We start from the raw sequence: 57,671 nt of genomic DNA, 5'->3' as shown, positions 1-57,671 counted from the left end.
ATGTGCAATAAAGCGATCTTGCAGGCGCTCTACTAAGACTTCTACTGCACCGCCTGTTGCACGTTTACCCTTAAGGCGTGCTTTCATGACTTTGGTATCATTGAGTACCAGTAAATCGCCCGCTTCAAGTAAATTCAGTAAATCGGTAAATTGATGGTCATGGAATTGACCTTGTGCATCAAGATGCAATAGGCGAGAAGCACTACGGCTTGCAAGTGGATAACGTGCAATAAGTTCATCGGGGAGATCAAAACTAAAGTCAGAAAGCTGCATGATAAAACAAGTCAGAAAACTAGAAAAAACTGCGCTTAGTATATGCTTTTTTAAGTTTTATAGATGAAATTGGTTGATTATAAATCAAAAAAATGACAGCTGATTTAATTTTAAACAATTGCAAAAAACTTGCGTTGACAAGCTGTCAAAAAAGTTTATTATACCCATCAACACCTACCCGAGGTGGTGAAATTGGTAGACGCGGCGGACTCAAAATCCGCTGTCAGAGATGACGTGTCGGTTCGAGTCCGACCCTCGGGACCATATAAAAGAAAAGCCCTCAAGCATATTCAGACTTGGGGGCTTTTTTATTGTCTGGCAAATTATTTGGAAATCGGCCAATCATATTGAATATTCTCAAATTTTTAAAAGAAGGCTGTCGTTTACTTTAAGTTAATTTTCTTGGTTTATGAATCAGAATGAGCAGACAGAATAAGAAATAAAGATATATTTGAGGATATAGCTCACTTTTTTAGTCTTTATTGATTTATTTACAACAAAAAACCAGTGTTTACACACTGGTTTTTTGTAGAACAAGTACTGAATAGAATCAGTACCATGTCATAGAATTAAACAGTTTCAAGTGCTGCGTTGAATGTTGCGCTTGGACGCATAACAGCATTCACTTTAGCTTGGTCAACTGCATAGTAACCACCGATATCAACCGATTTACCTTGAACTTCTGCAAGTTCCGCCACGATTTTTTCTTCGTTATCAGCTAAAGCTTTTGCAAGTGGTGCAAACTTAGCTTTTAACTCAGCATCTTGGTCTTGGTTTGCAAGTGCTTCTGCCCAGAATTTTGCAAGGTAGAAGTGGCTGCCACGGTTGTCTAGCTCGCCAGTACGACGTGATGGAGATTTATCGTTGTCTAGAAGCTTACCAGTTGCTGCATCTAAAGTTTGAGCAAGAAGTTTTGCTTTTGCATTGTCTTCTTTAATGCCCATTTCTTCTAAAGAAACAGCCAGTGCAAGGAACTCACCTAATGAATCCCAACGTAAGTGGTTTTCTTCAACCAACTGTTGTACGTGTTTCGGTGCAGAACCACCAGCACCTGTTTCGTACATACCGCCGCCTGCCATTAATGGAACAATAGAAAGCATCTTCGCAGATGTACCTAGCTCCATAATTGGGAACAAGTCAGTTAAGTAGTCACGTAAAATGTTACCAGTCACAGAAATGGTGTCTAGACCACGCGCAACACGTTCAAGCGTATAACGCATTGCACGAACTTGCGACATGATTTGAATGTCTAGACCTGTAGTATCGTGATCTTTCAAGTATTTTTGTACTTTCTTGATCAATTCATTTTCGTGTGGACGGTATGGGTCAAGCCAGAAAATTGCAGGCATACCTGAGTTGCGTGCACGTGTAACTGCAAGTTTAACCCAGTCGCGGATTGGTGCATCTTTCACCTGACACATACGCCAGATATCGCCTTCTTCCACATTTTGCGTCATCAACACTTCACCTGTTTCTAGGTCAGTGATGTTGGCAATACCTGCTTCAGGAATTTCAAATGTCTTGTCGTGAGAACCGTATTCTTCAGCTTTTTGCGCCATCAAACCAACGTTTGGCACAGTACCCATGGTACGTGGGTCAAAGTTGCCGTTCCACTTACAGAAATTGATCATTTCTTGGTAAATACGTGCGAACGTAGATTCTGGCATTACTGCTTTACAGTCATACTGCTTACCATCAGCACCCCACATTTTACCGCCACCACGGATCATTGCAGGCATAGATGCGTCAACAATTACGTCGTTTGGTGAGTGGAAGTTGGTGATGCCTTTCGCTGAATCTACCATTGCAAGCGCAGGGCGGTGTTCTTGGCAAGCGTGTAAATCTTCAATGATTTCTTCACGTAAAGAAGTCGGTAAGGTTGCAATCTTTTCATAAAGACCAGCCATACCGTTGTTTACGTTAATGCCAAGCTCTTCAAACAATTTACCGTGTTTTTCAAACGCTTCTTTATAGTAAATTTTTACACAGTGACCAAATACGATTGGGTGAGATACCTTCATCATGGTCGCTTTTACGTGTAAAGAGAACAAAATGCCTGCTTCTTTACAATCATCTAATTCTTTTTCATAGAAGTCGCAAAGTGCTTTTTTGCTCATGAACATTGAATCGATGATTTCACCGTCAAGTAACGCAACTTTTTCTTTCAGTACAATGGCTTCACCAGACTGAGTGATGAGTTCCATTTTTACGTTACGTGCACGGTCTAAAGTCATAGATTTTTCACCGTGGTAGAAGTCGCCTTCATCCATGTGTGAAACGTGCGTTTGAGACCATTGCTTCCACTCGCTCATAGAGTGCGGGTGTTTTTTCGCATAGTTTTTCACAGCAGCAGGTGCACGACGGTCTGAGTTACCTTCACGTAATACAGGGTTTACTGCAGAACCTAAGCATTTGCCAAAACGTGCGCGAAGTGCTTGCTCTTCTTCAGTGCTTGGGTTTTCAGGATAGTCAGGAATCGCAAAACCTTTTGCCTGTAATTCTTTAATACATGCAACCAATTGCGCAACTGAAGCACTGATATTTGGGAGTTTGATGATGTTTGTATCTGGATCTTGCGTGAGACGTCCGAGCTCTGCGAGGTTGTCGGCAACCTTTTGTTCTTCGCTAAGGTAATCTGAAAATTCAGCGAGTACGCGTGCAGCAACAGAAATGTCAGTTTTGACAATTTCAACGCCCGCAGGTTTGGTAAAGGTCTCAATGATCGGCAGCAACGAGTAAGTCGCCAGTAGCGGCGCCTCATCGGTCAGTGTATAAATGATTTTTGACTTTCCACCAGCCATATATAGCCCCTTGCTTTGATTAAGTTTTTAGGAGCCAGATTTAGACTCAGCTCCTGCGAACCGATTTGCTTAATTTAACCTTGAGAGTATCGACTCTCCGTGTATTTCAGTCAACGTAGATCCTGTGATAACGACATTTCGCTACGAAATGATGTGTCGCATTTGTGCTGAGCATGTGCCGAATCTTATGCAAAGTTTGCTCAATGCCGAACATAAAACCCGTCTTCGGTATTTACGATGGAAATACGAGCCAAATCGTATAAATGATGATCAGGTCATCAAAATTAGTTGTTATTTTATTATAAATTAATAAGATGATTGTTCGACTTAAGTCGTATGTTTGAAAAATAACCGATAGAAAGAGCCTTGTTACATATTTACACAGCTTATTTTGTAAAATTATCAAGCATTTATAAGTTAAGTTTAATATTGGTGATGACGTAAAATCTTGTAACTTTGCAAAGGTGTATGAGGTTGCTATAGCTTATACACACATAAAAGGTCTGACTTATATGTAAAAAGTTTATAAAAGTTAATAAATTATGACTATTTTATTGGAATTGGCTCTATCTATAATCACGCACAGTCAGTTTTTAGAACACAAATACAGCACATGAACAGACTTTAAATTGTCTGAACAATAACGAAAACATTAACAACTAAATGTCTAAACTGCTTTTGTTCAATAAAATGATTTTAATACTTGTACTTTGTGTTAAAGTTTGTTAATGAAAAAAGTTAGATTGGTGATTTTTTATTTCTTTATTTCAAAATCGAATGCCTATCTTTAAGGATAATCATGCACGAGGCAAAAATGAAAATACAGCTGCTTGAAATTGGTCCTGAAACGGAACAGCTGAGTGCTTGCACACTGTCATTATTATTGGGGGTGCATACGCCAGCCAACCAAATTGATGGCTTTATGAAATTTGCCCGTCAAATGTTGCAGGTTGAGCATGCTATTTTAACCTTTCGCAATGAACCTTATATTTGGTATTCCAGTCACGAAACTTTTAAAGCTTTTCATTCCAATCCAAATGCACAGCTAGGTGCATTCTTTCAGGGTCAGCAATTGATTGAACCCAAGCATCCGCAATATGCTAACTTTGTGCAGCATATTGCAAGTTTGGGTATAGAGGCCGAACGCTTAATTGCCTTGGACTTGCTTAAAACCGATGGTGAATCGATTGGTCAGCTGTTGTTGTTTGATCATCATCATGAAGAATTCAGTTTGGGCGCAGTACCTACGGTTGCCGAGTTTGCAGCAGGTTTGGTGCGTTATATTGAATTAAAAGTTGATTATGTCGGGTTAAAAGAACTGTACGAGCAGCAGTCGGCTTTAAATTTTAGTAAAACTAAGTTTTTCCAGATTATTGCGCATGACCTGCGTGCACCCTTTCATGGTTTATTGGGTTTTTCTGAAGTTTTGGCGCAAGAGCGTGAAACTTTGGATGATTCGAGTATTCAAAATATTGCGGACTATTTATTTGATACCGCACAATCGACCTATAATTTATTGGAAAGTCTGTTGAATTGGGCAATGGCTGAGGGTGGACGATTTGTCTACCATCCAATCAATTTTGAGTTAAAGCAATCGACTAAAATTGTCTGTGATGTTTTAAGAAGTCTAGCCATTAAAAAGAATATTGAGCTCATTGATCAGGTGGATGAAGGCATAAAAGTCTATGCAGACATCAACATGATTACCTCGGTGATTCAAAACTTGGTGTCTAATGCCCTGAAATTTACCAGTACCGATGGCACTGGCAAAGTCATTTTAAGCGTGCAGGCGACTGAAACGAGGGTAGATATTTATATTCGTGATACAGGCTTGGGTATGACCCCACAGCAGTTGGAAAACTTGTTTGAACAAAAACTCACTGTAAGCTTTAAAGGTACTGCAGGTGAAAAAGGTACAGGCTTAGGTTTGGTCTTGTGTAAGCGCTTTGTCGATTTAAACCACGGGCAAATTGTGGCGGAATCTAAAGAAGGCGAGGGTACAACCTTTAAAGTGAGTTTACCTGTGGCGACCAGTACGCATCAGGTTTTAAGCAAAGAAGCGGTACTTTCAGAGAAAATTTAAGTCACAATCTAAATTTGCTGAACATATTTTAAAAGCCTGTCGGTGGCATTCTGCACTGACAGGCTTTTGGGTTTTTAAAGCGATGCTAAAGAATGTTTATGGCTGTTGTGGTAATTGCTGTAATGGACTGCCACCCAAGGCCTGTAACAAGGTTACATAAGCATTGTATTGATTTTGCTTAGTTTGCAATAGGTTTAAACGTGCATTCCGTGTTGTGGCTTGAGCATCCAAAAGGTTTTTTAAAGCAATCGCACCGTGGCGATAACGGACTTCAGTCAGACGTTCCGTTTTCTCTGCCAACAGTAAATTCTGCATTTGTAAATTGACCTGACGATCTAATTCAGAGCGTGCAGACAAGGCATTTTCAACATCAGCAAAGGCTTGGTACAAGGTTTGTCGATATTGCACAATGGCTTTTTCATATTCCAGCGCATTGACTTTTAAATCACGCTGCATATCGTTCCATTGTAAAAATGGCAGTGTTAGCCCTGCACCTAGAGTAGCAATTGGATTCTTGAGCGCATCACTTAAAGAAGTGTGTGCACCAGTACCAACACCTGTACTGAGTGTGCCAGTTAGGCTAATAGATGGATAGTAACTGGCTTTATTGGCATCTTTGTTGGCCAGTGCTTTGCGTAAACGAAGCTCCGCAGCGTTTAAATCTGGGCGGCGGGATAAAAGCTCCGCAGGTAATCCTGCATGAATTTTAGGTAGGCTAATGGCACCTAAGCGTTTCGGTTCTGCAATGTTCAGCATTTGCACAGGTTGATGGAGCAAGACTGCCAAAGCAGTACGTGTTGCTACTTTTTGCTGTGCTATTTGGCTGAGTGTGGCTTTTTGGCTTTGTAAGGCCTGTTCAGCCTGGGTTAAATCTAAACCAGAGACAGCGCCTGCACGGTATTGTGCATTGACCAATTGATAGGTTTTTTCAGTGCTGGCCAAATTTTGCTGTGCGACAGTTAAATGTTCATTTAAATAACCCAATTGCCAATATAAATTTGCAGTGGTTGCAATCAAACCTTGAGCAGTCGCCTGTAAATCTTGTTCGGTCGCGAGTGCTTCCCAACGTGCTGCTTCAGTCTGATTAGCCAGTTTGCCAAACAAATCCAATTCATAGCTTAGCCCTGGGTAGTTCAATGAGATTCCACGGGTACGATCACCATCGCCGTCTAGGCTAATTTCATGCCCTGTGGAAATTCCTGCAGTGCCAATTCGGACGCCTTGCTGACTCTGGCTTTGTTTTGCTTGTAATCTCGCTTGCTGTAAATTCAGCCCTGCAACAGCGAGGTCACTGTTTTGTGCGAGTACTTGCTCAACAAGTTGATTTAAGGCGGCATCATTAAACAACGTCCACCAGCGGTCAGTGTTTAGTTGGCTATGAATTTGCTGATTACTGAGGCGTTGTTGTTCAAATTGGCTTGGAATTTCAACGGCAGGGGCTTGGTAAGGTGTTTTGACCACTGCGGCACACCCCACCAAGCTGCTGCCTAAAAGTAGTGCGGTTGCCAGTTGGCTGAATGTTCGTGCTTTGGAATTTAATTGCATGAGAGTTCCTTATTCTAAGACCGCATCATTCTCTAGAGAGTGCATCGACAGGGTTGAGTTGTGCGGCGTTACGTGCAGGAATAAAACCAAACACAATACCAATCAGGCTTGAGCAGACAAAGGCTGCAACAATAGAGGTGGTTGAATACGCCATTTGAAAAGTACCGCCTGCAAAATGGCTAATCACTTGCCCAATGCCTAAAGCCAGTAATACCCCTAAAACGCCCCCTAAAATGCAGACTAAAATTGCTTCAATTAAAAATTGCTGCAAAATATCGCTTTGTCGTGCACCTACGGCCATACGCACCCCAATCTCTTGTGTACGCTCTGTGACAGAAACCAACATAATATTCATTACACCAATTCCTCCGACCACTAAGGAAATCACAGCAATTGCAGAAACCAGCAGGGTCATGGTGGCGGTGGTTTGCTGAATAGTTTCACGAATACTGTCAGAGTTTTGCGTAAAGACATCTTGTGCGCCATGTCGCTGAACCAATAGACTTAAAATGGCATTTTCTGCTGCAGCGCTAGGGTATTCATCTTTTACTCGTACAATAATGCTGCGTACATGGCTTTGACCTAGCATGCGGCTCATCACGGTTGAGTAGGGTAAATACACATTTAAGCTGTCAGAGCTGCCCATCATGCTTTTTTGTTCTTCTATCACCCCAATAATACGGCTTGGCACACTGCCCAATAAAATCACTTGCCCGACAGGGTTGCTGCCATCACTAAAAAATGTATTTTTTGTGTTGTGATCAATCACCACATCTTGAGCTTGTTCAATTACGCTGTGTTTATCAAACGGTTGCCCAGACTGAAAATTCATGCCACGTACATAGAAAAAGTCTTCACTTACCCCATTGACTGTGGCTGAAGCTTCCGTGTCTTTAAAACGGACTGTGACATTGCTGTTGACTGAAGGGCTGACACCATCGACATAAGGTTGTTTTGCTAAAGCATCGGCATCGGCAGGAACCAGTGTTCTGACTTGAGAGGAGCGAGAGGTGTCCCCAAAACCTCGCCCCTGAAATACGGTGATGGTATTGGTGCCTAAACTGCTGATATTTTCTAAAATCTGTTTTTGTGAACCATTGCCCAGTGCCACCACTGACACGACCGAGGCAATCCCAATAATAATGCCAAGCATGGTTAAAAAAGTACGCATGCGATGTGCATTCATGGCCAGTAATGCCATGCGGAAAGCTTCGCCTAAGCGGTCTAGTGCAGAACGCCAAGCTGAGGTCTTTTTTTGTGGTGGATGTTCCAGCGTTTGTTGAGCAATCTGTTCCTGATCGGTAGGTATGTTCGGTTGATCGGAAACGATAAGACCATCACTGATTTCAATAATCCGTGTGGCATTTTTGGCGACATTGTGGTCATGGGTGACTAAAATAATGGTGTGACCTTTAGCATTTAGTTCACGCAAAATACGCATGACTTCAATACCACTATTCTTGTCGAGTGCACCTGTTGGCTCATCGGCTAGAATCACATCACCGCCATTCATCAGGGCACGAGCAATGGACACACGTTGCTGCTGCCCGCCTGAAAGTTGACTTGGTCTGTTCTGGGTTTTATCTGCCAAGCCTAAATCACTCAGCAATGCGGTAGCACGTGCTTGGCGTTCTGCGGCATCGGCACCTGCATAAATTGCGGGAACTTCGACATTACCCGCAGCGCTTAAATCACCCAATAAATGGTAGCGCTGGAAAATAAAGCCAAAATACTCACGCCGTAGTTGTGCCAATTCATCAGCTTCGAGTTGTCGGGTTTCGCGTCCTTTAACTTTGTAGCTGCCTGTAGTGGGTTGGTCAAGGCAGCCTAGAATATTCATAAGCGTGGATTTACCAGAACCCGATTGCCCCACAATAGCAACCAATTCACCTGGGTAAATTTCCAGATCAATGCCTTTGAGAATTTGTACGGTCGATTCACCCGCAGGAAATTCTCGGGTCAGGTCTTTAACCGCTAAGAGTGGCTGTGTTTGATGCTGCGGCATGCTCATATTACATTCTCACCGAAGGGCCAACACGTCCACTACGTTTCGCTGCATCGTTCGATGTATCAGAACCATCGGCAATAATCACTTGATCACCCAGTTTTAAGCCGCGAATAACTTGTACGGTTGCGCGGTTGTTCAGCCCGAGCAATACAGGTTGCGGTTGGGCTGAACCATCGGCCTGTAAAACACGTACTGTGCCTAAAGACGCTTTGCCTTGATCTATAAGTGCTTTTTCATTGGCCGTGAGTTCTAAGCGGGCAGGGCGATTTGGCAATTTTTCATCCGTTTTGTTGCGTTCAGTACGTGCAGATGTGTCTGCATTGTTGCTACGACCACGTGAGCGATTGGAGCCTTGCACGGCAGCCGCTGGAATTGTGAGTACGTTACGTGCTTCGGCCAATACAATCGATACTTGTGCTGTCATGTTAATGCGCAGCTTGCCATCTTCATTGGGTACATCAAATAAGGCGTTGTAATACACCGCATTGCTAGATGATGAAGAGCTACTATTACTGGTTTCGGTATTAATGGATTTTGGTGCAGGTTCAACTTGGCGCAAGGCTGCGTAATGCTTTTTCTCACTGTTGCCCAAAGTGGTGAAATAAACGGTTTGACCTTCTTCGACCTTCATCACATCTGCTTCAGAAATTTCTGCTTTTACAGTCATGGTGTCTAATTTAGCCAGTTTGACAATGGTGGGTGCACTTTGGTTAGCGTTTACGGTTTGACCTTCTTCGGTCACAATCGCCACCACGGTACCATCCATTGGCGCAAGAATTTGGGTATAGCCTAAATTTTCTTTAGAAGTGTCTAAGGTTAGACGGGACTGTTCAATTTGAGCGTTAATTGCAGCAATCTCGGCTTGTGCCGTTTTATAGTTGGCTAAAGCACTTTCCAGTTCAGCGCGTGAAGTGGCGTCTTGCGCATACATGGCTTGTTGACGTTGATATTCTGCTGCGACTTTGGAGAGATTGGCCTGTCTGACAGCCAATTGCGCCTGTTGATTTTTAATACTGGCTTGAGCAGTTTTAAATTCATTTTCTTGACGTACCGAATCAATTTGGGCAATCAATTGGCCTTGTTTGACCTGATCACCCAATTCGACATACATTTTTTTGACCTGACCTGAAACCTGCGCACCGACACTGACCATTTTGGTGGCTTCAAGTACGCCTGTTGCCAAAACCGCACTTTCAATATCGCCACGGCTGACTTCAGCGGTGATGTATTGCGGCTGCTCTGTTTTTGGTTTGAAAAAATACCATGCTGCAAGTGCAACTAAACAGGCAATCACAATTCCCAGAATAAGTTTGGTCGATTTTATTTTTGGCATGAGTCAAAAAAAGCAGAAAAAGAAATTAAGGGAATTATAGAAGCGAAATAAGGATAAATCGTGAATTTTTTAAAGAAATTGCAAATGAGAATTATCATCTGATTTAGGGGGAATTAAAGTGCTTTTTAATTGCACCACATAGTGACATAAATTTGCCCTAATTTAGGTCAATTTACCCCTGCACTATTTTAGTTCATCTCTATGATATTTTTATGAATTTTAATTAAAATTTAGTTGAAACTACAACTATGGTCTAAGATGATTAAAAAACCTTATTTTCTATATGGATTTAAAAATTAAAAGCAGCTAGTATCGAATTCCATAAAATAGTTATGGCTTTAATCATTAGGATAATACGGCATCGGGATGATGCGATAAAACACGACTTTAATCAAAAAATCTGAGGGGTAAATCATGGAATGGAGTGAAAAGTTTAATATTGGAATTGATGTGATTGACAATCAGCATCGTCAAATTTTGGACTATATTAATGCGCTAGAAAAAATTCGGGCCACGGGTGCGCGTGAACAAATTAAAGAAGTTTTAGATGATTTGATTGATTACACACAATCGCATTTTAGTTTTGAAGAAAACTTATTGGCGCAGGTGAATTATCAATATTTGCCTTCGCACCGCGGTATTCATGAATTGTTTGTGAAACGTCTGAATGATTGCCGTCAGCGTTTTGCTAATGGCGAATCGGTAGAAAATGATTTGTATCGTTTATTGTCTAAATGGCTAATTAACCATATTCAGCATGATGATCAGGACTATGTCGATGCTGTGCGTGACAATATGCTGCATTATTTGCGTTCGCAAGAACAAAAGAAAGGTAAAAGTTGGTTTGCGCGTTTCTTTAGCTAGGTTTTAGTTTTCACCAACCGCCTAAATCAAAAATTGACTTAAGATATTAGGCAGGTGATGTCGCAAACAGGGTTTTACCGCACAGTTCAGTGATCGCTTGAAGCACCAGATGTTCAGGGTTTTCCTTGGACATCCCTTTAATTGCAGCATCAATGCGTAATAATAAAGCTGGCCAGTGCAAAAAACAGTTTGGGTTTAAACGCCGTAAGGCCTGTTGATAAACACTGACTTTATTTTTCCAAATCCCGAGTTGCAGGGCATTTTGCGGTTGCTCAAATAGTTGCATCAGTAGACGCATTTCTTTGCTGATGCTCCATAAAATCAAACTCATGGCTTCGCCCGAAGCGATTAAGTATTGAAAAATTTTCATGGACTGCGCCAGATTGCCTGCCAGTAAAGCATCATTTAAATCATACGTACTGTAGCGGGACTGATCTTGCAGGCAAGCATGCAAATGTTCAATTTGAATCTGTTGAATTTCAGGAAAGGTATCACTCACCCGCATCAAGCTATTTTTGGCAGCCAAAAGGTTGTGTTCATGGTGCTGCTCTAACCATTGCCACGCATCATGTCCTAATTGGATACCTAATTTTTCTGCTTCTATAGCCAAAATCTGCTGTCGATCTTTGGGGTAATTGGCGGTCAGCGCAACATTGACTCCGTTGGCATCAATTAACTGGAAAAAACTGGATTTTAAGCTGTTGCTGTCCTGTTTGGGCATGACCACCAACAGCAAATTCTGTTCATTATGCTGAATATAGCTTTTCAGTTGTTTTAGGGTGGTGGCATCAGGCTTGATGTTGCCGTGCACTTCTACGGCCAGTTGGCTAGAAAACAACGACAAGCTATTTAAAGCATTAAATACATTTTTCCAGTCGCTAACGCTATTTAAATCATAGCGTTGGCGTTCGATCTCTTGTTTTTGCCAACTTGCACGAAAAGCATCCAGCAAGTTTTGCTCGAGTAAAGGTTCTTGACCATGCAAAATCCATGCGCCACGTGCTTCATCAACACGTTTTAGGGCTTGTAGATAGTCAAGTTTCATAGATTAATCTGAACTCAGTTGCTTATTTATTAGGCGTGTAAACTGGTGGGTTGACCAAAGGTAAGCGGTTAGATGAAATTTGACGCACAATTTGCTGCGCAACATCATCAATAATCACTTCTCTTAAAAATTTTTGTTCCTGATCATCAGTGTTTACAGTTGCCACATCATACTGGTAACTACGACTTGCCATGACGGTACGGGGTTCAGTCACAGGGTTGCCTTGCGCATCTTCAATGCGGAACGTCACGCTTAAACGTAATAAAGTTTCGACCAGTTTGCCGTTCAATCTTAGGCGTTGTGGGGTATATTCCAATACACGCAACACGTAGGCATTAGGGTCATTACTGAGTTGGACACCTGCTGTGCCCATGTGAATAGATAGCTTTTCTTCTAATTCTTCAGCATTGCTAGGGAGTGCCAGACTCATTTTTGAATAGGCCACTGGCGCAATGCTTGGATTGGTGCCTTTTAAATGAAAACCACAGCCGACTAAACCAGCACTGAGTCCGCAAGTTAAAACAATGACTGCTAAACGTTGGCTAAAGTGCATGTGTTGTCCTCTGTAATATTCTTGAAGGTTTAAAAGCGGAAGTTGAGAATATCTTGATTGTAGGTGCAAAGCCCGTTGACTGACAACGGGCTTTGTTTGGAAATTGTGAAATCCTTCAGAAAGTTCCTTCTCCCTCTGGGATGAGGAATATATTCCGCAAGAGGATGAAGGGTTATATATTTACCTCTCTCTAGCCCTCTCCTAAAAGGAGATGGAACTTAAGGATTTAAACCACCAAATTCACTAACTTATTTGGTACTACAATTTCTTTCTTGGTTGGGCCAGTCAAGAAAGGTTGTACTTCTGGTAAAGCTTTGGCCAGTGCAAGGATGTCCTCTTTAGAAGCGTCCACAGCCACATCTAGCTTGCCACGTAATTTACCATTGACTTGCACCACAATCGTTTGTGTGTTGCGGGTTAAGGCAGACTCATCTACGGTTGGGAAGAGGGTTGAAGTTAACTCAATTCCGAACTGTGCCAATAGGGTTTGGCTTAAGTGTGGTGCAAAAGGTGCAAGCAAGGTTAATAAAGTCACAATCGCTTCACGTTCAACGGCAAGGTCTTGTTCATCTTGTGCTTCAAACTTGTTGCACGCATTCAAGAGTTCCATCAAGGCTGCAATTGCAGTGTTGAATGCATGACGACGCTCAATATCATCTCCCACTTTTTGAATGGTTTCATGGGTTTTGCGACGTAAGTCCTGCGCTGCTGTGGCAAGTTTGCTGCTTTCAATAGTCGTTGCATTGCTGCCTTTTTCAAGGAAGCCTGCCGCCAAACGCCATACACGTTTTAAGAAGCGGTTAGCACCTTCTACACCTGCATCTGACCATTCTAAAGACTGATCAGGTGGTGCTGCGAACATCATAAACACACGTGCAGTATCTGCACCGTATTGGTCAATAATCGCTTGCGGGTCGATACCGTTGTTTTTCGATTTCGACATTTTTTCCTGACCGCCAACAATGACCGCTTGACCATCGCCCATATATTTTGCAGAAAGCACACGGCCTTTTTCGTCTTTTTCAAGTTCGATGTCGGCAGGGTTAAACCAAGTTTTCTTACCGCTTTCTGCTTCACGGTAGAAGGTATCTGCCAGTACCATGCCTTGAGTCAGCAAATTGGTGAATGGTTCATTGCCTTGAACTACACCTTCATCACGCATAAGTTTGTGGAAGAAGCGTGCATACAATAAGTGAAGGATCGCATGTTCTACACCACCAATATATTGGTTTACAGGCAACCAAGTTTGCGCAGCTTCTGGTTTGACCATACCGCCAGTAAAGTCTGGAGATGCATAGCGTGCGTAATACCAAGATGATTCTACAAAGGTATCCAAAGTGTCGGTTTCACGACGCGCTTCGCCACCACAGCAAGGGCAGGTGGTTTGGTAGAATTCAGGCATTTTATTCAGTGGGTTGCCTGAACCATCTGGTACAACATCAGTTGGTAAAATCACAGGCAGTTGATCTTCTGGAACTGGAACTTGGCCACATTTTTCACAGTTAATCATTGGAATTGGGCAACCCCAATAACGTTGGCGTGAAACACCCCAGTCACGTAAGCGGAATTGTACTTTTACATTGGCTAAACCTTGTGGTTCTAATTTTGCCAATAGTGCATCAAATGCTGCTTGGAAATCTAAACCATCAAATTCGCCTGAATTGACCAATTTACCTTCTTTAGAGCCGTACCATTCTTGCCACTGAGTTGCGTTAAAGTCCGTATCTTCAGCACCTTTGGCATCAATCACTTGAATAATTGGCAATTGGAATTTATTAGCAAACTCAAAGTCGCGTTCATCGTGTGAAGGCACGGCCATTACTGCGCCAGAACCGTAAGACATCAACACATAGTTGGCAATCCAAACTGGTAACTCTTTACCTGTCACAGGATGCTTCACAAATAAGCCTGTTGCCATGCCTTTTTTCTCGGCAGTGGCGAGGTCAGCTTCTGCAACAGAACCCATGCGGCATTCTTCAATAAAGGCCTTCAATTGCTCATTATTTTCTGCGGCTTTTAACGCCATTGGGTGTTCTGCGGCAACAGCCACATAAGTTGCACCCATTAAGGTATCGGCACGCGTGGTAAATACAGTTAAACCATCTGCATAAATTTCTGGATTTGCCGAAGGAAAGGTAATTTCCATCCCTTGAGAGCGGCCAATCCAGTTACGCTGCATGGTCAAGACTTGTTGCGGCCAACCATCTTTTAAAGTTTCTAAATCGTCGAGTAACTCTTGGGCATAATCGGTAATACGGAAGTAGTACATTGGAATATCACGTTTTTCTACCAATGCACCTGAACGCCAGCCACGACCATTTTCGACCTGTTCGTTGGCTAAAACAGTCTGATCGACAGGATCCCAGTTTACTGTCGAGAGTTTGCGATAAATTAACCCTTTTTTATACAGTTGCACGAATAACCATTGTTCCCAGTGATAATACTCTGGGGTACAGGTGGCAAATTCACGATCCCAATCTACCGCCAAACCCAATTTTTTCAATTGGTCACGCATGTAGGCGATATTTTCAAAGGTCCATTTAGCAGGTGCAACCTGATGGGCAATAGCTGCGTTTTCAGCAGGTAAACCAAACGCATCCCAACCCATGGGTTGTAATACGGTTTCACCTTTTAAACGGTGGAAACGACTAATCACATCACCAATGGTGTAGTTACGCACGTGACCCATGTGCAGTTTGCCGCTTGGGTAAGGGAACATCGAGAGGATATAACGATGTGGACCTTCGACAGTGTCGGCAACTTTAAAGGCTTTGCGAGATTCCCAGTCATTCTGGACTTGAGGTTCAATCGCACTGGCTTGATATTCAGGGTCAATGTGAGTAGTCATAAGGTTAAATCAGGAATAAACGGTTAAAAAAAATGTGTTGCACAGCATAGCGCAAAATGCAGCAAAAAGTGAATTTTGCGCGCTGGATTGTGCAGGAAAATTTAAGCAGCCATAATTTTGCAGGCTTAAAATTAGTAAACGGCGGGATTGGCGCGTTCTTGTTGTGCTTTATTCAAAGCATCATTGGCTTCACGTTGCTGCTGATCCATTACGGGAGTGGGAGCCGTATTGTTAGCATTTGCAGGCGTTGTGCCATTTGCGGGTGCTGTCGTGGCAGTTGTGGTTTGATTTGGAATGTTCGGTGCAGAATTTCTCCAGCCGTAGGTATCGACCTTTCCTTGTTTTTTTGCAGTTTTAGGTGGAGGTGTGGTGGTGTAATGCGTCGAACCTTTTGCATCGACCCATTTATAGTATTGTTTTGCAGATACCGCACTGGTGCCTAAAATTAACATCAAGCTTGCAGAAAGATAACTCAAGCGACGAACGTGGTTTTTCATTGTAAATGTCCTGAGTAAAGGTGCAAAAGCAGACCTGAATAAACTAAAGATGAAATTGTCTAAATTTTAGCAAGGATGTGTCAGGATGACAGCACTTTTAGGGGCTTTTTTACACGATAACCTGCGCTATTTGATGAAGAGCGAAACGGCTTTAAAAATAGACGATGCTCATGGTGCTGTGTTCATTAAAAATGACGTCAAATTTAAAGCCAATTCATAAATAAACAATGTCTATTTTTTTTGAATTATTCTTTATTTTTATGATTTTGATATGAAAAATTTATAAAAAATAAAGTAAATGTTTGAAGTTGTTTGATTTGTTTCGAAATATTAGATTTGAGTGGAAATTGTGAAGTGCAGCACAAAGCTTAAAAAATGCACTGTTTATGAATAAAGCAGAAAAACCCGATTTTTAAACTTGACTTTAGTCGATGAAACTACAAAAATGCACACTTTAGTTTTATGTGCCTTAGATCGATCACCCTTCGAATAAGTGTCATGTCATGCAATGGGCAACTTCTCTAGCCGAGAAGCTGAACAAAGCTTATAAAATGTGTTTACCCCAACACGTTTTAGATCTCATATTGCTTATACGGTAATCAGATCGGAAATTTTTCCTATTGCCATGAAAACTATGAAATATGTGTGCTATAACAGTGCAGGAATTAATGAACAAAACACTGCAGGTGTCTCCCATTTTGCAGTGATAAGACTAGGGTGAATCACGTTGGAACTTTTATCTGGTGGTGAAATGCTCGTTCGCGCATTGGCGGACGAAGGCGTTGAGCATGTTTTTGGATACCCAGGCGGCGCAGTACTTCATATTTACGATGCGTTCTTTCAACAAGACAAAATTAATCATTACCTCGTGCGCCATGAGCAAGCTGCTGGTCATATGGCAGATGCCTACTCGCGCGTAACAGGTAAAACTGGTGTGGTGCTAGTGACTTCAGGTCCTGGTGCAACCAACACAGTAACTCCAATTGCAACTGCGTATATGGACTCAATCCCAATGGTGATTTTGTCTGGTCAGGTTGCAACACACTTAATTGGTGAAGATGCCTTCCAAGAAACCGATATGGTGGGTATTTCACGTCCGATTGTAAAACACAGTTTCCAAGTGCGTCATGCAAGTGAAATTCCTTCAGTGATTAAGAAGGCTTTCTACATTGCATCTTCAGGCCGTCCGGGTCCTGTTGTGGTTGATATTCCAAAGGATGCAACCAACCCAGCGGAAAAATTTGCTTACGAATATCCAGAAAAAGTGAAGATGCGTTCGTATCAGCCACCGCATCGTGGTCACTCAGGTCAAATTCGTAAAGCGATTGATGAATTGTTGAATGCAAAACGCCCTGTGATTTATTCAGGCGGTGGTGTGGTTCAAGGTAATGCATCGGAGCAATTGACTGAGCTTGCACACATTTTAGGTTTCCCTGTAACCAATACATTGATGGGCTTGGGTGCGTTCCCAGGTAATGATCCACAATTTATTGGTATGTTGGGTATGCATGGTACCTATGAAGCCAATATGACCATGCACAATGCCGATGTAATTTTGTGTATTGGTGCGCGTTTTGATGACCGTGTAACCAATAATCCTGCAAAATTCTGTCCAAATGCCAAAGTGATTCATATTGATATCGACCCTGCGACGATTTCAAAAACCATCATGGCGCATATTCCAATTGTGGGCGCAGTTGAGCCTGTACTTCAGGAAATGCTAGTGCAGCTGAAACAGTTAAATGTTTCTAAGCCAAACCCAGAAGCAATTGCTGCATGGTGGAATCAGATCAATGAATGGCGCAAAGTTCATGGTCTGAAATATGATAAGCCAACTGATGGCAGTATGAAGCCACAACAAGTAGTTGAAGCATTGGATAAAGTGACCAATGGTGATGCGATCATTACTTCTGACGTAGGTCAGCACCAAATGTTTGGCGCGAACTACTATAAGTACAAGCGTCCACGTCAATGGTTGAACTCTGGTGGTTTGGGTACGATGGGCGTAGGTTTGCCGTATGCAATGGCGGCTAAACTGGCTTATCCAGATCAACAAGTTGTTTGTATTACAGGCGAAGCATCAATTCAGATGTGTATCCAAGAGCTTTCAACTTGTAAGCAATATGGCTTAAACGTAAAAATCTTGTGCTTGAATAACCAAGCTTTAGGTATGGTTAAACAATGGCAAGACATGAACTATGAAGGTCGTCACTCTAGTTCTTATGTTGACTCATTGCCAGACTTCCCTAAATTGATGGAAGCTTATGGTCATGTGGGTATTCAGATTAACCATGCCGATGAGCTTGAGTCTAAGCTTACAGAAGCAATGGCGATTAATGATAAATGTGTATTCATTAACGTAATGGTTGACCGTACAGAGCACGTTTATCCGATGCAAATTGCGGGTCAATCTATGAAAGATATGTGGTTAGGTAAAGGGGAGCGTACAGAATGAGACACATTATTTCCGTTCTCGTTGAAAACGAATCAGGTGCGCTTTCTCGTTTAGTGGGTTTATTTTCTCAGCGTGGTTATAACATTGAGACTTTAAACGTTGCACCAACCGAAGACCCAACGCTTTCACGTTTAACACTGACCACGTATGGTGATGATCATAAAATTGAGCAGATCACCAAGCAATTAAACAAATTGGTTGAAGTGGTGAAAGTGGTCGACTTGTCAGAAGGTCCACATATTGAGCGTGAATTGATGCTGATTAAAGTAAAAGCATCAGGCGCTGCACGTGCTGAAATTAAACGCACAGCAGACATCTTCCGTGGACAAATTGTAGATGTTACACCGACCACTTATACTGTACAGCTTGCGGGTACAACTGAAAAACTTGACGGTTTTATTGATGCGATTGCAGAAAATACGATCTTAGAAGTTGTGCGTTCAGGTGTATCTGGTATTGCACGTGGCGAAAAAGTTTTAACCATTTAACTGAACTTAGTTAATTTTATTCATCGAATTCATTCCATCTCAAAGGATGGAGAGCTTGCTCAAATGCTGAATAGACCTGCATTTGAGCAAGATAGGAATCCAAAGCATTTTAGCGGAGACAGCAATGCAAATTTTTTACGATAAAGACTGCGACTTATCTATCATCCAGTCTAAGAAAGTAGCAATCATTGGTTACGGTTCACAAGGTCACGCACACGCGCTTAACCTTAAAGATTCTGGTGTAGACGTAACTGTAGGTTTACGTGCTGGTTCTACTTCTTGGAAAAAAGCAGAAAATTCGGGTCTTAAAGTTGCTGAAGTTCCTGCTGCTGTAGCTCAAGCTGACGTTGTTATGATCTTGACTCCAGATGAGTTTCAATCACAACTTTATCGTGACGTAATCGAGCCAAACATCAAACAAGGCGCGACACTTGCATTTGCACACGGTTTCTCGGTTCTTTACAACCAAGTTGTTCCACGTGCTGACTTAGACGTAATCATGGTTGCACCTAAAGCACCTGGTCACACAGTACGTTCTGAATACCAACGTGGTTCAGGCGTTCCAGACCTTATCGCGATTCACCAAGATGCTTCTGGTAACGCGCGTAATGTTGCACTTTCTTACGCTTCTGGCGTGGGTGGTGGTCGTACTGGTATCATCGAAACTTCTTTCCGTGAAGAAACTGAAACTGACTTATTTGGTGAGCAAGCAGTTCTTTGTGGTGGTGCTGTTGAATTGGTTAAAATGGGCTTCGAAACTTTGGTTGAAGCTGGTTATGCACCAGAAATGGCTTACTTCGAGTGCTTACACGAACTTAAATTGATCGTTGATTTGATGTTCGAAGGTGGTATCGCTGACATGAACTATTCAGTATCTAACAACGCTGAATACGGTGAATATGTAACAGGTACTGAAGTAATTAACGAACAGTCTCGTGAAGCAATGCGTAATGCGCTTAAACGTATTCAATCTGGTGAATATGCGAAGATGTTCATCCAAGAAGGTGCGTTGAACTATCCATCTATGACTGCACGTCGTCGTCAAAACGCTGCACATGGTATCGAAGTAACTGGTAACAAGTTACGTGCGATGATGCCTTGGATTCAAGCGAACAAGATTGTAGATAAAGAAAAGAACTAAGTTACGTGCCTTAAGAAAAGTAAAGCAGTGCTTTACTTTTCTTTCGTACCTTTGATTCAAGCAAACAAAATCGTTGATAAAGAGAAAACTAATATCTCGGAACAATTGATTTGAATGCGAAAATCCACTCTTTTGAGTGGTTTTTTTATATGTATAGTTACGTGCCTCAAAACGACTAAAGCAGTGCTTTGAATTCGCTCATACCTTGGATTCAAGCGAACAAAATCGTAGACAAAGAGAAAAACTAATTTCTCGAATCAGTCGATTTGAATGTGAAAGCCCAGTCAATTTGAGTGGGCTTTTTTATGGGGGGAGTAATTGCTGGAGCGTACCTTATATTTAAAATTCTTGTGCTGAGGGATGAGTTGTATGAGTGTTCTTAATCATCCATTCCAAATACATCACGCGTATAAACCTTATTTTGTACATCTTGCAACAATGAACATTTACGGTTACATACAATTAAATCAGCACGTTGTTTAAACTCGGCTAAATCATGAATGATTTTAGAGTTGAGAAATTTTTTCTGCTGTAGCCCCGGTTCATAAATAATTACTTTAATCCCGTAAGCTTTGAGATATTGCATAACGCCTTGTATTGCCGAGGCACGAAAATTATCTGAACCGCTTTTCATGGTAAGTCTATAAATTCCAACTACTTTAGGTTCACGCTTACGAATGGATTCTGCAATAAATTCTTGACGGGTTTGGTTGGCATCTACTACGGCTTTAATCAAGTTGCTCGGAACTTGCGCATAGTTTGCGAGTAGTTGTTTGGTGTCTTTAGGAAGGCAGTATCCGCCATAACCAAAGGATGGATTGTTGTAAAACTGACCAATACGTGAGTCTAAACATACACCATCAATAATTTGTCGCGTGTCTAGATTATAAATTTGGGCATAAGTGTCTAATTCATTGAAGTAGGCAACACGCATGGCTAGAAATGTGTTGGCAAATAACTTAATGGCTTCGGCTTCAGTGGAGTCTGTAAAAAGTACAGGACAGTCCTTTTTGATGGCGCCTTCTATAAGCATATTGGCAAATTGTTTTGCACGTTCGGATTTTTCACCTACGATAATCCGTGATGGGTAGAGATTGTCATGTAGGGCTTTGCCTTCACGTAAGAATTCAGGCGAAAAAATAATATTTCCAGTGTGATATTTTTTCTTAATCTGCTGGGTAAAGCCTACAGGTACAGTGGATTTGATTACCATGGTTGCCAAAGGATTAATAGCCAATACATCCTGAATGACTGCTTCAACACTTTGCGTATTGAAGTAATTGGTATCTGGGTCGTAGTCAGTAGGCGTGGCGATAATCACAAAATCTGCATGTTGATAGGCGTCCACTTTGCAGTGTGTGGCCTGAAAACATAATTCAGGTCGGTTTAAAAAATCTGAAATTTCTTGGTCGCGAATGGGCGAGATGCGTTGATTGAGTAATTTAATTTTTTCTGCTTGAAGATCATAAGCCACGACCTGATGATGTTGGGCAAAAATCATGGCATTAGATAAACCGACGTAACCTGTACCTGCAATTGCGATTTTCATATTCAATCAAATTTCTTATTATTTATACGTGTTTAATGTGATGAAAATTTATTCAAGCTCGATGACGGTTTGGTGAAGCTTATATTTCTATGAAAGATTTGCGTTAAACTATGCAGAAATGAAAAGCAAGCATCTCAGTTATGCCATGTTAATGGTATGATGTTGAAATTGCACGGGTGGATAATGGATGCATGAACATGAAGCAAAATGACCTAAAGGCTCAGGCAGATAATTTGACTGAGCAAAATGTTGTGATCTGTATGAAATGGGGCACAAAATACGGGTCTGAGTATGTGAATCGTCTTTATAATATGGTGAAACGACACACTACAGTTGACTTTAAAATGGTGTGTTTGACAGATCGTACCGAAGGAATTAATCCTGAAGTGCAATGTTTTCCAATCCCGCCATTAGCCTTACCCGAAGGTGCACCTGAACGTGGTTGGAATAAACTTTCAACTTTTGAGCCAGATTTGTATGGTTTAAAGGGTAATGCATTATTTTTGGACTTAGATGTTGTTATCGTAGATAACATTGACGAGTTCTTCACATACCCTGGTGATTTCCTCATCATTCATGATTGGAAACGTCCTTGGCGTATTACAGGTAATAGTTCGGTTTATCGTTTTAAACTTGGTGCGTTCCCGGGTCTATTGCCATACTTCCGTGAGAATTTTGACGAAATTCGTAATAAATTCCGTAATGAACAAGCCTATTTATCTTGGTATGTAGATAAAGAGGGTAAACAAACCTATTGGCCTGATAGCTGGTGCAAAAGTTATAAATACCACTGCCTCCAAAAAATTCCAATGGCATTCTTTAAGCCACCCGTAAAACCTGAAGGTGCAAAAATTATTATTTTCCATGGGGAAATTAATCCACCTGATGCGATCAATGGTGGTGGAGGTAAATGGTACCGTTATGTACTGCCTTCGAAATGGATTAAAGACGCTTGGCAGTAATATTTTAAAATGGTTGCTTAACATGCCAGTTAGAAAAAAAAGTAAGTTTGAACAGTGGTTTTCATTCAGCCGACATCAACGTCGTTTTGGGGCTGATAAGGTTTATGCTCAGCTTGCGAGTGTAGATATCGAAAAACTGAAATCAGACATTATTGCCGGTGATCAAATCCAATATACGCATGGTTCAGCGAAAGATCTGAATGAGCATATTGAGCAACTTAAACATGAGTTTGTTGGTCAGCCTGCATTGAGCCACTATCATGCGAGTCTGATTGTACTGATTCGACGTGAAGTTGATGTTGAAGAAAACTTTGAAAAATTTAAAGCCCTGTGGATGAGTGAACGTGATTTTTTACTCAGCACTTTAAATATTCGTTGGTTAATTTCTGCATGTGATACGTTTTTAGATTTACATGATGATGTAACGCTTAAAGCAACATTGATGAATGCTGTCGTGCTGATTAATACGTTGAAATTACAAGAAACCGAACGCTATTTATGTGATCAATCGTTAGAAATTAATATAGAGCACCAAACTCGATTGCAGACTGAGCGTTATCCTTTGTTTGATGGGACATCAGCATTTGCAGTCGGTACGGATGATACTTTACGAAATATGCGTTGGCGACTAGATCAAATTTGTGCTGTACATCCATTAGGACAGTTGGTTATAGAGATATTCGATCGCCTACAGCATGATGAAAATAATAATGTCTATTCACGGTTTAAAAAACGCCATACACGTGAAAAAACACGTTGGTGGTAAGATATGAATATATTAATTATTAATCTGGATCAGTCTAAACAGCGCTTAGAATTTCAGCAGAGACAATTTGAGCGTTTGAATTTGAAATTTGAGCGCTTACCTGCGGTTTCTGTTAATGAAATTAGTCAAGAACGATATCAAGAGCTTGGTTTTGGCTGGCAGCGTCCACTTAGAAAAGTTGAAGTCGCTTGTTTTTTGAGTCATAAAAATGCTTGGGAAAAAGTTCTAGTTTCCAATCAACCTACATTAATTCTTGAAGATGATGCTGTTTTAGCAACTAATATTTCAAATGTTTTAAATGAAATTCATTGTGAAAAATTAACAGAGATTGACCTAATTAACTTTGAAGTGCGTAGTCGAAAAAAAATCATTTCTAAAATGCCAGTTTTAAAATTAGAACATCTTAATATTAATTTGTTTGAGCTTTATCAAGATCGAACGGGTGCTGCGGGTTATTTACTCTATCCTTCGGGTGCAAAAAAATTATTAGAAAGATTGAAGAATACTGCACCAGCAATCGCTGACGGTTTTATTTTTAGTGCTTATGAATTAAAAGTATTACAAGTTGAGCCAGCACTTATTATTCAAGAGGATCAATTAGAGGCTTATGGTCTAGCAGCTAAAAGTGAATTTGACTCTACTATTGGTCGATCTGAACACTATAAACCTATCTACGATTCAATAGACCAGAAAAAAATATTTAAGCGACGTCGTATCATAGGGCAGTGGCACATGGCCTGTCGCTATCTGCAGGTTTTATTTAAATCGCAAAAACGATTTATATCTTTGGATAAAGAAAGATTCAAATAAGGTTTAGCTTAATGAAAAAGAAAGTCGTATTAGCGATTTTTACATTGCAGGGTAATGGTGCAGAGCGTTTTGCATTAACTCTAGCAAAAGGGATTAATGATGCAGGGCATGAAGCTCATATCGTTTATTTTAAAGATATAATTGATTTGCCAATACCCGATGGTGTACGAACTCACTTTTTTAATTATCAAAAGTTTCGTGCTATTCCAAAATTTATGCGTCCGGGTTTTGCTGCGAAAGCCTTTGACCGCTTTGTCCGTAAGCACATTGGTGAGCCCGATTTAGTTTTGTCGAATCTTTTCCCCGTGGATTTTATTTTAAGCCGTAGTACTTTGTCGAATGTTCATATGGTCATCCACAATACGACAAGTCAGGAATATGCCGGTCGTTTAGATGGCAAAATGCTAGAACAATTAAAAAATGTTTATCTGTCAAAACCATGTATTGGCGTAAGTCAGGGTGTGACGGATGATTTCAAAGCTCTTTTCAATACAGACAATATAAGAACAATTTACAATCCTATTGATATCGAAAGTATTCAATTGGCTGCCAATGAATATATACCCGATATTGATGGTCCATATATTGTGAATGTTGGGAAGTTTAAAGCGCAAAAAAGACACGATGTATTAGTACGGGCTTATGCCAAAGCGAATATAAATGAAAAATTAGTTCTAGTAGGTACAGGCGAGTTACTGGAACAAACTAAACAACTAGTTAAAGAACTTGATATTGAAAATAAAGTTATTTTTGCTGGCTTTAAAAAAAATCCTTATCCGTATATGAAGCATGCTAAGTTCATGGTGTTGTCATCGGATTTTGAGGGTTTGGGATTAGTCATATTAGAGTCAATTACTCTAGGGACTCCGGTGATTAGCACGGATTGCCCCTCAGGTCCAGGTGAAATCTTAGCTTCAGATTGTTTGGTTGCAGTAGGTAATGTTGATGCATTGGCAGCTAAGATATCGGTGACTGTGCAGTGCTCAAGCCAAGATAGACTTTGCCTGCATCAGCAGTTTTTACCAGCGTATGCAGTGCAACGATATCTAGATTTAACTGCTTAAACCGTATTTAAGAATAACAAGATCGCCCTAACCGTTTTTTAATAGAGCGGAGTAGGCGACTCATTAATTTAGATAAATAAAAACCATACAGCCCTAAATTTAAGCAATGATATAAAATGCGGTTATGCTCATTTTGAATCCATGTCACTGAACATGATAATTGTTGAATTGAGCCTGAAAACTTATTCCAATTTGATTTGGCAATCTGTTTATTTTTAAATTTAGTACTTTGATACATGTAAATATAAAAAAAGTGCATCAGTGGAATGATAAAAATCGCATGCCGCTTAGTTTTTTCAATTAGCGTAGGAATTAATTGTTCTAGGCATTGAAGCGATCGATTAATATTATGGGGTTGTGTTGAATTTGTAGCACTACCTGAACGTATACGATAGCCATATAATGGTCGAGAAATCGCATAAAAAGACTTTGCTTTTATTATCACATCTGGAATCGTGGCAGCATCTTCATAATGGCTGAGTTTGGGAAACTGGATGCCTTGAAACAATGTTGCTTTATAAAGGTGGATGCCTGAAAACCAGCGGTTGGCATTAAAAAGTTCAAACAAAGCCTGTTGCTGATTGTGCTCGCTACAGGGACTTTGGACTAAACGGGGAATAAATTGATGCTTGCTAGGCGTAAGATCTTCAGACAGATTCTGATAACCAAAGCTGATGACATCCGAATCGCTTACAAGAGCAGCCTGAACTTCTTTTGCGTAATATGGCATAAGCACATCATCTGAATCTAGAAATGTGAGATATTTACCTTGTGCATGTGCGATGCCAAGATTTCTTGCGGCAGCCACCCCAGCATTTTGCTGCTGCAGGATTTTAATATTATTGATGTGCGTTTGTGGCTGTTGCTTCAGGTACGTGCAGAGGACATTGATAGAATGATCCGTTGAACCGTCATCAACACAAATCACTTCAATGTCATCCGTCAATTGAGTAATAACACTTTGAATACAGTCAAGGATATACTTTTCAACATTATAGATAGGAATGATGATGGTTAAATTAAACATGTGAACAGTGATCATCCTGAATCAGACTTAAAAATTTCCCGACCATATTTTCATTGCTAAGCAATATTTTATCAAAATTTGAAGCTGGGTATTGGAAGAGATTCTGATCTATTTTTTCAGCTAATGCATCCATATCTTGTGGTGTCACCAAATTTTGCTCTAAGTGAGCAATTGAGAGTTGCTGATGAATCGCATCACTGACGTGATGGCCACTACGGGTACATCCCAATGTAGTGTTTCTGAAATAATAAGACCGTAGCCTTCATTTTGTGAACTAGTAATAAGTAATCGGCTTGGTTGGATATATGGATATGGGTGATTGCCCCAACCCAAAAATTCAATCCTATCTTCAATCTCTAGATGTTTACATAACGTCTGTAAATCTATTTTTAAATCTCCATCACCAATAATCAGCATATTTTTTGCTGTTTTAAAATTGGTAAATGCCCGAATGGTGCGATGTGGTTGTTTCATGACTTAAATGTCCGACAAATACACAGTCTCAATGTTTTTGAGGAGCGGCTAATTTGGCTTGATCAATAGGCGAATAAAATATTTTTTCTCTAAATAATAGCGTCTATATTCATTATACCATCGAAACAAATTTGCGGTGGTTTGTTTGTAAGGTTTAAAAATTTTACTATGTATACATAGCTAGACATTGCCCTGAATAAAATGGGAAATGCAAAACGTAAATGCATGTGAAAGAATGATAAGGTCAGGCTGATGAGCGGTAATGATGGTGTTGATTTTTTCTATATCCGTTGCAGGCATGGTACGTTATTCTTAATAATTTACCGGAGTAAAGGCCGGGATAAACTCGTGCTGGATTAAGGTCAGATCTTTGGGAACAAACATTTTAATGTCATGTGGATTTAAATGTACAATTGTGAATTGATACCCCGTTTGTTTTAAGTTAATGGCTTTATCAAGAAGAAATTTTTCTGCATGACCGCCTTTAAATGATCGACAAAGCATAGAATATGAGAATGGGGAGCAGTCGCTTTCATCATAAGGAGGCAAATAATTATGTTAGTTTTTGTTGGTAATTTTATTGATACAGGTTAGATGGTATGCCTTCTAACTTCCTAAACCGTTTATACCCCCACAAGTACTGTTCTGGAGCGACATTAATCATACGCTCCATTTCTTTGTTTAAGGTATCTACAGACAGTTGTAAATTTTTAGATAAAATATCACTTGATAATTCAGTTACATAAATATCATAACCCGATAAATCATCACGTCTTAAACAACTTAACCCTATCACGGAACATTGGGTTTTTGCAGCAAGCTTGGAAAGCAAAGTTGAGGATAAAGCATTTTGACCATAAAACAGAGAATAAATTCCTCCTGACTCTTTAGGTACATGGTCAGGTAAAATTGCTGAAAAACCACCTTGCTTCAAATGCTTAAATAGCGCGCGTACACCTGTATCATCGGTAGGGACTAAAGTCGCATTCAAACGCTGACGAGCTTCTAGCATAAACCGATCTAAATCTTTATTTTTGCTAGGTTTATACATAATGACAGGTGCAGTGTGTTGATTTACCCAAACATTTAGTAATTCCCAAGTACCAAAATGTGGGACAACAGCCAAAGTACCATTGGGGTTTTTTAAAGCTTTTAAAAATAAATCAGAACCATGAATTTCTTGAATCAGTGAAAGTGCATATTCTGTAGATGAGCCCCAAATTTTTACAGATTCAGCATAAGTCATGCACTGACTTTTAAGACTTTTTTTAGTTAGGCTTTGTCTTTCTGCATCTGTAAGTTCAGGATAAGCTGATTTTAAATTGATTTCGGTGGTGGTTCTTGCGGAAGAATTTGAATAATACAGCAGGGAACCTACAGCTTTTGCAATAGATTGAATGATTCTTAACGGAAGACGAGAAAAATTCTTCAGCAAAGCATACATAAATAGAAATCTGAGCGCTATATATAGAAATTATTGTTTATCCGCATTCCCCGCCAACACCATATAAATCAGCCCCACAAAAATCACAAACGCACCACCAATAGAACTTAAGCTAAAGTACAAAATGCGGTCATTGGTGTCTAAGGCAAACAGGTTATTGGCCAAAATGTAACGCATAAATAACCATTGAGCGACAGCAAATACAATTAGCATAATGCCACGATTACGAACTGCAGGACGCATAGCCATAGTAACGCTCAACTCAAAATTCAAAACGAAGCGCTATTATGCCACTAGCTTGGCTTTATCTCAATTCATAAAAAACCCTGCAAATTTGCAGGGTTTTTCTTACAGTTTCAAAAGTTATTCTTGAGGTTCTGCTTTCGGTTTTTCACGTAAGCGAATACCCAAATCACGCAATTGAGTGGCTTCAACTGGTGCAGGTGCTTGAGTCAATGGACATTCAGCTGTCTTGGTTTTCGGGAAGGCAATCACATCACGAATAGACGATGCACCTGTCATTAACATCACTAAACGGTCTAAACCAAATGCTAAACCACCATGCGGAGGCGCACCATAACGTAACGCATTGAGTAAGAAGCTGAACTTCTCTTCGGCTTCTTCTTCTTCAATGCCTAAAGCTTCAAAAATCGCTTTTTGCATTTCTAAGGTATAAATACGCAGTGAACCACCACCAATTTCAGTACCGTTCAAGACCATGTCATAGGCAACAGATAATGCTTCACCTGGATTGCTCTTCACATCTTCAACGCTTGATTTTGGCAAGGTGAATGGGTGATGCACAGAAGTCCATTTACCATCATCTGTTTCTTCAAACATTGGGAAATCAACTACCCAAAGCGGTGCCCATTCGCAAGTTGCAAGGTTCAAATCGTGACCAATTTTCACACGAAGTGCACCCATCGCATCGTTTACCACTTTGGCTTTATCTGCACCAAAGAATACGATGTCACCATTTTCAGCGCCTACACGTTTTAATAGATCAAGCACGATTGGCTCAATAAATTTCACGATTGGAGATTGTAAGCCTTCAATACCTTTTTCAAGTTCATTGACTTTAATGTAAGCCAAACCTTTTGCACCGTAGATGCCAACATATTTGGTGTATTCATCAATCGCGCTACGTGGTAATGAACCCGCGCCAGGTACGCGAAGCGCAACAATACGACCTTTAGGGTCTTTCGCAGGGCCGGCAAATACTTTGAACTCAACGTCTTGCATCAAGTCTGCAACGTCTACCAGTTTCAGTGGAATACGTAAGTCTGGTTTGTCAGACGCATAATCACGCATTGCTTCTGAATATGGCATACGTTGGAATTTGTCGAATTTCACGCCCAGAAGTTCATCGAACATCTTCACGGTCATGCCTTCCATCAAATCCATAATGTCATCGTCACTCATGAACGATGTTTCAATGTCGATTTGAGTGAATTCAGGCTGACGGTCTGCACGCAAGTCTTCATCACGGAAACATTTTGCGATTTGGTAATAACGGTCAATACCACCCACCATCAACAATTGTTTAAATAATTGTGGCGATTGTGGCAGCGCATAGAAGCTACCGTTAGATACACGGCTTGGCACTAAGTAGTCACGTGCGCCTTCAGGGGTAGCACGTGTCAAAATTGGGGTTTCAACATCCAAGAAACCATGATCGTCTAAATAGTTACGAATCAGGTTGGTGACTTTAGAACGGAAACGTAAGCGATCTAACATTTCTGGACGACGGATGTCCAAGAAACGGTATTTCAAACGAATTTCTTCTGAAATGTTGGTATTTTCATCGTTCAATGGGAACGGAGGCGTTTCAGATGCTGCAAGAACTTCAATTTCCTTGCCTAAAACTTCAATTTGTCCACTGACCATATTGGCATTTTCTGTGCCTGCATAGCGACGACGTACACGACCTGTGATTTTTAATACAAATTCTGAACGTGCTTTGTCTGCAGTTGCAAATGCTTCTGGAGTGTCTGGGTCAATTACGACTTGCACAAGACCATCACGGTCACGCATGTCTAGGAAAATTACACCACCGTGATCACGACGACGGTGTACCCAGCCACACAGGGTAACAGTTTGATCAATTTGAGCTTCGGTTAAAGAACCGCAATAATGAGTTCGCATCATAGCGTTAAAAATCCAACTATATGGGTTAAGGAAGCGAATACGTAAACAGCGCACCGCCTTTAGCAAAGGTAGGATTATGCCTCTTTGGGCATGTGGCTACAAGAACCTGCTGCAAAAACAGTGGGTTTTTACAAGGAATGTGTCTGAAATAGGATAATGCAGCAAGATTCAGGATGAAGTGATGAGCTTTGGCTTTATTTTATCTACCCTTGCCGATCCAAAAACAAAAATAACAGACAACCTAAACTAAACATGAGTAATGCCCCTTGGCTAAACTCATTGATGGCACGCCCTGTAAAGTAATACAGTTCTTCCTGCCAAAGTGCATCGGGAATATGCCGTGCATAATCCCAAAGTGAGAAGCAGCCTAAAGCGACAGACAGTGTAATAAGGCCGACTGCATAGCCCCGAACTTTGATGCTGACAGGTTTGATTTGCCGATGCTTCTTATAATAATGCAGGCTCATCCACAATAAAAAAGGCAGGGCCAAAATAGAGCTACCAATTTGCAAGATGCGGTGCATCGGATAAGTCTGAGCTCCCCATTGTACCGACTGTGCTAAAAAATCCTGAAAGGCAAAACTGCGAAAGTCGTGATGGGTTAAACCATCCCAAATTAAATGCGTGGCATTCCCCAGTAATAAGCTGAAGATAGTCACCAAAGCAAAGCCCAATACGGATGTTGCATGATTCAAATTTAGAGGGTGATGTATTCCCACAAAGCGATACAACGCAGGGCGATATACCAGATACCAAAGTGCACAGAATATAAGGCCCAAGAATAAGTTTGGATAAAACAAGGCCGACCATAAATGTGGCGTTGGGTCTTGGCGTAGGGTAAACAGGCGATGTAAATCTGGCAGCATACAGCCAATTGCAAGTGCAGCAATAGGTAGCCGTTGTCCTGAGAGTTTAGCTAACGGTGGCGCAAGTACAGCATGAGATAAGGTAAAGGGCATATATGCTTACTTTACATGATTCTTAGATGATTCTAGGTGATACATTTCTAATAAACTCATAAGTGTTATTGTTATTAAAAAATAAAACATGGTTGGGAAGTGCATGAAAAACAAAAAATCTGTTAATCCACAAATAGAAAAAAATATTGTAAAACAAATTCCCATTAATGAAAGATGCTGAGATTTTGATGTTGAAGGTTGAAATAGTTTATAAAAATAAAAAATTAAAGGAATTAAAAATGCAGAAATTATACCTAATAAGCCAACTAGCCCATTAGAGGCCAGGAACTGGAAAAAAATATTATGCGCATGTGGATTACAAGCAGGTAAGAGTCCTTTAGCTTGTTGCTCACAAATATTATCTCTGAATTTTTTTGCTCCAACACCATATATAGGAGATTTTAACATTTCGTCAACAGCATAACTCCATAAGAATATACGAGTACCAGTACTAGAGTGATAGTTATTTTTTTCAATTAGAGAAGTATCTTGTTGAAAAGCATTTAATCTTTTCTGAATGGGTGAGTTAGGTAGAAAAAACAAAACACCTGTAAGGATGAACGATGTTAATAAGGTTAATAAGACTTTTGATCGTTGAGACTTAAAATAGTAAAAGCTCAGAATGATTAGTATTAATGGTATTCCTAACCAAGTACCTCTACTGCCATGTGCGACTATTAGATATAAGTTAATTAGAGATAAAACAATTAAAATACTCGAAAATTTTTGATTTTTCCCAAGGTTGAAAACTAACATAAGTATGGATAAAGAAGCTATAGAAGCATCATATAATATTATAGCGTCAAATTTCTTTACTAATAATGCTCGATCAAAGTTGTATATGATATTGAAATAACCGTTAAATATAATAGAAAAAACTCCTCCAATATTTATAATATAGAGAAAAATATTTTCACTTTTTTTAATATTTAATAGAATGGTTGGTAACATTAAAAAAGCAAGTGCATATAGGAACTGATTGTTCATATCAGGGGCTAGTTTTTGATCGAAAAAATGGTCATTTGATATTTGGTCATTATGGAAGAATAGATTGATAATATATATGGAAATAAATGGAAGGGCTAAGGTTAGAAAAATAGGTAAACTAATATATATTTTTTTTTGTAAAGTAATGAAAATTATAAATAGTGTCAATAAAACATAGTTTAGAGACCAATTAACTCCATCATCAATCACTAAGTTTACAAAAAAAGTTAGGAAAAATAGAGCTAATAATAAAGAAAAAGTTTTTTCTAAATTAAGTAAATTTGTCATGATGAAAATGGGTGTAAAATTTGTTGATATATTAAAGAGTATAATTATCTTAATTTCAATTGATAGTAATCAAATTATTCTTCTATTCTCTTTTGTTATGTTATAACATGTTGTTTTTGTTTTGGGCTGAGTGAAATAGTCATGGCGTTCCATAAGAATTTAATAACAGTTTCAATTTTTGCAGTACTTAGTCCAGCAGCATTTGCCAATACGGATGCTACCAATACACAACTGGAAACGATTCAGCTACAAGCACATCCTTTGGTACAAACTGCAGCAGATTTCGCTGTAGCAGATCATGTAATTGATCAGAAAACGTTGGCAGAGCGTAGCACCACTATTGGTGATGCAATGGCAGATGAGCTAGGTGTCTATTCTAACCAATATGGTTCAGGCTCTAGCCGACCTGTCATTCGTGGGCAAGATGGCCCACGTGTTAAAGTGCTGCAACATGCTTCAGAAACGGCAGATGTTTCTACACTTTCACCCGACCATGCGGTAACGGTAGATCCAATTTTAGCCAAGCAAGTTGAAATTATTCGTGGGCCATCAACCTTACTTTATAGTGCGGGTACCGTAGGTGGTTTGGTCAATGTCACTGACCAAAAAATTCCAACGCAAATGCCAAATAATGGTTTAGAAGGACAAGTCGGTCTGCGTTATAACACAGGTAGTGATGAAAAACTGGCCAGCGCTGGTGTGACCGCAGCGATTGGTGACCAGTTTGCGTTGCGTCTAGAAGGTTCTAAGCGTAAGGCTAATGATTACATTACCCCAAACTATTGGGTAGAACATCATAATGATGAAGCAGGTCATGACGACCATGATCACGGACATAGTGACCCAGGTCATGATCATGATGATGAAGGCACGCATTTAGATAAAGCACGTCGTGTAGAGAATACCTTTGCTGAAGGGCAAACCGTGAATATTGGTGGCTCATGGATTCATGATCGTGGTTTTGTGGGCGTGTCATACAGTAACCGTCAGGACAAATATGGGTTGCCAGGGCATAGCCATGAATATCATGGTTGCGTATTGCATGATGATCATTTTCACTGTCCAAAGCCAGATCCAAATGCTGTTGAAGAACATGCACATGGTGGCCCATGGGTGGATTTAGAATCACATCGTTATGATTTGCGTACCGAGCTTGATCAACCTTTTGCAGGTTTTGATAAACTGCGTGCGCATGCCAGTTTTACAGATTATGAGCATGATGAATTAGAAGAAAATAAAGTCATCAGTAACTTTAAGAGCAAAGGCTATGATGCACGTTTAGAATTGGTGCATAACCCCCTTGCAGGCTGGGAAGGTGTGTTTGGTACACAGTTTAGCCAGCATGAAATTGATTTGACTGGTCAGAAAGAAAAACATGATGATCATTATCATGAAGCAGTACCTATGCCAGATACGAAAACACAAAAATACAGTTTATTTGGTTTAGAGCATAAGCAATTTGGTGATGTACATGTGGAACTTGGTGCGCGTGTCGATCATCAAAAAGTGAAAGCAGATTCGGACAAAAAAGATTATTCAGGTACTGGTGTATCTGCTTCTGCTGCAGCCAATTGGCAGTTTGCACCCAACTATAAATTGTCACTCACAGGCTCACATCAGCAACGTTTACCTGTAGCGCAAGAGCTCTATGCTGATGGCTTACATTTTGCAACCAATACTTACGAGGTGGGGAATCCTGATCTAGATAAAGAGACATCTAATAATTTAGAGTTAGGTTTGCACTATGAAGCCGACAAACTCGATTATTCGCTGCATGTTTACCATAATTGGTTCGATGATTATATTTATGGTGCAACAGTAGCGCAGAAAGGTAATTTGCGTGGTGTGGAATATACTCAAGACAAAGCCAAATTCTACGGTACAGAAGCCAAGTTAGGCTATCAACTGAGCCCAGATTATAAACTCAGTGTGTTTGGTGATTATGTTCGTGGCGAAATAGATAACCAAAATGCACCACGTGTACCTGCAGGCCGTTTGGGAACTAAACTAGATGCTAACTTTGCCGATGGTTGGTCGGGTATGGCGGAATACTATCGTGTATTTAAGCAAGACAAAATTGCAGCGTATGAACAAGAAACAGAAGGCTATAACATGGTCAATATTGGCGTAGCTTATGCAGGAAACTATGCCAATAAACAAGATTACCGTGTCTATTTTAAAGCCAACAACTTGTTAGATGATGAAGTCTATTCACATGCATCTTTCTTGTCGCATATTCCACAAGTAGGTCGTAACTTTACAGTCGGCGTTGAATTTGGTTTCTAAAATTCAATTTGGGCTTTATAGGATGTCTGCGTGAAAACACAGAAATCCTCTTGAAAATCCAAACAATAAAACCTAGTCTGAGCGCATCGGACTAGGTTTTTTGTTATGCGTATTTTTCAGCGAATTCACCAAAAATTGAATTGGTCGCCTCGGGCTTATTTGGGACTGGTTTTAGGTTTACTGGCTTTGGGTTATTTGTCCTCGGCTATTTACCACAGTCTTAAACCGTTACCAGATGGTCTGAATTACACCGGAAAATTACGCCATGCACCTGTCAAATTTATTGCCGATCAGACCTATATTGATGCGCAAGGTGTTCAGCAGCAACAGCACCAAATTTTTAAGGAGATTTTAGGCTTAATTGATGCTGCGCAAACCACCATTGTGTTGGATATGTTTTTGTTTAATGCAGAGGTGGGGACGTCTAAACAACAGCATCAGCCACTGACACAGCAATTGACCGAAGCTTTAATTCATAAACGTCAGATGCAGCCAAATATTGAAATTAAGGTCATTACAGACCCAATTAACTCAGTATATGGCGGTATTGCACCTGAGCATTATCGTCAATTACGTCAAGCAGGCATTGATGTTATTGAAACCGATTTAACGCCTTTACGGGCATCGAATCCATTGTGGTCAGGCTTTTGGTATCTCTGCTGTCAGGGTATTCCGAATAATGCAGAAAAAGGTTGGCTGCCAAGTCCTTTTGGGCAAGATAAAATTACCCTGCGCAGTTATTTCAGTCTGTTTAATTTTAAAGCCAACCATCGTAAAACCATTGTGGTCGATACCACTGAAGGCTGGAAAGCGTTGGTGACCTCATTGAATCCGCATGATGGTAGTTCGCGTCATTCCAATATTGCCTTAGTGGTCACAGGCAATACAGCGGTTGATATTTTGCAGACTGAACAAGTTGTAGCGCGTATGTCGCAAGGCAATGTGTCTGGGGTGATTGTGGGTGAGTTTGAGGCAGATCGCTCTTACCCTCAAGTGCAGGTTTTAACGGAAAAGGCTATTTGGGATGCGAGTTTAGCAATGATTGAAAATGCTAAGGCGCAAGAGCATCTTGATTTGGCAATGTTTTATTTGTCAGAACGTAAAGTGATTCAGGCTTTAATTGCTGCACAGCAACGTGGCGTACAGGTACGGGTATTGTTAGACCCGAATAAAGATGCCTTTGGTCGTGAGAAAAATGGTATCCCAAACCGACAAGTAGCATCAGAACTGAATGCGGCAGGGGTGAGTGTGCGTTGGTGTAACACGCAAGGTGAGCAATGTCATAATAAAATGATGATCAAATCTAATGCCAAACAGGCAGAATTGACTTTAGGCTCTGCAAATTTCACCGCACGTAATTTTAAAAATTATAATTTAGAAACCAATTTGCGTGTGGTCGGGCAGGTACAAGACCCTGTATTTCAGGATGCACAACATTATTTTAATACCGCATGGTCAAACCTTGAGGGTAAAAATATGAGTGTGGATTATGCTGTGTATGCCGATGAGTCGAAGTGGAAATATGCGGTCTATCGCTTTATGGAATGGAGTGGTTTATCGACATTTTGACTTTAAACTTTTTCAGTCAGATGTAATATTCCTAGAAAAATCCCTCTTGTTTCAAGAGGGATTTTTAGAAAATGACAATGAAGCTCTAAAATTATTTTTCAGGATTTGGCGGCACCATTTCATCCAAATCTTTATCACTCAGCTGATCTAACTCAGAAATGTCAGTCTTGATTTTCCACTGTGCCTCATCATCTACAGGATTCGGCAAACGGGCTTCTAACCAGTCACAGACCACATCTGGGCTAAATTCTGGATGGTTGCATTGAATCACCCATGATAAAAAATCTTTAGCATCACCATTCATATACGGTGGTGGAGATACAGGCAAGAATTGGGTCGGTAAACGCTCATCTCTAGAAATATAATTCAGGACATGCCCCAATTCTTGTACAGTTTGCCATGCCAGTGGGTGTTCTACATCTATTTGAAATTTAAACCACCATGCATGCTGACCGTCTGAACCATAAGAATCCACACGGGCTTGCTGCACACTTGGAACTTTACAGAAAAACTGATGAAGGCGGTCAAAATTTAATTCAGGCACGAGGTTTCATCCAATTTCAAAAAAAATGTATCTTAGCATAATGTGAAAATGAAACAGGTATGCTGCAGCTTTGTTTCTGTAAGAGCGGAGTTGGAATGAATAAAATTGCTGTTTTTTTATTCATTGTTTATCCTTAATTTGAGGTTAAAATCAAAAGATAACCAGAGGAGTGTTGGATATGAAGGTAGCAATTTTAACTGCATTGAGTGGCATGCTACTTATGGGTACTACGCTGCCAGCATTTGCAGAAACGAATCGTTGGGCAGGTTATACAGGTGTCGATACTCAGCGTTATCATCATCGTCCTTATACTTCGCAGCATCATCCTGCATATCCACAACATCGACCATATTATTCACAGCATCCTCAACCGCAGTACTATCCGCGACATTACCCGCAGCATCACCCACGTCCTGTGCCACAGTGGGGGCAGCCAACTATTCGGAGTGGTATTAATATTCAATACAATGCACCAAGTACAGTGCAATATAACCACCAAAGCTATAGTTGGGTGAATGGTGAACCGAGTACGGCTCATATTGAAAGTTCGACTTATCGGGTCGTGACCAATTGGCAGCATTTAGGCTTGCCTGCACCACCACGTGGTATGTATTGGGTTTTTGAACATGGCCGTTATGTCTTGGTGGCAAATCGTTAGATCATCTTGAGTACTCAACCATAAAGAAAAGCATTTTAGCCAAACGGATGAACTGGTGAATCTTCAAAAATCAGCGCGTCATGGTTTATCCTGACGCGCTTTTTTATAGCAGAAGTTTGAGTGGCTTTGAGTGAATTAAGCAATTTCAGTTTAGGCCAGCTCATCATCTTCTGGGCGTGGCGTCTTGCCCTGTGGTAATGGTTTTTCACTGTGTTTATCTCGAATGACCGATGGATAATTCCACGAGGCAAAACGCACCACCAGAATTGCAAAGGCTAGAATTAGAATTGAACCCGTAATAATCACCAAGTCCATATCTGCCTTATGGTCATGTTGAATATCGGAAATCAGCAGTCGGGTTAGGGCGGTAATGGCAATATAAATCAGAAAGCGTACTGGCATATGATTGGTTTTAAAGTAAATTCCAACCATGGCACCAAGCTCTAAATAAATGAAAAGCAGTAAAATATCATCAATCGTGGCATATTGTTTAACGGTCAGAATGTCGATTACGGTATGACCAGCTGACCAGATCACCATACAGCTAATGATGAACAGGGCAATATAGTGAAAACTTTCTACGGCTAGATTGCCAAGTCGGTCGAGGAGGGTTTCTATTTTTTCTACTTTGGAATGTTGTGCTTTCATTTGCTCCTCCTGATGATGTTGATGAATGATAAAACTCATGCAAAAACTGTGCACAATTACAGGAAAAGCTGCGTAAACATAGTAAAAATAAGAGGTATAAAAAACGCCTGACAATGCAGGCGTTTTTTAGAGGTAATCGAGTTAAGCTTGATTAGTGAAGTAATCTTCGCTGAAGTCCATAATCACTTCTGCACCCGCTTTTACTTTGGTAATGCGTAATGCAAGTTCTGGTAAAACACGTTGTACAAAGTAGAGTGCCAATGACAATTTGTTTTGATAGAACTCGCCATCTTTTTGCTTAGCGGCATTGGCAATGCGCGCGAACATATAAGCAAAGCTGAGCAAACCTACTGCATGCAAATAATCTACTGCTGCTGCATTTGGGAAGTCTACATTTTCTTTGGCTGCATTAAGAATGTATTGAGTAACTGATTCGACTTCGGTCGCTGCATCCAAAGTTGCATCTTTAATGAAGTTCAGGTCTGCATCTAAACCATTGGCAAAATCACGGATTTCTGCAATGTATTCTGCAATAAATTCACCATTGCATTTAATGGTTTTACGACCAATCAAGTCTTGTGATTGTACGCCGTTGGTGCCTTCATAAATTTGGGCAATACGTAAATCACGTACACATTGCTCCATGCCCCATTCGCGGATATAACCATGGCCACCGAAGCACATTTGAGCATCCAAAGTCGCTTGGAATGCGGTATCGGTTAAATAGGCTTTTGCAATTGGGGTGAGCAGGGCAACACGGTTATTGGCTTTCTGCACCGCTTCTGCATCGGTAGAGAATTTAGTGATATCGAGCTGTTGACCTACATAGACTGCAAATGCACGAGATGCTTCGTTATTGGCACGCGCATTTAATAGCATACGACGCACATCACCATGCACCAAAATGCTGTCAGCTGCTTTGTTCGGTGACTTAACGCCTGATGCACTGCGACCCTGAATACGGTCAGTCGCATATTGTGCAGCATTTTGATAGGCAAACTCAGATGCACCTAAGCCTTGAATACCCATAGACAGACGTTCGTAGTTCATCATGACGAACATGGCTGCTAAGCCTTCATTTTCTTTACCCACTAAGTAGCCTTTGGCACCATCAAAGTTCATCACACAAGTTGCAGAGGCTTTGATCCCCATTTTGTGTTCAATTGAACCTGGGCCTACTGGGTTGCGTTCACCTAATGAACCATCTTCATTGACCAAGAATTTCGGTACGATGAATAAAGAAATACCACGTGAACCTGCAGGAGCATCTGGTGTTTTAGCCAAAACCAAGTGAATGATGTTTTCAGCAAGGTCGTGGTCACCACCTGTAATAAAGATTTTGGTACCAGTGATGTTGTAAGTACCATCTGCATTTGGTTCAGCTTTGGTTTTAATAATACCCAAGTCAGTACCTGCATGTGGCTCAGTTAAACACATGGTGCCTGACCATTCACCTGAGTAAATTTTAGGTAAATAGGTTTCTTTTTGCTCTTGTGATGCATAGCTGTTTAAAGCCATACCTGCGCCTACAGACAGCAATGGATACAACATAAATGATGGGTTAGTAGCAAATAGCATTTCATCTGACAAAACAGTCAGCATTTTTGGCATGCCCTGACCGCCCCATTCTTCATCTGCGCCCAAACCAATCCAACCGCCTTCGGCATATTGTTTAAATGCTTCTTTAAAGCCAGCAGGGGTAGTCACTTCACCATTGTTGTACGTTGCGCCTTCTTCATCACCACTACGGTTAATAGGCAGGGTCACGTTTTGGGCAAACTTTGCCATTTCTTCCAAAATTGCTTCGGCCGTTGCAGCATCTAGGTGAGCTAAATTTTCATTGTTTTGCCAGAATTGTTCTGCATTAAAAACATCATTTAAGATGAATTTCATATCGGCAAGAGGAGCATTATAAATTGGCATGTGGTTTCACCTGTTTATTGTTTGAATCTTGATTCGCTGAGTTCAGTGTAATCTACAATTATGAATGTTGTAGGTGGCTCAAACGAAAGAATGCTTTATTTATAAAGAAAAAGGACTGCCAATGCTATGACCGTCCTTTCTCAATTTCTGTACTCAAGAGTACAACATTTTGAATATCTAGTTAAATATTCTCAATATTTAGCTTAGAAAGCAAAGTGTTCAGCATCTAATGCAAGTAAAGGCTCTACACCTGTTGCAATCACATCAACGTGTGAACGAACACGTGGCAAGATTTTTTTGAAGTAGAAACGTGCTGTAGTTACTTTAGCATTGTAGAAGTCGACATCGGTTGTACCTGCAGCTAGTGCTTCTTGTGCAACCAAAGCCATACGAGCCCATAGGTAAGCAAGCGTTACATAACCAGAGAAGTAGAGGTAGTCTACTGCCGCAGCACCAACTTCTTCAGGGTTTTGCATTGCACGCATACCAAGTTGCATGGTCAAGTCGCCCCATTCTTTGTTAAGTGCCGCAAGCGGTTCAACAAATTCTTGCATCGCAGCGTTGTCTTTGTTGGCTTCTGCAAATTTGTGAATAATTTTGGTGAAGTCTTTCAACATTGCACCTTGTGTACCCAATACTTTACGGCCTAACAAGTCAATAGACTGGATTTCAGTTGTACCTTCGTACAAGCAAGAAATACGTGTGTCACGCACAATTTGTTCCATGCCATGCTCAGAAATGAAGCCATGACCACCAAAGACTTGAACACCGTGTTTTGCAGATTCAGAACCTGTTTCAGTTAAGAATGCTTTTGCAATTGGAGTCAGTAAAGACAAGATGTTGTCAGAGAATTTACGCTCTTCTTCAGTTGCACCTTGTTCAACGATGTCTGCATGTTGTGCAAGCAAGTACACCAACGCACGACCACCTTCAGCATACGCTTTTTGAGTTAAAAGCATGTTGCGTACAGCTGGATGCACAATAATTGGGTCTGCTTCTTTTTCAGGCGCTTTTGGGCCAGAAAGTGAACGCATTGCCAAACGGTCTTTGGCATAAGTCAATGCACCTTGGAAAGAACCTTCAGATGCTGCAAGACCTTGTACCGCTGTACCAATACGTGCAGTGTTCATGAACGTGAACATACAGTTTAGACCACGGTTTTCAGGGCCAATCAAGAAACCTTTAGCGTTATCAAAGTTGATGACGCAAGTTGCATTACCATGGATCCCCATTTTGTGTTCGATTGAGCCACAACGTACACCATTACGCTCGCCTACAGAACCATCTGCATTGAGGTTGAACTTAGGTACGATGAACAAAGAAATACCTTTAGTACCTTTAGGTGCGCCTGGTAAGCGTGCCAATACGATGTGTACGATATTCTCTGCCATGTCGTGTTCGCCAGCAGAGATAAAGATTTTCTCGCCAGAGATTGCATAGCTACCGTCTGCTTGTGGCTCAGCTTTGGTACGGATAATACCCAAGTCAGAACCTGCGTGAGATTCGGTTAAGCACATGGTGCCCGTCCACTCACCCGATACTAATTTTGGCAAATAAGCATCTTTTTGTTCTTGTGAACCGTGGTGTTCTAAGGTACGTACCGCACCATGAGAAAGACCAGGGTACATGCCCCATGACCAGTTCGCTGTACCCACCATTTCTGAAATGGTAATACCTAAAGAGTTTGGTAAGCCTTGACCGCCGTATTGTTCTTCTGCAGAAAGCGAAGGGAAGCCCAGTTCGATATATTTTTGATACGCTTCTTTAAAGCCTGTTGGTGTGGTCACCACGCCATCATTCCAAGTACAACCTTCACGGTCGCCCACTTGGTTCAATGGAGATAATTCATTTTCACAGAAATCTGCTGCAGCTTCCAAATATTGGTCAACCAATTCACGGCTTACGTTTTCTTGGAATGCAGGTAATTTTGCATAGTGTTCTTCAGCATTTAATAATTCATGCAAAACGAATTGCATATCACGTAAAGGCGCTTTGTATTGTGGCATATCGGTTTCCTCAATACTGGTTTGACCAGCGTTATATTTTAGATGGATTTCAAAGCATGCCTTCTCAGACATGACCTGTTGGAATGGTTGTAATCGTGCAACATCTTCTAATTCGGTACAAGCATCTAAATAGCATTTCTTAGTGACTGCAAAGTCAAAGATTTTTATCTTGAAATGGCTAAGTTGTTTGAGTGTAAACAGTTTTACTGAGTTTGAAATGACACAAATAGTCAAAAAGCGTAAAGAGACATGTCTGAGTGCAGTGGATAAAAAGATCAATAAAAAGGCGCTCAATGAGCGCCTTTAAAACAGTGTGAATTGACTGGTATGATTGTTTAACGTGATGCAGATTGCTTGATTTTTAAAGGTTGAATAGGCTGATTTGGCTGAAAACGTACTAAACATTGACCATTGAGTTGTTGGTCGCCTAGTTTAACCTGAACTTTTTGACCATGGGTTTTACCTTCACAAGCTGTGCGCATTGCTTGTTGATGAGCTTGACGCTGTGCCAATCGTTGATCGTACTGTTTGGTCATTTCAGCACGTTGTGCATCGGTCAGTACTTCACCACGTTGCGGGCGCTGCATATTGGCATGCATAGCTTGATGCTGTTTCATCATATATTGACGTTGTTGTTTAAACGATTGACGGTCTGGCTGAAAGCGCATAGTACAGGTGCCCGAAACTGTTTTTTCGCCGAGTTTGAGTTGCAGCTTTGTACCTGCTGCCTTATTGTCACATGCTTGTTGCATCTGGCTACGGAAAGCACGGTGTTCTGCGCGCTTCGCACGATACTGTTCACGTTGTTCTGGGCTAAAACGTGAGTCGGCTACAGCATGATGCTTCATCATACGTGTCTGTTGTCGATCCGTTAAGTCATTGCTGGTTTGACAAGCCGTTAAAGCACCCATCCCCAAAACACTCGCCCCAAGTAACGCGATTTTTGTCATCTGTTTCATCTTACATCTCCTTAACTGGAATCCGACTTTGCTTAAGTTAAGATTAAATAATAAAGATGAAGAAACAATGGAGAGTTTTTTGAAGCGCTGTTGGTTACAATGCTCAAAATGAAGAAAAAATTCTGAGACTGTTCTATTGAAAATTCGCCGCATTCCCATCGCCTTACGCCTGTTTTTAACAGTGCTACTGACGACCTTGCTAATCACCACGGTTAGTTTGGGGGTATTGCATGTCAATATGCAGCGTAACTTCAGTAAATACGTGGCCGACGTAGAAATGCAGAAGCTGGATTTGGTCATCCAAAACTTGGCAGAAGTGTATGCGGTGTACCATGACTGGGGCAATGCCATTCAGGCGCAAATTTTACAAATAGAAGGCGAAGCCGCACCCGATGATTATGACCGTTTATCGCGTTGGTGGTTGCGTCGTCAGTATGATATTGCCTTGCAGCAGCGCTATTTTCAGGAACATAGCTTAGCCAATGTAAATCCGAGTGTGGTTGAGCCGGACCCAATGAAGCGTCAAGCCAATGCAGAAGAGTTACGTTGGTTAGAGCTAAATTTACCTTCGCAGTTTCAGCCTTTTGAGGGGTTAGTATTTCCTTTAAGCGCCAATCAAAATGCATTCCGTTCAGATCGTAAAAACGAAGGGCAGAACAATACAACAGACGCTTCGGGTAAAAAACAGTTTATTTCGATGCCTGACCGTTTGGGGTTGAGTTCACGTTTATCTTTATATGATGCGCAGCGTCAGTTTGTTGTGGGTGAGCCTGCGGAAACTCAGATTTCCTATCGTCCAATTATGGTCGGTGAAAAAATCGTGGGCTATTTGGGGTTAAAACCTGTGCTTGAGCAGGAAGATGCGTTAAGTATTAACTTCTTTAGTAAGCAAACTCGTTATTTATTATTGGTTTATGCCTTAAGTATTTTGGCCAGTTTGATTGCTGCCTTATTGTTAGCGACCTATTTTAAAAAGCCAATTCAGCGCTTATTAAATGGTACACGTGAATTGACCAAAGGTCATTATCAGCATCAGGTCACGGTCAAGCGTAATGATGAATTGGGTGATTTATCGACAGAACTGAACCATTTGGCAGTGATTTTAGACCAACATGAAAACTCACGCCGTCAGTGGGTGGCAGATACTTCGCATGAATTGAAAACCCCATTGGCGGTATTGCAGGCACAAATTGAAGCCATGCAAGATGGTATCCGCAAAGCTACGCCAGAGCATTTGGCTGCCATGATGCATCAGGTCAATAGCCTGAAAAAACTGACGCAGGATTTGTCGGACTTGGCGCAAGCTGAAGCCATGCAATTGAAGTGCTATTTTGCAAGCATTGATCCTTGGCAAGTGATTGAACAGGAAATTGAAAGCTTTAAGCCGAAATTTGAGCAGGCGCAATTGGACTTGATCGTGTCTGGCGAAGGCACGCAATTACAATTAGATATAGACCGTTTTAAACAAATTATGCTCAACTTATTGAGTAACAGTATTCGCTATACCGAAGCAGGTGGGCAGGTGCATATTCACACCAGTCAAAGCGCAACCGAGTGGACCGTGTATGTAGATGACAGCCCGTTTGGCCTAAGTGATGAACAATTGGCGCGTTTGGGTGAACGTTTTTATCGTGCCGATGATTCACGCACTCGGGCGACAGGTGGTACAGGTTTAGGTTTGGCCTTATCGGTCAAAATTGCCAAAGCATTAGGCGGAGAGTTAAGTTTTGCTCATTCACCGTTGGGTGGTTTACGCTGCAAATTAAGTTTTCCAAAAATCAAATCTTAATGGACTTTAAGGAATCGTGCATGAAACATATCTTACTGGTTGAAGATGAAATTGAACTGGCCCAATTGGTACGAGATTATTTAGAAGCTGCTGGTTTTGAAGTCAGTATGTTTCATGATGGGCAAGAAGCTTATGACAGCTTTTTGCAGCGTAAACCAAGCCTGATGATTTTGGATTTGATGGTACCACACATGGACGGCCTGACCATTTGCCGCAAAGTACGTGAACAGTCCGATGTGCCAATTATTATGGTCACCGCCCGAACAGAAGAAATAGATCGGGTGTTGGGTTTAAACATGGGGGCAGACGATTATGTTTGTAAGCCTTTTAGTCCAAAAGAATTGGTCGCGCGCGTGCAAGCGGTTTTGCGTCGCTTAGAACGCAAAGTTGAGCCTGAAAGCAATGATTTATTCCGCATGGATAAAGCGCAGCAGCGTATTTGGTATCAGCAAAAAACCTTGAATTTGACCCCGACCGAATTTCGTTTATTGGAATTGTTTTTAGAGCATGTGGGGCAGGTGTATTCAAGAGCGCAATTGCTAGATCATATTAACCCTGACAGTTTTGAAGTGGCTGACCGTGTGATTGATAGCCACATTAAAAACTTACGCCGTAAAATTTCTGACGCTGCCGAAACAGGTAATCGGCATGAATGGATTCAAGCAGTGTATGGTGTAGGCTATCGCTTTGAGTATCCAGAAGAGTAAGTCTCAGGTATAGAAAAAGCGAATCTTGGAAGATTCGCTTTTGTTTTCTTAGTTAGATATTATGTTGAAAAAGTGCAGAGCAAATAGCTTTAAAAAATTTTTATTGACTCAAGTTGCACTACGCAAAAGCTCAATCCGTTGTCTTTCTACTTTCTTTAATTTTGCGACTACCAGCTCATAAGAATTTAAGACCAAATCTTGCACCAGTTGTGCATCTAAGTCCTCATCTGCAAAAATTGAAATCCAGTGCTGTTTGTTCATGTGCCAACCTGTTCGGATATACGGATAAAAATCGCGTAGCATGGCACCATGTTCAGGCTGCACTTTTAGATTGATGATGGCATGACCATTTAAATACAAACTCAGCATAAACACTTTATCAACCACCTTATGCACCAAACAGCCATCGCCAAAAGGTTCGCTTAAGCTCACTTCAGGTAATTTTTCTGCGGTATTGGCAGCAAGTTGATGCAGTGATTTCTGTGTTTGTGCCATTCATCTTTACCTTAAAAGTTTATCCTGTGGATAACCACATCTTTATCCACAGAAAATGTGTATAACTTTGCTGGAGTTTTAAACGTCCTATTGCTTAAAAATAGCACTAAGATGAGCAGCTCACCATCACTTCGGGTACATCACTTGGCAAGGGTGCTAAATCTTCAGGCTGTTCTAACTCAGGCTGTTTGCTATACGGTTGGCTGAGCAAGGTAAATAAACGCTCAACTTCTGAAAAATCATCGCGTTCTGCCTGCTCAATTGCCTTTTGTGCCATGTGATTGCGTAAAATATAGTGCGGGTTGGCCTGTTGCATGGCGGCATCTAAAGCATCAGTATCTTGATGTTCACGAATCTGTAAATACTGTGCCAAAAAGCTTTCCCACTGACGACGATCTAAACAATCATCCAATATTTCTGTGTATTGTTTATTTTGTAGGCGGATAAAACTTTGGGTGTAATCCAGTTGCTCACTTTGCAAAATGCGTAAGAAATTGGTTGCACAGTCAAAACTGTCTTTATGGAAGCTTGGCAGCCCCATTTTTTCACACAAGCCGAGTTTGTAATGTTCTAAAAAAGTTGGTTCAAAATGTTCTAAACATGCTGCCAGTGCTTGTTTCCAGTGTTCTTTTTGATCTTGGTTTTGCTCAAGCGGAATTAAATTATTCAGCCAAACCCATAAGTTCCAGTGCGCTACGCTCGGTTGTTGTTGGTAGGTATAGCGCCCTTGGTAGTCCGAATGGTTATTGATCCAGTTCGGGCGAAAATGCTCCATAAAACCATAAGGGCCAAAATCTAAAGTAGAGCCAGTAATATTTAAATTATCGGTATTCATCACGCCGTGCGCAAAACCGACCAATTGCCATTTCGCAATCATCACTGCTGTGCGCTGAATGACTTGGGTGGCAAAGGCGAGTACAGGCTGTTCGGCAGTCAAGCATTCAGGGTAATGCCATTCAATACATTTTTGCACAAATTCAGGTAGTAGTTCGGGTTGATACTGATTGATCCATTCAAAATGACCTAAACGAATATGACAGTCAGAGGTGCGTAATAACATGGCGCCAAGCTCTAGTTTTTCACGTTGTACGCCTTGTGTAGATGAAGTGAATCCCACCGCATTGCTCGAAGGTACACCAAGTGCATTGAGTGCATGCCCCGCCAAATATTCACGAATCACAGAACGCAAAACCGCACGGCCATCGCCCATACGTGAATAAGGCGTTGAGCCAGCACCTTTTAAATGTAGGTCAATGGTACGCTGTTGCGTGTCCAGCACTTGTGCAATCAGTAAGCCTCGTCCATCTCCCAATTGACCTGCCCATTGCCCAAATTGATGCCCTGCATACACCATTGCCAAAGGTGGAAATTCCTGAAACGTGATTTGGCCGCTGCAAATTTCTACCCAGTGCTGCTGTTCCTCGCTACTCCATTGCAGCGCTTTTGCCAATGCTGCATTAAAGTGTCCAGCTTTAGCGCCTTTTAAGGGTAGGGGCTGCTGTTGATGATAAAGGCGAGCGGGCAGTGTGGGATAACGTGGATTAAATTGCATAGTGGGGGAGCATTTGGCACAAAGTGAGGTTCACTATAGCAAACTTGGACTTTAAAAACTGTAGTCTAAAAATGCATAAAGCCCTGAACAGGTCAGGGCTTTAGCGGAGTATCATAGCACAGTTCTTATTGTGATACTGGATTTTTTTTCAAGTTACGCATTAGCAAATTCAAGGTTTCACGATGGTGTGAAAGACGCTGCTCAACCAACTGGAATTCAACTTTGAGTTTGTCATCCATTTGGTGGATTTTTTCAGCCATTGACGCTTTTTTCGCTTGAATTTCTTGCTCTTTTAATTTTGCCCAATCATTTAAAGTTTGGGTAAATGCATCATATTCTTGCGCAATACGGCTTTTCACTTGCACAATATCATCATTCACATTGTGACCATAAACTGCCAAGTCTTGCTCTGCGTATTTAAAGCGCATTGCTAACTCTGCTTTTTTAATATTAAAGCTTGGAATACGACGTAAATTTTTAGCCAAACCTAACTTAGAGCATGTCCAAATTAACCATTTAGTTGGGTCATATTGCCACCATTTTACGCCATTACGATAATCGTATTGGAAAATATGGTGATAGTTATGATAACCCTCGCCCCAAGTAGCAATGGCTAACCAGAAGTTGTCACGCGCAGTGTTTTCGTCAGTGTATGGACGTGAACCCCACATGTGGCACAGCGAGTTAATAAAGAAAGTGACATGGTGGCTTAAAATCAGACGCATTAAACCGCCCAATAGCAACACACCCCACATATCGCCAACAGCCCAGCCAATTGGCACTAAAATGCCAACATGCACTGCAATTACCATTGGCACGTAATATTTGTGCTGGAACATCACCAATTTGTCATTTAACAAATCTGGCGCATTTTTAAAGTTTGGCTCTGCGGCAGGGTAGTCACGTAACATCCAGCCCATGTGCGCAAACCAAAAACCATTGTTGATTGAATACGGGTCTTTTTCGACATCATCAACATGGCGGTGATGGGTACGGTGACCAGAACCCCAGAACAAAATGCTGTTCTGAACGGCAAAAGTACCCATAATCATCAAAAGAATTTTTAAAGGAAGCGTAGCTTCGTAGGCACGGTGTGCCCATAAACGGTGATAACCTGCTGTAATACCCAAGCTACTTACGCCAAGTAATACAAACATACTGATCCAAGCGGCTAAGCTAAAATCATGGTGATAGGCATACCAAGGAATTGCAATCACGGCAACAATAGGTAAGAAAACCAGTGCAAAGATGGCAATCCAGTTGATTGGGGCTTTGGGTAAGGGAGCATTCATCTCCAACAGCACTCCTAGAACCTTTGGGAGGTATAAGTAGACGCTTAATCCGTTATAAAATCATGATCTGCCCGAAGGAAATGATCATAGTATTAAAGTTTATAGGGATTAATTTTTTCGCATATTAGCATGAGCGTATTCACGATCACAGCATTATTGTACAGTTGTATTGTACTGGGTGGTAACAGAATATAATGGTATTTGTAGGTTTTTACGAAAATGTGCGGTATGACAGCCAAACCTGCACAGAAAATCAGTTATTTAAACATATATATGCGCTTAGTCTGCACTTTACAAGTGTTGCATCATCAGTTTTGGATAATCGGTAATTAGACCCTGAACACCCAAATCTTTAAGTTGTTTGGCGCGTTCAATTTGATTGACTGTCCAAACACTAATATTCAGTTTGGCCTGTTGTGTGGCTTGAATGAGGGCATCGGTGGCGAGTTCGTTCATCCAGCCAATTTGGCAACAACCTAATGCTAAAGCTTGATCAATGGCTTGGTATTGCAAATCATCTTCTACCAACAAACCACGTTTAAAGCGTGATTTTTGTTGTTGCAATGCCCAATGAATTTTAGGATCAAAACTGGTAATGATGGCGTTGTGTTCAAAGCCCTGTAAATGTTGCTCTAGGCTTTGGGTGATTTTTTCGGCATCGGCATGTGAGATGACTGCTTTAACCTCAACCTCAATATGATCAAAATTTTGAATAATGGTCATGGTTTGATTAAGTAGGGGCGTGGTTTCAACTTTATTCCAGTCTGACCAGGTCACAGCATGATTATAGTGTGCAAGATCTTGATGATTACATTCATATAAATGCTTTTGCAAACCTGTGGTTCGCACAAAGTCATCATCATGCATGATGATTAGGGCATTGTCTTTGAGCTGACGCACATCAAACTCAACGGCGCGAATGCCGATGTCTTGAATGTATTGAAAACCACCTAGGGTATTTTCAGGGGCTTCGCCACGTGCACCACGATGACCAATTATGCGCATAGACTGCCCATAAATTGAGAAGTTGATTTCATTGTATGCGTGCTATGTGACAAAAAGATGATAAGGCTTATTGTCGTCAGATGCACTGTAAAATCAAGATACATCTGACGCGTATTTTTAGATTTAGAATCAAGAAATAATTCTAGTTTTCGATGCTGTCATTGATATTTTTTTGCCACAGCACTTCTGAACCGCCCTCGCTGCGTTGCAAGGTGCGCGATGCTACAAATAGCCAGTCTGATAAACGGTTCAGCAGTTGTAGCGACGCTGCCTGAATATTCTGGTCGCGAGAGTGGACTGACATCACGCTACGTTCTGCCCGGCGGCAGACTGCGCGCGCCTGATGGGCAAAGCTGCAGACTAAAGTGCCAGCAGGCAGAATAAAGTCTTTGAGCATTGGCAAGGCTTCATTCATACGGTCGATATCATTTTCTAAAAAATCAATCGACACAGGTTGTACCAGATTAAAACCCGGAATACATACTTCACCACCGAGATCAAATAACCAGTGTTGAATCAGGCTTAAAGATTTGTCCCAAGTGGCTTTATCTTCAATCGTGCTTGCTGAAATCTGTGCACGTAGTACACCAATCACGGCATTGAGTTCATCCACATCACCGAGCGCATCAATACGTAAATCGTCTTTGGCAACGCGAGAACCATCACCAAGCCCTGTGGTACCTGAATCGCCTGTGCGGGTGTAAATTTTACTTAAACGGTGACCCATGAGAGTTCCTTAAATTATTGGATGCTGTAAATAAAAAGAATCATGCCATAGGCATGACATGATTCTCAAAAGTATTTCTAAAAAGGCTGAACTTAGTATTTAAAGGTCACGCCGGCAGAAGCGAGACGGCCACCGTTGATGTAGTAGGTATTTGAACCGTTATAGGCTGTTTTAAACTTTACATCACCCATATTTTCGATATTAGTAAATAGTTTGATGTTTGGATTAACATTCCAATAAGCATTGAAATCAACTGTTGCGTAACCAGGTAAATTTGTTAAAGGATCATTTTCATCATCTGCAAAGTCTTTAGCTTTTGATTTTGCAATAATTGATGTACTTAAACCATATACATCATTTTGAATACCAGCGGATACAGTTAAGGAATGACGTGGACGACGCAATAAATCGTCGTTTGTTTGTTCATCTTTAGATTTTGCATACTGATAATTCGTACTGATGAAGTAATCTTCTAGCTTCCATTTTGCATAAAGTTCTGCACCTAAAATTGATGCTTGGTCTATGTTTATGTTTTTCCAGTCAGAAGATGACCAAGAAGGGCAATTTGAAATGCATTTTGATGTAATCAAATTATCAATTTCTGTATAGAAGGTAGAAGCTCCAACTAAAATATTGAATGGTAGTTTTTGGTCAATACCAATTTCATAAGAAATGCTTTCTTCAGGTTTTAAATCAGGGTTTCCACCCCAATTTGCATATAGGTCATTTAAAGTTGGTGCTTTGAATGCTGTCCCGATATTGGTATATACACTTGTGATTGGAGAAAAATCATAACGTACAGCACCTTGAGCAACTGTATGTGTCCCAAATTTCTCGTTATCTTCCACACGTAAACCAACTTGGGTATGTAGCTTGTCGGTATTTAATTGGTGTTGAATATAATAGCCAGCAGAATCAATTTCTTCATTCAGCGCAGAGGTTTTTGCTTCTAATTTGCGTTGTGTTGTACCTAATAAAATATTCTGTGAATTAGTAAAACTCCATTTACCAAAAACTTCTGCTTCTTGAGAAATACTGTGAATATAAGAAGGAGAAACTAAATAATCTGCCTCGTCTTTAAATTGAGATAAGCGAGCATTAAGTTCAAATTGGTCTACAAGTTTTACACTACCTTTTAGGTTTACAATTTCATTTTTGAAATCTGTAACTTCAAGCGCACCATATTTATTAAATTCGTTTAGTCCTTCATTTGTACTGTAATCGATAGATGCAGAATAATTGTCTTTCTCAACACCAAGCTTTGCACTATATCCTTTTTGATCATAAGAATAATTACGCTTTTGATTATTTAAGATCGGTGTTCCGTCAGATTCTAAGCGTTGACCTCGAATTTGAGCGTAAACACCATTTTCTGCAAAGTCAGCACCAATTGATGATTTGTATGTTTTATTTTCACCAATCTCACCTGTAACAAATGCACCTGATTTTTGAGGTGTTTTAGAAATAATATGGACAACACCACCAATTGCATCAGTTCCGTAAAGAACCGATGCAGGACCTTTAAGTACCTCGATTTGTTCAATATCTGTAGTGTCTATAAAAGGCAAAGATGCTGCACTTGATGTTGCTGTATTTAAACGAACACCATCACGCATTACTAACGTATGGTCAGATTCAGTTCCACGTAAAAAAATAGAAGCTTGCTGCCCGAATCCACCAGATTGCACCATATTAATTGAAGCATCATTTTTCAAAATGTGAGGGAATGATGTAATTGATGATTGATCTAAAATTTTAGGTTCAATAATTGAAATACGCGCAGGCACATTTTCAATGTTTTCTTCAGAACGTGTCGCGGTAACGACTAAAGTGTCTAAAGATGCATTGACAACATTAGAACTGTCTTGTGCAGATACAGACGTAGAGAAACCCATTGCAAGCGCAATTGCGCCCACTAAAGCAGTAGGCTGAAAAAGAGTAGACATGACTTTGCTCCATACATTCACCCCACGTGAATGATTGAGTTAAGGGCACAACAAGCAGGTCTCCGGACTTCAATGTGCCAAGCATCTTTTAATCAATGATTGCTTCGCTGTATATCCACCTTCCCATATTGTTCATACAGTGGTGTAAATCATAAGATTTAAATTGATATACGTTTCATGGTTACCGTTGCGGGGGCAGTGTTGGACTTTCACCAACTTCCCTAAAGCTCAAAGCTAGAACTCGTTGCATTTGCGCGAAGTATAAAGTCTGTTCAGCATTTAAACAACGGAAATGTAGAATAATCCGCCTGAACTTCACTCAACCTCTGAAAATTGCATTACAATGATTTGCCCCAATATCTGATCAAAATGTGATGGATGAATACAAAGAACCATCCTCTATTTTAGATTGGAAAAATGAAGACAGAATTAGAGTCCAAAAAGATGCGTACCCGTACCAAAATTTGCGGAATCACGCGAATTCAAGATATAAACAGTGTTGTGCATGCGGGTGCAGATGCGATTGGCTTGGTGTTTTATCCACCGAGTCCTCGTAATGTCAGCATTGCAGAAGCAGAAAATCTTGTGCAACACATACCCGCTTATGTGCAAGTAGTTGGCTTGTTTGTAAATGCCAGTGCAGATGACATAGCCGCAGTACTAAAACAAGTGTCTTTAGACATTCTGCAATTTCATGGTGATGAAACACCGTTACAATGTCAGCAGATTGCTCAGCAAGTCGGACGCAGATGGTACAAAGCCATACAGGTTAAACCCGATTTAAATGTGTTGGATGCGATAAAAAGCTATCAACAAGCAGGTGCAAGCGCAGTATTATTAGATGCGTGGCATCCTGAGCTGAAAGGTGGAACAGGACACAGTTTTGACTGGTCAAAATTCCCCAAACTCGATATTCCTTTAATATTGGCGGGTGGTTTAAACCCTGCCAATATTGAAGATGCAATTCAGACCACCCAAGCCTATGCCGTTGATGTTAGTGGCGGGGTAGAGTCTGCAAAAGGTATTAAAGACCAACAACTCATAGAACACTTCATGCAAGGAGTCCAACGTGGATCAGCAAAGTACAAATCACAATAATCCAGTGATTGACTATACCCAGTTCCCAGATGCAAAAGGGCATTTTGGGATCCATGGCGGACGTTTTGTGTCAGAAACGCTGATGGCGGCTTTACAAGACTTAGAAAAATTGTATTTCCGCATGAAAGATGATCCGCAGTTTTTGGCAGAATTCGACCGCGATCTCGCCTACTATGTAGGTCGTCCTAGTCCTTTGTATTATGCTGAGCGATGGTCTAAAGAGTTAGGTGGTGCGCAAATTTACTTAAAGCGTGAAGACCTGAACCATACAGGCTCACATAAAGTGAATAACACCATTGGTCAGGCATTACTGGCAAAGTTGTCTGGTAAAAAACGCATTATTGCCGAAACAGGCGCTGGTCAGCATGGTGTGGCAACCGCAACGATTGCAGCCCGCTTAGGTTTAGAGTGCGTAGTGTTCATGGGTGCAGAAGACGTCAAACGTCAGGCCATGAACGTGTACCGCATGCGCTTACTCGGGGCAACTGTTGTACCTGTAGAAAGTGGCTCTAAAACCTTAAAAGATGCCATGAACGAAGCTATGCGTGACTGGGTGACCAATGTCGATTCAACGTATTATGTGATTGGTACTGTCGCAGGCCCACATCCGTATCCACAATTGGTACGTGATTTCCAATCTATTATTGGTCGTGAAGCACGTCGTCAAATTCAAGAGCAGGCAGGTCGTTTACCTGACGCACTTGTGGCTTGTGTTGGTGGTGGTTCTAATGCGATGGGCTTGTTCTATCCATTCTTGAATGATGCCGAAGTGAAAATGTACGGTGTTGAGGCTGCGGGCTTGGGCATTGAAACAGGCAAACACTCTGCGCCATTGAATGCAGGACACGTAGGCGTATTGCACGGTAACCGTACTTATTTAATGTCGGATGCGCAAGGTCAGATTATTGAAACCCATTCTATTTCTGCAGGTCTAGATTACCCAGGTGTAGGGCCAGAGCATAGCTTCTTAAAAGATATGCACCGTGTCGATTATGTGCCAATCAATGACCAAGAAGCTTTGCAAGGTTTCCGTGACCTAACCCGTATTGAAGGGATCATTCCTGCATTGGAAAGTTCACATGCGATGGCGTATGTCACCAAGCTTGCGCCAACTATGGATAAAGACCAAATCATTATTGCGACCGTTTCAGGTCGTGGTGATAAAGACTTAATGACTGTTGCACGTTTAGATGGCGTAGAAATGGTAGATATGTAAATTGCCACATGCTCGAAATAGAGCAGGCTAGATTTTCAATTCCTTAATCGTGCTGAAGCAATTCGGCACGATTTTTTAATTGGTTCATTTAAAAATTCTCGCTACTTTAAAACCATTAAAGCTAAAAATTATGTAGGGGACGGGTATGCCAAGTTTATTCATCGTCATGTTGGGTGGGCGTCATGCACGGGCGAACACAGAAGTGCATGATGTGGTACTTGCAGTGGGTGATGCTTTAGAAGAAACCTTTTCTCAACTCAAGCAGGCCTGGTTTGCAGAACCCAACGGTTTACATATTGATGCGTGGGCGCAAATCAACGGTGTAGAGTTTGAAGGCAAATCCTATTATTTAAAATTCACAGATGCACAGCCGAATCAATCTGAAAATCGCTTGTATTTAATTAATTTGGGTGGCTATGATCCGCGTGAATTTGGAGAATTGCATCGTTATGTGTTGGTGGTAGCACAAAATCCAATGGTGGCAAAGCAACGTGGAAAAGCTTATTTTGCCCAGCACTGGCAAAAACAGCACACCGATCGGGTTTTAGAGGTAGATGATTGTTTGGCAATTGATCAGGTGCACGGTCGCTATGTGCAACTGGTTGAAGGTTCATTTTCAGCTAATCGCTGGGAAAATACGTATCTGACTTTGGATTCAGATGTTTAAATCTTCTTAGATTAGCTTTTACTTTAAAATAGATTGTCTTTTATGGGCAGTTTTAGCTACTGCCACCACTCACGTTGAGTCACTAATGTTGAACTCGCGAGCGAAGTCTGATGAATGTACTTACAAGCATTGTTGATTTTATAGTCACTTGAGTGGCGAAAAAAGAAAACAATCTATGTTTTTATAAGTTTTTCAACAAAATCATAAGCTGCGGGTTTTTTGTACATGCATTTGTAGGCATAATACGACCAAAGATGAATTGTTTTAGACAATAGGGAATGTCTTCAATGGATTTAATTCAGGCGAATGGACAACCGCATTATGGACGTTTTAGTGAACTTCCCAAAAAGATTGATTACCAAGCCTACCAATACAAAACACCGTATGGTGAAGTACTGTCGGGTTGGCGTAAGCGATTAAAATATAAAAAGTTTAAATTTTGTAGCATTCAACATGAGCACTATACCATTGGTTTAGCCATTGCAGATATTGCATGGGCAGGTCATGGTTTTGTCTATATTTATAATCACATGACGGGTGAAGTGCAGGAATGGAATGCGATTAATTTTTTATCCCGCAATACCGTGTTGGATGAACAGCCTTTATTCAATCAAAGTTATTTTGATAAATCTCCATTTCAAATTGAAATTCAACATGCCAATGGTGTGCGCTATATCCGTGTGACCAAATATGGCGAAATTAAACTCAGTGCTCGTATTTTTTGTGCAGGTACAGACCCATTAAGTATGTGTAGCCCGACAGGCATTAATGGTTGGACCTATACCCAAAAATTGACCACGTTGGGTTGTGAAGGGTATTTTGTCAATAAAACAGGACAAACCATTCAATTCCATGAACGGACTTTTGCCTCACTGGATGATACCTGTGGTTTTTTGCGTCCTGAAACAGCATGGTTTTGGTTATCGTGTAATTTTTGGGATACCGAAAACCGCCGTGTGGGGCTGAATTTGGCTTCTGGTGTGAATGAAAGTTTTGGCAATGAAAACTGTTTGTGGATCAATGGTTTGCTGTATCCCTTAACAGATGTGCTGTTCCAACATGAAGATGAAGATTTGTGGAGTATTCGCTCATTGGATCATCAGCTGAATTTAACCGTCAGCACAGGTTGGCGCCGTTATGAAAATCTGAATTTGCGTTTGGTGGGCAGCCAGTTCAGCCAATGGCAAGCTAAAATTAGCGGTACGATTCAGCAAGGCGATACCGAGATTATTTTGCTGAATGAATATTGTTATTCCTAAGTAGAAATGTCCTACCTAATAACCAAATAGAAATGTCCTATATGGACAATTCCAAGTCAAGCACAGGATTTAGATTTCGTTCTTTGATTGCTATTTTCTGTGCACGTCTGCTTGGCATCTTTTGAGAACGATTGCGTTTGTTTTGTTGTTCCAGTTCTTCATGCTGTTGTTGGATATGATTCAGAACAGCACCCAACCGTTTATTCTCAACAATCTCTCGCTGATTCAGCTGACTTAATTTATCGAAGAGGCTGTAATTGATCTTTCGGCCATCATGCATGAGGGCTACAGTACCATCCGGGTATTCCAGGAACTCAAGATACTTACCGATCAACCTTTGATTTTCTTCGGTGTTTTCCAGGAGATATACGCATTTATCATAAGTAATCGTCAGGCTATTCGTGACTCTGCGGGGTTCACGCCAAGTAAAAATATCATCTAATTCTTCGGCTGTTTCAGTGATAGGCCGATGTAGATCCTTAGGATTAAAAGCCATCTTGGCGAACTTCTGATTGAACTGCTCAATGAAGCAGGGTAGCCAGGCATTAGCTTGCTCAATCGAGCTGATACCTTCCAGACGCATCTCCTTGATCAGACGGTCCTGAAGGGTTCTGTTGGCACGTTCCACACGGCCTTTGGCCTGTGGTGAATTGGCGAAGATGATATCGATATTCAGGGTACTGAGTACGCGTCCAAACTGGGTAATCTTGGTGTCTTTCTTGCTGCTTTGATTCACCCTGAAGACTGAATGTTTGTCGCTGTAAAATGCCAACGGCTTACCATGCTGCTCAACATACAAGCGTGTTGAAATCATATAATCAAAGGCTGATTCTGATTCACAGAAGCGTAAATGCTGCAATTTTCCTGTAGCATCATCGATAAACACCAGCAGACAGCATTTAGCAGCGCGTCC

Annotated in this window: 49 protein-coding genes, 1 tRNA gene and 1 riboswitch (1 of these 51 running past the window's edge); of the genes, 20 read left to right on the top strand and 30 right to left on the bottom strand. The window is 41.0% G+C overall.

All coding sequences use genetic code 11. From position 1 onward, the window contains the following. Window positions 1-273, bottom strand: partial view of a tRNA preQ1(34) S-adenosylmethionine ribosyltransferase-isomerase QueA gene (queA, locus tag HHA42_RS04595; protein WP_168525559.1) — the beginning only. Its footprint begins 765 nt before the window's first position; the window shows 273 of its 1,038 coding nt (coding positions 1-273); the start codon lies at window positions 271-273; its stop codon lies off the left edge, out of view. Between the two features lie 177 nt (window positions 274-450). On the opposite strand from queA, the gene HHA42_RS04590 reads away from it, so the two are divergent. After that, window positions 451-537 (top strand) — tRNA-Leu (locus HHA42_RS04590). A gap of 305 nt (window positions 538-842) precedes the next feature. Here HHA42_RS04590 and HHA42_RS04585 read toward each other — a convergent pair. Beyond that, entirely contained in the window at window positions 843-3,074 is a 2,232-nt protein-coding gene (locus HHA42_RS04585) for an NADP-dependent isocitrate dehydrogenase (RefSeq protein WP_168419082.1), read from the bottom strand. Between the two features lie 814 nt (window positions 3,075-3,888). Here HHA42_RS04585 and HHA42_RS04580 point away from each other — a divergent pair. Then, on the top strand, window positions 3,889-5,157 hold the full coding sequence (locus tag HHA42_RS04580) for a HAMP domain-containing sensor histidine kinase (protein ID WP_168525585.1): 1,269 nt from the start codon (window positions 3,889-3,891) through the stop codon (window positions 5,155-5,157). Window positions 5,158-5,253: 96 nt separating this feature from the next. Here HHA42_RS04580 and HHA42_RS04575 read toward each other — a convergent pair whose 3' ends face one another. The 3 genes from HHA42_RS04575 to HHA42_RS04565 are packed head-to-tail and all read right to left on the bottom strand — an operon-like array spanning window position 5,254 to window position 10,043. After that, on the bottom strand, window positions 5,254-6,702 hold the full coding sequence (locus HHA42_RS04575) for an efflux transporter outer membrane subunit (RefSeq protein ID WP_168525557.1): 1,449 nt from the start codon (window positions 6,700-6,702) through the stop codon (window positions 5,254-5,256). 25 nt (window positions 6,703-6,727) lie between these two features. Next, on the bottom strand, window positions 6,728-8,713 hold the full coding sequence (locus HHA42_RS04570) for a MacB family efflux pump subunit (RefSeq protein ID WP_171525568.1): 1,986 nt from the start codon (window positions 8,711-8,713) through the stop codon (window positions 6,728-6,730). 1 nt (window position 8,714) lies between these two features. Further along, the gene (locus HHA42_RS04565) at window positions 8,715-10,043 is read right to left on the bottom strand and encodes an efflux RND transporter periplasmic adaptor subunit (RefSeq protein WP_168460027.1); all 1,329 of its coding nucleotides are present in this window, start codon (window positions 10,041-10,043) and stop codon (window positions 8,715-8,717) included. A 414-nt stretch (window positions 10,044-10,457) separates the two neighbouring features. Between HHA42_RS04565 and HHA42_RS04560 the strand changes: the two genes are divergently transcribed. After that, a complete protein-coding gene (locus tag HHA42_RS04560; protein ID WP_160243533.1) occupies window positions 10,458-10,907 on the top strand; it encodes a bacteriohemerythrin in 450 nt (149 codons plus the stop codon). A 46-nt stretch (window positions 10,908-10,953) separates the two neighbouring features. On the opposite strand, the gene holA is transcribed toward HHA42_RS04560, so the two are convergent. From holA to HHA42_RS04540, 4 genes are all read right to left on the bottom strand, one after another. After that, complete coding sequence (holA, locus tag HHA42_RS04555) at window positions 10,954-11,952, bottom strand: DNA polymerase III subunit delta (protein WP_168525555.1); 999 nt, start codon at window positions 11,950-11,952, stop codon at window positions 10,954-10,956. A gap of 22 nt (window positions 11,953-11,974) precedes the next feature. Beyond that, window positions 11,975-12,505: an LPS assembly lipoprotein LptE gene (gene lptE, locus HHA42_RS04550; RefSeq protein WP_168460029.1), complete on the bottom strand. Its 531-nt coding sequence runs from the start codon at window positions 12,503-12,505 to the stop codon at window positions 11,975-11,977. Between the two features lie 226 nt (window positions 12,506-12,731). Further along, complete coding sequence (leuS, locus tag HHA42_RS04545; RefSeq protein WP_168525553.1) at window positions 12,732-15,353, bottom strand: leucine--tRNA ligase; 2,622 nt, start codon at window positions 15,351-15,353, stop codon at window positions 12,732-12,734. A gap of 131 nt (window positions 15,354-15,484) precedes the next feature. After that, window positions 15,485-15,850 carry a DUF4124 domain-containing protein gene (locus tag HHA42_RS04540; RefSeq protein WP_168525551.1) on the bottom strand — a complete coding sequence of 122 codons (366 nt, stop codon included), beginning with the start codon at window positions 15,848-15,850 and terminating at the stop codon, window positions 15,485-15,487. Window positions 15,851-15,935: 85 nt separating this feature from the next. Here HHA42_RS04540 and HHA42_RS13590 point away from each other — a divergent pair, with 85 nt between their 5' ends. From HHA42_RS13590 to ilvC, 4 genes are all read left to right on the top strand, one after another. Next, complete coding sequence (locus HHA42_RS13590; protein ID WP_019836443.1) at window positions 15,936-16,070, top strand: hypothetical protein; 135 nt, start codon at window positions 15,936-15,938, stop codon at window positions 16,068-16,070. Window positions 16,071-16,577: 507 nt separating this feature from the next. After that, on the top strand, window positions 16,578-18,305 hold the full coding sequence (locus tag HHA42_RS04535) for an acetolactate synthase 3 large subunit (RefSeq protein ID WP_019836444.1): 1,728 nt from the start codon (window positions 16,578-16,580) through the stop codon (window positions 18,303-18,305). Further along, the gene (ilvN, locus tag HHA42_RS04530) at window positions 18,302-18,793 is read left to right on the top strand and encodes an acetolactate synthase small subunit (protein WP_004974986.1); all 492 of its coding nucleotides are present in this window, start codon (window positions 18,302-18,304) and stop codon (window positions 18,791-18,793) included. Before HHA42_RS04535 ends, ilvN begins: the two co-directional genes overlap by 4 nt. 124 nt (window positions 18,794-18,917) lie before the next feature. Continuing rightward, window positions 18,918-19,934 (top strand): ketol-acid reductoisomerase, encoded by a 1,017-nt coding sequence (gene ilvC / locus HHA42_RS04525; protein ID WP_168419090.1) that lies wholly within the window; start codon window positions 18,918-18,920, stop codon window positions 19,932-19,934. Between the two features lie 379 nt (window positions 19,935-20,313). On the opposite strand, the gene HHA42_RS04520 is transcribed toward ilvC, so the two are convergent. Next, window positions 20,314-21,483: a nucleotide sugar dehydrogenase gene (locus tag HHA42_RS04520; RefSeq protein WP_168525549.1), complete on the bottom strand. Its 1,170-nt coding sequence runs from the start codon at window positions 21,481-21,483 to the stop codon at window positions 20,314-20,316. Window positions 21,484-21,680: 197 nt separating this feature from the next. On the opposite strand from HHA42_RS04520, the gene HHA42_RS04515 reads away from it, so the two are divergent. Genes HHA42_RS04515 through HHA42_RS04500 form a run of 4 tightly spaced genes read left to right on the top strand, consistent with a single transcriptional unit; the run spans window position 21,681 to window position 25,085 of the window. After that, window positions 21,681-22,445, top strand: a complete 765-nt coding sequence (locus tag HHA42_RS04515) for a glycosyltransferase (protein WP_168525581.1) — start codon at window positions 21,681-21,683, stop codon at window positions 22,443-22,445. Between the two features lie 22 nt (window positions 22,446-22,467). Next, window positions 22,468-23,211: a hypothetical protein gene (locus HHA42_RS04510; RefSeq protein WP_168525547.1), complete on the top strand. Its 744-nt coding sequence runs from the start codon at window positions 22,468-22,470 to the stop codon at window positions 23,209-23,211. 3 nt (window positions 23,212-23,214) lie between these two features. Then, window positions 23,215-24,021 (top strand): glycosyltransferase family 25 protein, encoded by an 807-nt coding sequence (locus HHA42_RS04505; RefSeq protein WP_168525545.1) that lies wholly within the window; start codon window positions 23,215-23,217, stop codon window positions 24,019-24,021. A gap of 11 nt (window positions 24,022-24,032) precedes the next feature. Continuing rightward, window positions 24,033-25,085 carry a glycosyltransferase gene (locus HHA42_RS04500; protein ID WP_168525543.1) on the top strand — a complete coding sequence of 351 codons (1,053 nt, stop codon included), beginning with the start codon at window positions 24,033-24,035 and terminating at the stop codon, window positions 25,083-25,085. A 7-nt stretch (window positions 25,086-25,092) separates the two neighbouring features. Here HHA42_RS04500 and HHA42_RS04495 read toward each other — a convergent pair whose 3' ends face one another. From HHA42_RS04495 to HHA42_RS04460, 8 genes are all read right to left on the bottom strand, one after another. Further along, on the bottom strand, window positions 25,093-26,112 hold the full coding sequence (locus HHA42_RS04495) for a glycosyltransferase family 2 protein (protein ID WP_168525541.1): 1,020 nt from the start codon (window positions 26,110-26,112) through the stop codon (window positions 25,093-25,095). Next, entirely contained in the window at window positions 26,105-26,260 is a 156-nt protein-coding gene (locus tag HHA42_RS04490; RefSeq protein ID WP_168525539.1) for a hypothetical protein, read from the bottom strand. The genes HHA42_RS04495 and HHA42_RS04490 overlap by 8 nt, the downstream gene beginning before the upstream one ends. Before the next feature lie 11 nt (window positions 26,261-26,271). Then, on the bottom strand, window positions 26,272-26,586 hold the full coding sequence (locus HHA42_RS04485; protein ID WP_168525537.1) for a glycosyltransferase: 315 nt from the start codon (window positions 26,584-26,586) through the stop codon (window positions 26,272-26,274). Between the two features lie 577 nt (window positions 26,587-27,163). Then, window positions 27,164-28,030 (bottom strand): lysophospholipid acyltransferase family protein, encoded by an 867-nt coding sequence (locus HHA42_RS04480; protein WP_168525535.1) that lies wholly within the window; start codon window positions 28,028-28,030, stop codon window positions 27,164-27,166. A gap of 30 nt (window positions 28,031-28,060) precedes the next feature. After that, window positions 28,061-28,279 carry a hypothetical protein gene (locus HHA42_RS04475; protein WP_034686420.1) on the bottom strand — a complete coding sequence of 73 codons (219 nt, stop codon included), beginning with the start codon at window positions 28,277-28,279 and terminating at the stop codon, window positions 28,061-28,063. Window positions 28,280-28,393: 114 nt separating this feature from the next. Next, window positions 28,394-30,178, bottom strand: a complete 1,785-nt coding sequence (gene aspS / locus HHA42_RS04470; protein WP_168460039.1) for an aspartate--tRNA ligase — start codon at window positions 30,176-30,178, stop codon at window positions 28,394-28,396. A 203-nt stretch (window positions 30,179-30,381) separates the two neighbouring features. Continuing rightward, window positions 30,382-31,137, bottom strand: coding sequence for a DUF4184 family protein (locus tag HHA42_RS04465; protein ID WP_168525533.1), 756 nt, complete (start codon window positions 31,135-31,137; stop codon window positions 30,382-30,384). A gap of 6 nt (window positions 31,138-31,143) precedes the next feature. Next, a complete protein-coding gene (locus HHA42_RS04460) occupies window positions 31,144-32,412 on the bottom strand; it encodes an O-antigen ligase family protein (protein ID WP_168525531.1) in 1,269 nt (422 codons plus the stop codon). 141 nt (window positions 32,413-32,553) lie between these two features. On the opposite strand from HHA42_RS04460, the gene znuD reads away from it, so the two are divergent. Both znuD and HHA42_RS04450 read left to right on the top strand, forming a co-directional pair. Continuing rightward, a complete protein-coding gene (gene znuD / locus HHA42_RS04455; protein ID WP_168525529.1) occupies window positions 32,554-34,698 on the top strand; it encodes a zinc piracy TonB-dependent receptor ZnuD in 2,145 nt (714 codons plus the stop codon). Between the two features lie 105 nt (window positions 34,699-34,803). Further along, complete coding sequence (locus HHA42_RS04450; RefSeq protein ID WP_168418559.1) at window positions 34,804-36,267, top strand: phospholipase D family protein; 1,464 nt, start codon at window positions 34,804-34,806, stop codon at window positions 36,265-36,267. Between the two features lie 91 nt (window positions 36,268-36,358). Here HHA42_RS04450 and HHA42_RS04445 read toward each other — a convergent pair whose 3' ends face one another. Continuing rightward, window positions 36,359-36,811 carry a hypothetical protein gene (locus HHA42_RS04445; protein ID WP_168397761.1) on the bottom strand — a complete coding sequence of 151 codons (453 nt, stop codon included), beginning with the start codon at window positions 36,809-36,811 and terminating at the stop codon, window positions 36,359-36,361. 178 nt (window positions 36,812-36,989) lie between these two features. Here HHA42_RS04445 and HHA42_RS04440 point away from each other — a divergent pair, with 178 nt between their 5' ends. Beyond that, window positions 36,990-37,469 carry an RcnB family protein gene (locus HHA42_RS04440; RefSeq protein ID WP_168461895.1) on the top strand — a complete coding sequence of 160 codons (480 nt, stop codon included), beginning with the start codon at window positions 36,990-36,992 and terminating at the stop codon, window positions 37,467-37,469. Between the two features lie 150 nt (window positions 37,470-37,619). On the opposite strand, the gene HHA42_RS04435 is transcribed toward HHA42_RS04440, so the two are convergent. From HHA42_RS04435 to HHA42_RS04420, 4 genes are all read right to left on the bottom strand, one after another. Then, entirely contained in the window at window positions 37,620-38,117 is a 498-nt protein-coding gene (locus tag HHA42_RS04435; protein WP_168525527.1) for a phosphate-starvation-inducible PsiE family protein, read from the bottom strand. A 141-nt stretch (window positions 38,118-38,258) separates the two neighbouring features. After that, entirely contained in the window at window positions 38,259-40,040 is a 1,782-nt protein-coding gene (locus HHA42_RS04430) for an acyl-CoA dehydrogenase C-terminal domain-containing protein (RefSeq protein ID WP_168461897.1), read from the bottom strand. Between the two features lie 203 nt (window positions 40,041-40,243). Beyond that, window positions 40,244-42,046, bottom strand: coding sequence for an acyl-CoA dehydrogenase C-terminal domain-containing protein (locus tag HHA42_RS04425; protein WP_168418591.1), 1,803 nt, complete (start codon window positions 42,044-42,046; stop codon window positions 40,244-40,246). 335 nt (window positions 42,047-42,381) lie between these two features. Beyond that, on the bottom strand, window positions 42,382-43,005 hold the full coding sequence (locus HHA42_RS04420; protein WP_168418563.1) for a hypothetical protein: 624 nt from the start codon (window positions 43,003-43,005) through the stop codon (window positions 42,382-42,384). Between the two features lie 136 nt (window positions 43,006-43,141). Here HHA42_RS04420 and baeS point away from each other — a divergent pair, with 136 nt between their 5' ends. Beyond that, window positions 43,142-44,794 carry a sensor histidine kinase efflux regulator BaeS gene (gene baeS / locus HHA42_RS04415; RefSeq protein ID WP_168461898.1) on the top strand — a complete coding sequence of 551 codons (1,653 nt, stop codon included), beginning with the start codon at window positions 43,142-43,144 and terminating at the stop codon, window positions 44,792-44,794. A gap of 20 nt (window positions 44,795-44,814) precedes the next feature. Beyond that, window positions 44,815-45,501: a response regulator gene (locus tag HHA42_RS04410; protein WP_168525525.1), complete on the top strand. Its 687-nt coding sequence runs from the start codon at window positions 44,815-44,817 to the stop codon at window positions 45,499-45,501. Window positions 45,502-45,609: 108 nt separating this feature from the next. Here HHA42_RS04410 and HHA42_RS04405 read toward each other — a convergent pair whose 3' ends face one another. The 6 genes from HHA42_RS04405 to HHA42_RS04380 form a co-directional block, all read right to left on the bottom strand. After that, a complete protein-coding gene (locus tag HHA42_RS04405) occupies window positions 45,610-45,996 on the bottom strand; it encodes an MmcQ/YjbR family DNA-binding protein (RefSeq protein WP_168461631.1) in 387 nt (128 codons plus the stop codon). A 106-nt stretch (window positions 45,997-46,102) separates the two neighbouring features. After that, window positions 46,103-47,548, bottom strand: coding sequence for a protein adenylyltransferase SelO family protein (locus tag HHA42_RS04400; RefSeq protein WP_168525523.1), 1,446 nt, complete (start codon window positions 47,546-47,548; stop codon window positions 46,103-46,105). Window positions 47,549-47,673: 125 nt separating this feature from the next. Continuing rightward, a complete protein-coding gene (locus HHA42_RS04395) occupies window positions 47,674-48,840 on the bottom strand; it encodes an acyl-CoA desaturase (protein ID WP_168418568.1) in 1,167 nt (388 codons plus the stop codon). A gap of 291 nt (window positions 48,841-49,131) precedes the next feature. After that, window positions 49,132-49,845 carry a glycerophosphodiester phosphodiesterase gene (locus HHA42_RS04390; protein ID WP_168525521.1) on the bottom strand — a complete coding sequence of 238 codons (714 nt, stop codon included), beginning with the start codon at window positions 49,843-49,845 and terminating at the stop codon, window positions 49,132-49,134. 142 nt (window positions 49,846-49,987) lie between these two features. After that, the gene (locus tag HHA42_RS04385) at window positions 49,988-50,572 is read right to left on the bottom strand and encodes a cob(I)yrinic acid a,c-diamide adenosyltransferase (RefSeq protein WP_005172582.1); all 585 of its coding nucleotides are present in this window, start codon (window positions 50,570-50,572) and stop codon (window positions 49,988-49,990) included. Between the two features lie 92 nt (window positions 50,573-50,664). Beyond that, a complete protein-coding gene (locus HHA42_RS04380) occupies window positions 50,665-52,518 on the bottom strand; it encodes a TonB-dependent receptor (RefSeq protein WP_168525519.1) in 1,854 nt (617 codons plus the stop codon). 35 nt (window positions 52,519-52,553) lie between these two features. Continuing rightward, window positions 52,554-52,778, bottom strand: a riboswitch (cobalamin riboswitch). A 184-nt stretch (window positions 52,779-52,962) separates the two neighbouring features. Here HHA42_RS04380 and HHA42_RS04375 point away from each other — a divergent pair. The 4 genes from HHA42_RS04375 to HHA42_RS04360 all read left to right on the top strand — a co-directional run bounded on the left by HHA42_RS04375 (window position 52,963) and on the right by HHA42_RS04360 (window position 56,758). After that, window positions 52,963-53,616, top strand: a complete 654-nt coding sequence (locus HHA42_RS04375) for a phosphoribosylanthranilate isomerase (RefSeq protein WP_168525579.1) — start codon at window positions 52,963-52,965, stop codon at window positions 53,614-53,616. Continuing rightward, complete coding sequence (trpB, locus tag HHA42_RS04370) at window positions 53,588-54,832, top strand: tryptophan synthase subunit beta (protein WP_168418573.1); 1,245 nt, start codon at window positions 53,588-53,590, stop codon at window positions 54,830-54,832. The genes HHA42_RS04375 and trpB overlap by 29 nt, the downstream gene beginning before the upstream one ends. Window positions 54,833-54,977: 145 nt before the next feature. Next, window positions 54,978-55,499 carry a DUF1543 domain-containing protein gene (locus HHA42_RS04365; protein WP_168525517.1) on the top strand — a complete coding sequence of 174 codons (522 nt, stop codon included), beginning with the start codon at window positions 54,978-54,980 and terminating at the stop codon, window positions 55,497-55,499. Between the two features lie 287 nt (window positions 55,500-55,786). Continuing rightward, window positions 55,787-56,758: a DUF2804 domain-containing protein gene (locus HHA42_RS04360; RefSeq protein ID WP_168525515.1), complete on the top strand. Its 972-nt coding sequence runs from the start codon at window positions 55,787-55,789 to the stop codon at window positions 56,756-56,758. Window positions 56,759-56,795: 37 nt separating this feature from the next. On the opposite strand, the gene HHA42_RS04355 is transcribed toward HHA42_RS04360, so the two are convergent. Next, on the bottom strand, window positions 56,796-57,671 hold an 876-nt coding region (locus HHA42_RS04355), incomplete at its 5' end, for an ISNCY family transposase (protein ID WP_168525513.1).

Source organism: Acinetobacter sp. A3 (assembly GCF_012371415.1).
Classification (GTDB): Bacteria; Pseudomonadota; Gammaproteobacteria; order Pseudomonadales; family Moraxellaceae; genus Acinetobacter.
This window is presented reverse-complemented; position numbering and strand designations above follow the sequence as displayed.

Coding starts and splice junctions, on each gene's coding strand:
- HHA42_RS04395 (WP_168418568.1), bottom strand. CDS start 48,840: ATGAATGCTCCCTTACCCAAAGCCCCAATCAACTGGATTGCCATCTTT.
- HHA42_RS04405 (WP_168461631.1), bottom strand. CDS start 45,996: ATGGCACAAACACAGAAATCACTGCATCAACTTGCTGCCAATACCGCA.
- HHA42_RS04410 (WP_168525525.1), top strand. CDS start 44,815: ATGAAACATATCTTACTGGTTGAAGATGAAATTGAACTGGCCCAATTG.
- ilvC (WP_168419090.1), top strand. CDS start 18,918: ATGCAAATTTTTTACGATAAAGACTGCGACTTATCTATCATCCAGTCT.
- HHA42_RS04485 (WP_168525537.1), bottom strand. CDS start 26,586: ATGAAACAACCACATCGCACCATTCGGGCATTTACCAATTTTAAAACA.
- HHA42_RS13590 (WP_019836443.1), top strand. CDS start 15,936: ATGACAGCACTTTTAGGGGCTTTTTTACACGATAACCTGCGCTATTTG.
- aspS (WP_168460039.1), bottom strand. CDS start 30,178: ATGATGCGAACTCATTATTGCGGTTCTTTAACCGAAGCTCAAATTGAT.
- HHA42_RS04360 (WP_168525515.1), top strand. CDS start 55,787: ATGGATTTAATTCAGGCGAATGGACAACCGCATTATGGACGTTTTAGT.
- HHA42_RS04380 (WP_168525519.1), bottom strand. CDS start 52,518: ATGTCTACTCTTTTTCAGCCTACTGCTTTAGTGGGCGCAATTGCGCTT.
- znuD (WP_168525529.1), top strand. CDS start 32,554: ATGGCGTTCCATAAGAATTTAATAACAGTTTCAATTTTTGCAGTACTT.
- lptE (WP_168460029.1), bottom strand. CDS start 12,505: ATGCACTTTAGCCAACGTTTAGCAGTCATTGTTTTAACTTGCGGACTC.
- HHA42_RS04460 (WP_168525531.1), bottom strand. CDS start 32,412: ATGACAAATTTACTTAATTTAGAAAAAACTTTTTCTTTATTATTAGCT.
- HHA42_RS04365 (WP_168525517.1), top strand. CDS start 54,978: ATGCCAAGTTTATTCATCGTCATGTTGGGTGGGCGTCATGCACGGGCG.
- HHA42_RS04500 (WP_168525543.1), top strand. CDS start 24,033: ATGAAAAAGAAAGTCGTATTAGCGATTTTTACATTGCAGGGTAATGGT.
- HHA42_RS04510 (WP_168525547.1), top strand. CDS start 22,468: ATGCCAGTTAGAAAAAAAAGTAAGTTTGAACAGTGGTTTTCATTCAGC.
- HHA42_RS04585 (WP_168419082.1), bottom strand. CDS start 3,074: ATGGCTGGTGGAAAGTCAAAAATCATTTATACACTGACCGATGAGGCG.
- HHA42_RS04475 (WP_034686420.1), bottom strand. CDS start 28,279: ATGGCTATGCGTCCTGCAGTTCGTAATCGTGGCATTATGCTAATTGTA.
- HHA42_RS04390 (WP_168525521.1), bottom strand. CDS start 49,845: ATGCGCATAATTGGTCATCGTGGTGCACGTGGCGAAGCCCCTGAAAAT.
- HHA42_RS04385 (WP_005172582.1), bottom strand. CDS start 50,572: ATGGGTCACCGTTTAAGTAAAATTTACACCCGCACAGGCGATTCAGGT.
- HHA42_RS04425 (WP_168418591.1), bottom strand. CDS start 42,046: ATGCCACAATACAAAGCGCCTTTACGTGATATGCAATTCGTTTTGCAT.
- HHA42_RS04580 (WP_168525585.1), top strand. CDS start 3,889: ATGAAAATACAGCTGCTTGAAATTGGTCCTGAAACGGAACAGCTGAGT.
- HHA42_RS04505 (WP_168525545.1), top strand. CDS start 23,215: ATGAATATATTAATTATTAATCTGGATCAGTCTAAACAGCGCTTAGAA.
- HHA42_RS04520 (WP_168525549.1), bottom strand. CDS start 21,483: ATGAAAATCGCAATTGCAGGTACAGGTTACGTCGGTTTATCTAATGCC.
- HHA42_RS04435 (WP_168525527.1), bottom strand. CDS start 38,117: ATGAAAGCACAACATTCCAAAGTAGAAAAAATAGAAACCCTCCTCGAC.
- HHA42_RS04480 (WP_168525535.1), bottom strand. CDS start 28,030: ATGTATGCTTTGCTGAAGAATTTTTCTCGTCTTCCGTTAAGAATCATT.
- HHA42_RS04420 (WP_168418563.1), bottom strand. CDS start 43,005: ATGAAACAGATGACAAAAATCGCGTTACTTGGGGCGAGTGTTTTGGGG.
- HHA42_RS04440 (WP_168461895.1), top strand. CDS start 36,990: ATGAAGGTAGCAATTTTAACTGCATTGAGTGGCATGCTACTTATGGGT.
- ilvN (WP_004974986.1), top strand. CDS start 18,302: ATGAGACACATTATTTCCGTTCTCGTTGAAAACGAATCAGGTGCGCTT.
- HHA42_RS04400 (WP_168525523.1), bottom strand. CDS start 47,548: ATGCAATTTAATCCACGTTATCCCACACTGCCCGCTCGCCTTTATCAT.
- HHA42_RS04515 (WP_168525581.1), top strand. CDS start 21,681: ATGAAGCAAAATGACCTAAAGGCTCAGGCAGATAATTTGACTGAGCAA.
- HHA42_RS04430 (WP_168461897.1), bottom strand. CDS start 40,040: ATGCCAATTTATAATGCTCCTCTTGCCGATATGAAATTCATCTTAAAT.
- HHA42_RS04465 (WP_168525533.1), bottom strand. CDS start 31,137: ATGCCCTTTACCTTATCTCATGCTGTACTTGCGCCACCGTTAGCTAAA.
- HHA42_RS04575 (WP_168525557.1), bottom strand. CDS start 6,702: ATGCAATTAAATTCCAAAGCACGAACATTCAGCCAACTGGCAACCGCA.
- HHA42_RS04450 (WP_168418559.1), top strand. CDS start 34,804: ATGCGTATTTTTCAGCGAATTCACCAAAAATTGAATTGGTCGCCTCGG.
- HHA42_RS04495 (WP_168525541.1), bottom strand. CDS start 26,112: ATGTTTAATTTAACCATCATCATTCCTATCTATAATGTTGAAAAGTAT.
- HHA42_RS04570 (WP_171525568.1), bottom strand. CDS start 8,713: ATGAGCATGCCGCAGCATCAAACACAGCCACTCTTAGCGGTTAAAGAC.
- HHA42_RS04565 (WP_168460027.1), bottom strand. CDS start 10,043: ATGCCAAAAATAAAATCGACCAAACTTATTCTGGGAATTGTGATTGCC.
- leuS (WP_168525553.1), bottom strand. CDS start 15,353: ATGACTACTCACATTGACCCTGAATATCAAGCCAGTGCGATTGAACCT.
- HHA42_RS04560 (WP_160243533.1), top strand. CDS start 10,458: ATGGAATGGAGTGAAAAGTTTAATATTGGAATTGATGTGATTGACAAT.
- HHA42_RS04540 (WP_168525551.1), bottom strand. CDS start 15,850: ATGAAAAACCACGTTCGTCGCTTGAGTTATCTTTCTGCAAGCTTGATG.
- holA (WP_168525555.1), bottom strand. CDS start 11,952: ATGAAACTTGACTATCTACAAGCCCTAAAACGTGTTGATGAAGCACGT.
- HHA42_RS04375 (WP_168525579.1), top strand. CDS start 52,963: ATGCGTACCCGTACCAAAATTTGCGGAATCACGCGAATTCAAGATATA.